Origin of the sequence: Variovorax sp. LjRoot175 (assembly GCF_964253805.1) — a bacterium.
Taxonomy (GTDB): Bacteria; Pseudomonadota; Gammaproteobacteria; order Burkholderiales; family Burkholderiaceae_C; genus Variovorax.
In genome coordinates, this window is the sequence record NZ_CAXURY020000003.1 from 226,147 (window position 1) to 281,948 (window position 55,802).

At 67.1% G+C, this 55,802-nt stretch carries 52 protein-coding genes, 2 pseudogenes and 2 riboswitches (1 of these 56 running past the window's edge); of the genes and pseudogenes, 33 read left to right on the top strand and 21 right to left on the bottom strand.

Annotation, left to right across the window (positions count from 1 at the left end):
- The 6 genes in view from ACSQ89_RS38880 to ACSQ89_RS38905 are tightly spaced (at most 33 nt apart) and all read right to left on the bottom strand, a layout consistent with a single transcriptional unit that may run on beyond the window.
- On the bottom strand, positions 1 to 641 hold the 5' portion of the coding sequence (locus ACSQ89_RS38880; RefSeq protein WP_436297479.1) for an ABC transporter ATP-binding protein. 88 nt of this gene lie to the left of the window's left edge; the window shows 641 of its 729 coding nt (coding positions 1-641); it begins with the start codon at positions 639 to 641; its stop codon lies beyond the left edge, outside the window.
- Between the two features lie 6 nt (positions 642 to 647).
- Positions 648 to 1,880: an ABC transporter substrate-binding protein gene (locus ACSQ89_RS38885; protein ID WP_436297480.1), complete on the bottom strand. Its 1,233-nt coding sequence runs from the start codon at positions 1,878 to 1,880 to the stop codon at positions 648 to 650.
- 13 nt (positions 1,881 to 1,893) lie between these two features.
- Positions 1,894 to 3,081: an acyl-CoA dehydrogenase family protein gene (locus tag ACSQ89_RS38890; protein ID WP_436297481.1), complete on the bottom strand. Its 1,188-nt coding sequence runs from the start codon at positions 3,079 to 3,081 to the stop codon at positions 1,894 to 1,896.
- On the bottom strand, positions 3,078 to 4,361 hold the full coding sequence (locus ACSQ89_RS38895) for an APC family permease (protein WP_436297482.1): 1,284 nt from the start codon (positions 4,359 to 4,361) through the stop codon (positions 3,078 to 3,080). Before ACSQ89_RS38895 ends, ACSQ89_RS38890 begins: the two co-directional genes overlap by 4 nt.
- Positions 4,362 to 4,371: 10 nt before the next feature.
- Positions 4,372 to 5,064 (bottom strand): class I SAM-dependent methyltransferase, encoded by a 693-nt coding sequence (locus ACSQ89_RS38900; protein WP_436297483.1) that lies wholly within the window; start codon positions 5,062 to 5,064, stop codon positions 4,372 to 4,374.
- 33 nt (positions 5,065 to 5,097) lie between these two features.
- Positions 5,098 to 5,907, bottom strand: a complete 810-nt coding sequence (locus tag ACSQ89_RS38905) for a YqcI/YcgG family protein (RefSeq protein ID WP_436297484.1) — start codon at positions 5,905 to 5,907, stop codon at positions 5,098 to 5,100.
- 262 nt (positions 5,908 to 6,169) lie between these two features.
- Here ACSQ89_RS38905 and ACSQ89_RS38910 point away from each other — a divergent pair.
- The 8 genes and pseudogenes from ACSQ89_RS38910 (at position 6,170) to metC (ending at position 14,093) form a co-directional block, all read left to right on the top strand.
- A pseudogene (locus tag ACSQ89_RS38910) lies at positions 6,170 to 7,163 on the top strand (ornithine cyclodeaminase family protein).
- A 103-nt stretch (positions 7,164 to 7,266) separates the two neighbouring features.
- Positions 7,267 to 8,733 (top strand): rhodanese-like domain-containing protein, encoded by a 1,467-nt coding sequence (locus tag ACSQ89_RS38915; RefSeq protein ID WP_436297485.1) that lies wholly within the window; start codon positions 7,267 to 7,269, stop codon positions 8,731 to 8,733.
- 71 nt (positions 8,734 to 8,804) lie between these two features.
- The gene (locus ACSQ89_RS38920) at positions 8,805 to 9,650 is read left to right on the top strand and encodes a transporter substrate-binding domain-containing protein (RefSeq protein ID WP_436297486.1); all 846 of its coding nucleotides are present in this window, start codon (positions 8,805 to 8,807) and stop codon (positions 9,648 to 9,650) included.
- A 175-nt stretch (positions 9,651 to 9,825) separates the two neighbouring features.
- The gene (locus ACSQ89_RS38925; RefSeq protein WP_436291190.1) at positions 9,826 to 10,569 is read left to right on the top strand and encodes an amino acid ABC transporter permease; all 744 of its coding nucleotides are present in this window, start codon (positions 9,826 to 9,828) and stop codon (positions 10,567 to 10,569) included.
- Positions 10,559 to 11,380 carry an amino acid ABC transporter permease gene (locus ACSQ89_RS38930; protein WP_436291191.1) on the top strand — a complete coding sequence of 274 codons (822 nt, stop codon included), beginning with the start codon at positions 10,559 to 10,561 and terminating at the stop codon, positions 11,378 to 11,380. Before ACSQ89_RS38925 ends, ACSQ89_RS38930 begins: the two co-directional genes overlap by 11 nt.
- On the top strand, positions 11,367 to 12,239 hold the full coding sequence (locus ACSQ89_RS38935) for an amino acid ABC transporter ATP-binding protein (protein ID WP_436291192.1): 873 nt from the start codon (positions 11,367 to 11,369) through the stop codon (positions 12,237 to 12,239). The genes ACSQ89_RS38930 and ACSQ89_RS38935 overlap by 14 nt, the downstream gene beginning before the upstream one ends.
- 25 nt (positions 12,240 to 12,264) lie before the next feature.
- Positions 12,265 to 12,891: a cysteine dioxygenase gene (locus ACSQ89_RS38940; protein WP_436297487.1), complete on the top strand. Its 627-nt coding sequence runs from the start codon at positions 12,265 to 12,267 to the stop codon at positions 12,889 to 12,891.
- A complete protein-coding gene (metC, locus tag ACSQ89_RS38945; protein WP_436297488.1) occupies positions 12,888 to 14,093 on the top strand; it encodes a cystathionine beta-lyase in 1,206 nt (401 codons plus the stop codon). The genes ACSQ89_RS38940 and metC overlap by 4 nt, the downstream gene beginning before the upstream one ends.
- A gap of 14 nt (positions 14,094 to 14,107) precedes the next feature.
- Here the strand turns inward: metC and ACSQ89_RS38950 are convergent, their stop codons facing one another.
- Positions 14,108 to 15,712, bottom strand: a complete 1,605-nt coding sequence (locus ACSQ89_RS38950; RefSeq protein ID WP_436297489.1) for an ABC transporter substrate-binding protein — start codon at positions 15,710 to 15,712, stop codon at positions 14,108 to 14,110.
- A gap of 47 nt (positions 15,713 to 15,759) precedes the next feature.
- A complete protein-coding gene (locus ACSQ89_RS38955; RefSeq protein WP_436297490.1) occupies positions 15,760 to 17,379 on the bottom strand; it encodes a rhodanese-like domain-containing protein in 1,620 nt (539 codons plus the stop codon).
- Between the two features lie 164 nt (positions 17,380 to 17,543).
- Between ACSQ89_RS38955 and ACSQ89_RS38960 the strand changes: the two genes are divergently transcribed.
- Genes ACSQ89_RS38960 through ACSQ89_RS38980 form a run of 5 tightly spaced genes read left to right on the top strand, consistent with a single transcriptional unit; the run spans position 17,544 to position 21,350 of the window.
- On the top strand, positions 17,544 to 18,542 hold the full coding sequence (locus ACSQ89_RS38960) for a tripartite tricarboxylate transporter substrate binding protein (protein WP_436297491.1): 999 nt from the start codon (positions 17,544 to 17,546) through the stop codon (positions 18,540 to 18,542).
- A gap of 3 nt (positions 18,543 to 18,545) precedes the next feature.
- Positions 18,546 to 18,767: a hypothetical protein gene (locus ACSQ89_RS38965; protein WP_436297492.1), complete on the top strand. Its 222-nt coding sequence runs from the start codon at positions 18,546 to 18,548 to the stop codon at positions 18,765 to 18,767.
- 3 nt (positions 18,768 to 18,770) lie between these two features.
- Positions 18,771 to 19,757: an aliphatic sulfonate ABC transporter substrate-binding protein gene (locus ACSQ89_RS38970; RefSeq protein WP_436297493.1), complete on the top strand. Its 987-nt coding sequence runs from the start codon at positions 18,771 to 18,773 to the stop codon at positions 19,755 to 19,757.
- A 10-nt stretch (positions 19,758 to 19,767) separates the two neighbouring features.
- Positions 19,768 to 20,619: an ABC transporter permease gene (locus tag ACSQ89_RS38975; RefSeq protein ID WP_436297494.1), complete on the top strand. Its 852-nt coding sequence runs from the start codon at positions 19,768 to 19,770 to the stop codon at positions 20,617 to 20,619.
- Complete coding sequence (locus ACSQ89_RS38980; RefSeq protein WP_436297495.1) at positions 20,616 to 21,350, top strand: ABC transporter ATP-binding protein; 735 nt, start codon at positions 20,616 to 20,618, stop codon at positions 21,348 to 21,350. Before ACSQ89_RS38975 ends, ACSQ89_RS38980 begins: the two co-directional genes overlap by 4 nt.
- 34 nt (positions 21,351 to 21,384) lie before the next feature.
- On the opposite strand, the gene ACSQ89_RS38985 is transcribed toward ACSQ89_RS38980, so the two are convergent.
- The 3 genes from ACSQ89_RS38985 to ACSQ89_RS38995 are packed head-to-tail and all read right to left on the bottom strand — an operon-like array spanning position 21,385 to position 24,881.
- On the bottom strand, positions 21,385 to 22,710 hold the full coding sequence (locus tag ACSQ89_RS38985; RefSeq protein WP_436297496.1) for an MFS transporter: 1,326 nt from the start codon (positions 22,708 to 22,710) through the stop codon (positions 21,385 to 21,387).
- A 23-nt stretch (positions 22,711 to 22,733) separates the two neighbouring features.
- Positions 22,734 to 23,933 carry a YeeE/YedE family protein gene (locus tag ACSQ89_RS38990; protein ID WP_436297497.1) on the bottom strand — a complete coding sequence of 400 codons (1,200 nt, stop codon included), beginning with the start codon at positions 23,931 to 23,933 and terminating at the stop codon, positions 22,734 to 22,736.
- Positions 23,934 to 24,881 (bottom strand): sulfurtransferase, encoded by a 948-nt coding sequence (locus ACSQ89_RS38995; protein ID WP_436297498.1) that lies wholly within the window; start codon positions 24,879 to 24,881, stop codon positions 23,934 to 23,936.
- Positions 24,882 to 25,025: 144 nt separating this feature from the next.
- On the opposite strand from ACSQ89_RS38995, the gene ACSQ89_RS39000 reads away from it, so the two are divergent.
- The gene (locus tag ACSQ89_RS39000; RefSeq protein ID WP_436297499.1) at positions 25,026 to 25,376 is read left to right on the top strand and encodes a cytochrome P450; all 351 of its coding nucleotides are present in this window, start codon (positions 25,026 to 25,028) and stop codon (positions 25,374 to 25,376) included.
- Between the two features lie 502 nt (positions 25,377 to 25,878).
- On the opposite strand, the gene ACSQ89_RS39005 is transcribed toward ACSQ89_RS39000, so the two are convergent.
- From ACSQ89_RS39005 to ACSQ89_RS39015, 3 genes are all read right to left on the bottom strand, one after another.
- A complete protein-coding gene (locus tag ACSQ89_RS39005; protein WP_436297500.1) occupies positions 25,879 to 26,622 on the bottom strand; it encodes an EAL domain-containing protein in 744 nt (247 codons plus the stop codon).
- Positions 26,619 to 29,396 (bottom strand): PAS domain-containing protein, encoded by a 2,778-nt coding sequence (locus ACSQ89_RS39010; protein ID WP_436297501.1) that lies wholly within the window; start codon positions 29,394 to 29,396, stop codon positions 26,619 to 26,621. Before ACSQ89_RS39010 ends, ACSQ89_RS39005 begins: the two co-directional genes overlap by 4 nt.
- A 381-nt stretch (positions 29,397 to 29,777) precedes the next feature.
- Positions 29,778 to 30,299: a hypothetical protein gene (locus ACSQ89_RS39015; protein ID WP_436297502.1), complete on the bottom strand. Its 522-nt coding sequence runs from the start codon at positions 30,297 to 30,299 to the stop codon at positions 29,778 to 29,780.
- 478 nt (positions 30,300 to 30,777) lie between these two features.
- On the opposite strand from ACSQ89_RS39015, the gene ACSQ89_RS39020 reads away from it, so the two are divergent.
- Complete coding sequence (locus ACSQ89_RS39020; protein ID WP_436297503.1) at positions 30,778 to 31,281, top strand: hypothetical protein; 504 nt, start codon at positions 30,778 to 30,780, stop codon at positions 31,279 to 31,281.
- 552 nt (positions 31,282 to 31,833) lie between these two features.
- On the opposite strand, the gene ACSQ89_RS39025 is transcribed toward ACSQ89_RS39020, so the two are convergent.
- Together ACSQ89_RS39025 and ACSQ89_RS39030 are read right to left on the bottom strand one after the other, a co-directional pair.
- The gene (locus ACSQ89_RS39025; protein WP_436297504.1) at positions 31,834 to 33,159 is read right to left on the bottom strand and encodes a D-amino acid dehydrogenase; all 1,326 of its coding nucleotides are present in this window, start codon (positions 33,157 to 33,159) and stop codon (positions 31,834 to 31,836) included.
- An 86-nt stretch (positions 33,160 to 33,245) separates the two neighbouring features.
- Positions 33,246 to 33,351: riboswitch (glycine riboswitch) on the bottom strand.
- 12 nt (positions 33,352 to 33,363) lie between these two features.
- Positions 33,364 to 33,456, bottom strand: a riboswitch (glycine riboswitch).
- 264 nt (positions 33,457 to 33,720) lie between these two features.
- Positions 33,721 to 33,918: pseudogene (locus ACSQ89_RS39030) on the bottom strand (8-amino-7-oxononanoate synthase); the annotation flags it as partial.
- Between the two features lie 264 nt (positions 33,919 to 34,182).
- Here ACSQ89_RS39030 and ACSQ89_RS39035 point away from each other — a divergent pair.
- Positions 34,183 to 34,755, top strand: a complete 573-nt coding sequence (locus ACSQ89_RS39035; protein ID WP_436297505.1) for a hypothetical protein — start codon at positions 34,183 to 34,185, stop codon at positions 34,753 to 34,755.
- 111 nt (positions 34,756 to 34,866) lie between these two features.
- Here ACSQ89_RS39035 and ACSQ89_RS39040 read toward each other — a convergent pair whose 3' ends face one another.
- The gene (locus tag ACSQ89_RS39040; RefSeq protein WP_436297506.1) at positions 34,867 to 35,082 is read right to left on the bottom strand and encodes a hypothetical protein; all 216 of its coding nucleotides are present in this window, start codon (positions 35,080 to 35,082) and stop codon (positions 34,867 to 34,869) included.
- Positions 35,083 to 35,614: 532 nt separating this feature from the next.
- On the opposite strand from ACSQ89_RS39040, the gene ACSQ89_RS39045 reads away from it, so the two are divergent.
- The 3 genes from ACSQ89_RS39045 (at position 35,615) to ACSQ89_RS39055 (ending at position 38,717) form a co-directional block, all read left to right on the top strand.
- Complete coding sequence (locus tag ACSQ89_RS39045) at positions 35,615 to 36,511, top strand: tyrosine-type recombinase/integrase (RefSeq protein WP_436297507.1); 897 nt, start codon at positions 35,615 to 35,617, stop codon at positions 36,509 to 36,511.
- Between the two features lie 66 nt (positions 36,512 to 36,577).
- Positions 36,578 to 37,813 (top strand): IS4 family transposase, encoded by a 1,236-nt coding sequence (locus tag ACSQ89_RS39050; protein WP_436296017.1) that lies wholly within the window; start codon positions 36,578 to 36,580, stop codon positions 37,811 to 37,813.
- Between the two features lie 370 nt (positions 37,814 to 38,183).
- Complete coding sequence (locus tag ACSQ89_RS39055; protein WP_436291246.1) at positions 38,184 to 38,717, top strand: H-NS family nucleoid-associated regulatory protein; 534 nt, start codon at positions 38,184 to 38,186, stop codon at positions 38,715 to 38,717.
- 318 nt (positions 38,718 to 39,035) lie between these two features.
- Here ACSQ89_RS39055 and ACSQ89_RS39060 read toward each other — a convergent pair whose 3' ends face one another.
- Genes ACSQ89_RS39060 through ACSQ89_RS39075 form a run of 4 tightly spaced genes read right to left on the bottom strand, consistent with a single transcriptional unit; the run spans position 39,036 to position 41,356 of the window.
- Complete coding sequence (locus tag ACSQ89_RS39060; protein WP_436291247.1) at positions 39,036 to 39,329, bottom strand: hypothetical protein; 294 nt, start codon at positions 39,327 to 39,329, stop codon at positions 39,036 to 39,038.
- Positions 39,313 to 39,660 (bottom strand): hypothetical protein, encoded by a 348-nt coding sequence (locus ACSQ89_RS39065; protein ID WP_436291248.1) that lies wholly within the window; start codon positions 39,658 to 39,660, stop codon positions 39,313 to 39,315. The genes ACSQ89_RS39060 and ACSQ89_RS39065 overlap by 17 nt, the downstream gene beginning before the upstream one ends.
- Complete coding sequence (locus ACSQ89_RS39070; protein WP_436297508.1) at positions 39,657 to 40,550, bottom strand: ParB/RepB/Spo0J family partition protein; 894 nt, start codon at positions 40,548 to 40,550, stop codon at positions 39,657 to 39,659. The genes ACSQ89_RS39065 and ACSQ89_RS39070 overlap by 4 nt, the downstream gene beginning before the upstream one ends.
- A gap of 11 nt (positions 40,551 to 40,561) precedes the next feature.
- Complete coding sequence (locus ACSQ89_RS39075; RefSeq protein WP_436297509.1) at positions 40,562 to 41,356, bottom strand: ParA family protein; 795 nt, start codon at positions 41,354 to 41,356, stop codon at positions 40,562 to 40,564.
- A gap of 338 nt (positions 41,357 to 41,694) precedes the next feature.
- Here ACSQ89_RS39075 and ACSQ89_RS39080 point away from each other — a divergent pair, with 338 nt between their 5' ends.
- From ACSQ89_RS39080 to ACSQ89_RS39145, 14 genes are all read left to right on the top strand, one after another.
- Complete coding sequence (locus ACSQ89_RS39080) at positions 41,695 to 42,228, top strand: hypothetical protein (RefSeq protein ID WP_436297510.1); 534 nt, start codon at positions 41,695 to 41,697, stop codon at positions 42,226 to 42,228.
- A 71-nt stretch (positions 42,229 to 42,299) separates the two neighbouring features.
- Entirely contained in the window at positions 42,300 to 42,602 is a 303-nt protein-coding gene (locus ACSQ89_RS39085; protein ID WP_436297857.1) for a hypothetical protein, read from the top strand.
- A gap of 53 nt (positions 42,603 to 42,655) precedes the next feature.
- Positions 42,656 to 42,919: a TrbC/VirB2 family protein gene (locus ACSQ89_RS39090; RefSeq protein WP_436291557.1), complete on the top strand. Its 264-nt coding sequence runs from the start codon at positions 42,656 to 42,658 to the stop codon at positions 42,917 to 42,919.
- A gap of 12 nt (positions 42,920 to 42,931) precedes the next feature.
- Complete coding sequence (locus ACSQ89_RS39095) at positions 42,932 to 43,300, top strand: type IV secretion system protein VirB3 (RefSeq protein WP_436297511.1); 369 nt, start codon at positions 42,932 to 42,934, stop codon at positions 43,298 to 43,300.
- A 14-nt stretch (positions 43,301 to 43,314) separates the two neighbouring features.
- Entirely contained in the window at positions 43,315 to 45,822 is a 2,508-nt protein-coding gene (locus tag ACSQ89_RS39100) for a VirB4 family type IV secretion/conjugal transfer ATPase (RefSeq protein WP_436297512.1), read from the top strand.
- On the top strand, positions 45,815 to 46,549 hold the full coding sequence (locus ACSQ89_RS39105) for a type IV secretion system protein (protein WP_436297513.1): 735 nt from the start codon (positions 45,815 to 45,817) through the stop codon (positions 46,547 to 46,549). The genes ACSQ89_RS39100 and ACSQ89_RS39105 overlap by 8 nt, the downstream gene beginning before the upstream one ends.
- 248 nt (positions 46,550 to 46,797) lie before the next feature.
- On the top strand, positions 46,798 to 47,847 hold the full coding sequence (locus tag ACSQ89_RS39110; RefSeq protein ID WP_436297514.1) for a type IV secretion system protein: 1,050 nt from the start codon (positions 46,798 to 46,800) through the stop codon (positions 47,845 to 47,847).
- 154 nt (positions 47,848 to 48,001) lie between these two features.
- Positions 48,002 to 48,724, top strand: coding sequence for a virB8 family protein (locus ACSQ89_RS39115; RefSeq protein WP_436297515.1), 723 nt, complete (start codon positions 48,002 to 48,004; stop codon positions 48,722 to 48,724).
- A complete protein-coding gene (virB9, locus tag ACSQ89_RS39120; protein ID WP_436297516.1) occupies positions 48,721 to 49,563 on the top strand; it encodes a P-type conjugative transfer protein VirB9 in 843 nt (280 codons plus the stop codon). Before ACSQ89_RS39115 ends, virB9 begins: the two co-directional genes overlap by 4 nt.
- On the top strand, positions 49,560 to 50,900 hold the full coding sequence (gene virB10, locus ACSQ89_RS39125; protein WP_436297517.1) for a type IV secretion system protein VirB10: 1,341 nt from the start codon (positions 49,560 to 49,562) through the stop codon (positions 50,898 to 50,900). Before virB9 ends, virB10 begins: the two co-directional genes overlap by 4 nt.
- Positions 50,869 to 52,026 (top strand): P-type DNA transfer ATPase VirB11, encoded by a 1,158-nt coding sequence (virB11, locus tag ACSQ89_RS39130; RefSeq protein ID WP_436297518.1) that lies wholly within the window; start codon positions 50,869 to 50,871, stop codon positions 52,024 to 52,026. Before virB10 ends, virB11 begins: the two co-directional genes overlap by 32 nt.
- Positions 52,019 to 53,953 carry a type IV secretory system conjugative DNA transfer family protein gene (locus ACSQ89_RS39135; RefSeq protein WP_436297519.1) on the top strand — a complete coding sequence of 645 codons (1,935 nt, stop codon included), beginning with the start codon at positions 52,019 to 52,021 and terminating at the stop codon, positions 53,951 to 53,953. The genes virB11 and ACSQ89_RS39135 overlap by 8 nt, the downstream gene beginning before the upstream one ends.
- Positions 53,954 to 54,020: 67 nt before the next feature.
- The gene (locus ACSQ89_RS39140) at positions 54,021 to 55,226 is read left to right on the top strand and encodes an LPD7 domain-containing protein (RefSeq protein WP_436297520.1); all 1,206 of its coding nucleotides are present in this window, start codon (positions 54,021 to 54,023) and stop codon (positions 55,224 to 55,226) included.
- Positions 55,213 to 55,800: a phospholipase D family protein gene (locus tag ACSQ89_RS39145; protein ID WP_436297521.1), complete on the top strand. Its 588-nt coding sequence runs from the start codon at positions 55,213 to 55,215 to the stop codon at positions 55,798 to 55,800. The genes ACSQ89_RS39140 and ACSQ89_RS39145 overlap by 14 nt, the downstream gene beginning before the upstream one ends.
- Positions 55,801 to 55,802 lie beyond the last annotated feature (2 nt).

Below are 55,802 nucleotides of genomic sequence, written 5' to 3' on the forward strand. Positions count from 1 at the left end.
CCGGCGAGGAAGCTCACGCGCTGCGCGAGCCGGCCTACGAATTCCAGGTTGTGGTCGATCATGAGCACGGTCAGGCCATCGCGGTTCAACCCGCGCACCAGCGCCTCGAGCGCGGGCAGGCTGGGCTGGTCGATGCCGCCGCTGAGCTCGTCGATCAGCAGCAGCGAGGGCGCCGTCGCCAGCGCACGCGCCAGCTCCAGGCGCTTGCGCTGGCCGGTGCTCAGGGTGCCGGCCGGCGCCTCGCGCTTGGCGGCCAGGCCGACGGCATCGATCACGCCCTGCACCTCCTCGCGCACGCGGCGCATCGAGGAAAAGCGCGCCAGGGCGCCGCACATCACGTTCTGCTCCACCGTCAGCCGCGCGAAGGGCTGGGTGATCTGGAAGGTGCGCGCGATGCCGGCGCGGCAGCGCCAGTCGGGGCGCAGCGCGGTGACGTCCTTGTCGGCGAAGCGGATGCTTCCCGCCGTCGGCCGCAACGCGCCCGCGATCAGGTTGAACAGCGTGGTCTTGCCGGCGCCGTTGGGCCCCAGCAGCGCGTGGATCTCGCCGCGGCGCAGCGTGATATCGACGCCGTCCACCGCGGTCAGGCCATCGAAGCGCATCGTGAGCCCGTGCGTGCGCAGCAGCGCCTCCTGCGCCATCGCCCTTCAGTCCTGGCGCCGGAACGCGACGCTGCCCGGCACCTCGGGCGGCCAGATGGCGCGGATCACGCCGTCCTGGACCTGGGCCGCCGGCAGCGTCAGGTAGCCCGCGCCCACCTTCGGCGAATGGCTCTTCGGATCGAAGACCCAGTGGCCGACGGCGCATTGGTAGTCGGTGGCGAGGAAGGCCTTGTTCAGGGCCTCCGGCGCCACGTCCTGCGCCCGGTGGATGGCGTCGAACAGCACCTCCGCCGCGCAGGCGCCGAAGGCATGGTCCATGGAGACAGTGGTGCCGACATAGGCGCCGATCTTCTCGGCGAAGGCCTTGTGGGCCGCGTTGTACTTCGGATCGAACAGGAAGGGGATCAGGACAAGGCCCTCGGCGTTCTTGCCGGCGCCCTTGGTGAACTCGGCCAGCGTCGGGTAGTAGGTCGCGATGTGCACGGCGCGGATGTCCTGCTCGCGGATCTGCTTGACCAGCGCGATGCCCGAGTTGGCCGAGGTGAAGATCGAGTACAGCAGGTCCGGCGCCTGTGCGCGCAGCTTGGAGATCTGCGGATAGAAGTCGGTGTGCGCCAGCGGCACGGTCTCGGTGGCCAGCACGGTCCAGCCGTCCTGCTTCAGGTAGCGGGTGGCGTACTCGACATTGGCGCGTGCGAAGTCGCTGTCCTCGATCACGAAGGCGACTGTCTTGTTCCTCGGCACCAGCTTCTTCTGCTGCACCAGCAGGCGCACGGTCTCCTTCAGCGTGTACGACGACGCGTCGCTGTTGAAGTCGTGCTTCCAGAAGTTGCGGTACTTCTGCGGGTCCCGCTCGATGCGCTCGGCGATCTCGATCGCCACCGGCTGGCCACTCATGAACACCTTGTTGTGAGCCGGCGCGAGTTCCATGATCGCCAGCGCCACCGAGCTGTGCAGCATCTCGGCCAGCAGCACGTCGACGTTGTCGCGGGTCAGCAGCTTCTGCGCGGCGCTCAAGCCCACGTCGGGGCGCGACTGGCTGTCCTCGAACAGCAGCTCGATCGGCACGCGCCGGCCCTTGAAGGCGACCCCGCCTGCATCGTTGACCTGCTTCGCGGTGAACTCGAAGGCCCGCTTCATCGCGATGCCGCTGGTGGCCGCGGGGCCGGTGAAGGGGCCGATCACGCCGACGCGCACCTTGTCGGTCGCTTGCGCGCCGGCCGGGAGGGCCAGGCACAGGGCGAGCGCGCCCGGCCAGAACTTGCTCAGGATGCTCATGCTCTTTCTTTCCTCACAACAATGGATTGGCGGCGTCCTGTCCCAGCAGCACGCGCCCGTACAGCGATCCCGCGACATCGAAGTTGAAGGCGATGTGCGACTGGATCGCGTGTGCATCGCGAAAGGCGCGCTGCATGGGGTTGTCCAGCAGGATGGCGCTGGCACCGGCGGCGGCGAACAGGCTGCTCGCCGCCTCGGTGCACAGCGCCACGGCGTAGGCGCCGTCGCGCCGGTAGCGCGCCTTGGCCGGCATCTGCGGCGGCACCCCGCGGGCGGCATCGCGCATCGCTTCCTCGCACACGGCGCGCATGGTCCGGCCGGCGGCGTCGATCTGGGCCGAGGCGCGCGCGATCGCGATATGGCTGCTCTGCAGCTCGGCCAGCCTGACGCCGCCATAGCGGCCGACGCGGCGCGCAGTGACCGCCACATGCTCGTCCAGCAGTCCTTCTGCATTGCCCAGCGCGACGCCCGACAGCGTGAAGGGGAACAGGGCGAACACTGGAATGCGGTAGAGCGGCGACGGGTTGGCCTCGTGGCCCGGTGTCGGCCCGCCTGCGATGTCGCGCACCGACAGGCTCAGCGCCTCGGGCACGAACACTTCTTCGCAGAGCACGTCGGCGCTGCCCGTGCCCGCCAGGCCCGCGGCCTGCCAGGTGTCGATGACGCGATAGGCCCGCGCGGGCAGCAGCAGCAGGCGGTGGTCGGGTTCGGCCCCCTCCTCGCCCGGCACGACGGCGGCGACCATGCACCAGTCGGCGAGTGTGACGCCGCTGGCGAAAGGCCATCGGCCGTCGACCAGGTACCCGCCCCGCACGGCGCGCGCACGGCCGGCGGAGAAGATGATGGAGGCCGCCACCAGCGCGTCCGGCGACGCGCCCCACACCGCGTCCTGCGCCGCCTTCGGGAACATCGCCAGCATCCAGTGCCGGCAGGCCAGGTTGGCCACCACCCAGGCGGTCGAGGCGCAGCCGCGCGCCAGCTCGGCCGACACCTCGATCAGCGCGCTGAAGTCCAGCTCCGCGCCGCCCACGCGTGCCGGCTGCAGGATGCGGAACAGCCCCGCCTCATGCAAGGCGGCCAAGGTTCGTCCGGGCAGGCTGCGCTCGCGCTCGGCATCGCGCGCCACGGCCTTCAGCGCGCCGGCCAGCTCGCGCGCCCGACCGGTGGCCTCGAGGTAGGCGCGATTGCCGGCCGTGCTCACGAAGCCGCCCGCTCCGGCGCGGCGGCGCGGTGCGCGAGCCTGTGCTTCAGGTAACCGATGGCGCCGATCAGCACCGGCACCGCCAGCCAGGCGCCGAAGCCCGACAACAGGAAGACGCAGGATGCAGCCGAGGCCGCGGCGATCACGCGCCCCGAGGCGCTCTTGTCGACCGCCACGAAGGTGGCGATGGCACCGGCGTACAGGAGGATGAAGTTCTGGTTGGCCACCGTGAGCGCCGTCACCAGCGGCAGCGCCTCGAAGGCGATGGCCGCGGCCAGCGCGGCATAGAGCACGAACAGCAGCAGCAGGCTGGCCACCGGTATGCCGCGGCGGTCGAGCCGGCCCAGGAAGGCCGGCAGGTCGCCGTTGCGGCCGGCGGCGAAGTACAGGCGGCTCGCGGCAAACACCCATGCGTTGACGTTGGCGACCACCACCACGGCGATCAGCGCAACGATCACCGGCCGCAGCGGCTGACCATCGACCAGGCGCAGCAGCCCGGTGACCCCGCCGATGGCCTTGCCCGACAGCGCGGCGCCCGTGCTCACCAGTGCCAGTGCGGCATACAGCACACCCACGACGACGAAGCCGAGCAGGAAAACGCGCGAGACGAAGCCGGGCTGGTCCTGGTATTCCTCGCTGCCGAAGCTCAGGTTCTCCCACCCGAGGAAGGCCCAGAACAGGAGCGCCGACGCGGACCACAGGCCCGTCAGCGGGATCGGCACGGCCCCCTGGGCGACTTCGGCCACTGCGGCGGCGCCGCGTGCGACCGACGGCAGGTTGAGCGCGACGAAGGCGAGGATCAGCAACACGAGCGCCAGCACGGCCACCGTGTTGACCACGCGCGAGGGCTTGGCGCCGGCGATGTTGACCAGCGTCGAGATGCCGAGCAGGCCCAGCACGATGGGCAGCACCGTCCAGGCCGGCAGGTGGAAGATCTCCTGCAGGTAGGCGGCTCCCATCGTCGTGCCGGCAGGGATGCACAGCGCGAAGGTCGCGGCGATCAGCAGGCTGGCGGCCGAACCGAAGGCCGGGCCGAAGGCCAGCGCGGCGTAGCGGGCCAGGCCGCCGGCGTCCTGCACGAGGCGGGTGAGCCGCATGAAGATCAGCATCAGCGGCACGGACAGCAGCAGCGTCAGCGCCCAGCCGGTCAGCGCGGTGTAGGCGCCGGCCTGGCCGATGGCCAGGCCGGGCAGGCCCAGCAGGCCCGAGCCGATGATGGTCGAAACCGCCAGGCCGACGCCGTGCGGAAGCGTGACGTTCTTCTGCAGTCGTTCGGTCATGTCGCCTCCTTCATGCGGGCTCGGCCCTCCAGCCCACGACTTCGAGGTAGCGGTCGTCCAGTTCGCGCACCTGGAGCCCGTGCAGCCCGGCCTGATCGAGCTGTTGCACGACTTCGTCGACGCGGTAGGCGCTCAGCAGCGACGAACGGTAGTGCTCCTGCACGACCTCGGATTCGCGCCCCACGTGCAGGCTGGTGAGCCGGTCGGCCTCGGCGTCGGACGGCGGCCGTCGCAGGTCGCGCACGTGCACGAAGCCGCCCGGCTTGCCGATGCGCTCGACCTCGCGCCAGAAACGCAGCGGGTCTTCCAGGTGATGCAGCACGCTGTTGGAGATCACGGCGTCGAAGTATTGCGACGGCAGGCCCGTGCGCTTGGTGTCCGCGATCACCCAGTTGATCGGCCGCGCGCTCGCCGGCAGGCGCGCTGTGGCGCCTTCCACCGCGATGGCCAGCATGCCGGGCGAAAAATCGACGCCCCACAGGTCCCAGTCGACCTTGCCGCGGAAGCGGATGACAACGTCGCCGGGTCCCGTGCCCAGGTCGACCAGCGAGATCTCCTTGCCGCGGCCGATCGCCGTGACGATCTCGTCGACGAAGGCTTCGTGCGGCACCGAGTAGTCGGCGCGCGCATAGTGGGCTTCCTCCTCTTCCGTCATCTTTTCGGGTTCGGCCACGCGCGGCAGGTAGGTGAAGGCAGTCGTCATCGTGCAGTTCTCCAGGTGGTGTGAACGAGGGCTTCAGCGGGCGAAGCGATAGCGAAATGCCGGAAGGGCCGCCGGCTCGTTGGCGGCGCGCTTCTTCCAGAAGTGCAAGGGACACTTGCGCGGCGGCGTGACGTTGTCGTCGGGCAGCATGTACTGCGGCCATTCGAGGCCGCCGCTGAGGTAGTGGTCCAGCCGCGGCGAGCGCGAGATCCGGTCGTAGAGGTCGACGTTGCTGCGGATCTGCTGCCGGATCGCGTGGCCCTTGCTGTGGTTGCCGGCCACGGCATCGAAGCGCTCGCGCGGGTTGATCACCAGCACCAGGGTGTCGCACAGGTTGCGGCTCCTGCGCTGCACATGCGCCGGGTGGCTGACGTTGATGAAGATCTGGACCTCCCTGAAGCACATCGACCAGTAGGGGCTCGCGGGGTCGGTGTGCGTGTGCTCGGGCCATGGCAGCGGATCGTTGTCGATCAGGTGCTGCAGGGCCGCGTCGAACAGGCGTCGGTAGTCGTCTTCGCCGCGCAGCCCATTGGCCTTCTCGAACACCGCCAGCAAGGGCTCGGACGAGTTCGCGTTGCCGTCCCACGCTTCGCAGTCGTCCAGGTAGTCGCCCAAGTCCCGGCGCAATTCGTCCAGGTCGTGAACGCCCTTTCGGAGCGGCACGAGCGAGAAGCGGATGTTCGTTCGCCTGAATGCGTTCTGGGCGAAGACGCAGGGGAACCCGTCCTTCGTGCCCGCGGGCTGCAAAAAGCGCTGCTGGAGCTGCGCGAAGAGCGGCAGGAACCATGCGTAGGCGCCATCGGCGAATTCATGCGCATCGAGCTTGCGTTGTCGAACCAGCATGCGGTCTCCTGTCATTGCGTTGTTCGATGGCGGCGCCAGCGATGGAAGTCCCACGTTGCAATTCGAGTGCCAGCGCTTCGAGGCTGAAAATGTTCACTTCCCAGCAGAAACACCCCGCTTGGCTGCTGGATTGCGGACAGCCTTCGCAGTGCCGATGTTCGCAAGCCAACACCTTGCGCGCACACGAAGATTTGCGCACTTGCTTATGCGCAATCGGTGCAAGCCGCGAGGCCTTTCGTCTCTAGGATCGCAACCCCATCCGATGAGCCACAGCCACATCACCTACCTGAGCGGCCACGACGTCGAAAGCCTGGCGCTCGACGACGACGAGATCCTCGACGCCGTCGAGATCGGCCTGGCCGCGCAGGGCAGCGGCCACGCCGTGATCGAGCCGCGCGTTCACCTCGTGCCCGAACCCTCGGGCAAGGGACACTTCAACATCCTGCGCGGCGTCATTCGCCCGTTCCAGTTGGCGGGCGTCAAGGTGGTGGGCGAGTTCGGCGGCAATTACCGGCATGGCCTGCCCTCGGCCATGGCCCTGCTCAACCTGTTCAGCCCCACGACCGGCCAGCCGCTCGCGGTGCTCAACGCCAGCGCCCTCACCGACATGCGCACCGGCGCCATGTCCGCGCTCGGTGCCCGCCATCTCGCGCGCAAGGGCAGCAAGGTGCTGGGACACATCGGCGCGCGCGGCTCGGCCTATTGGAACGTGCGCCTGCTCGACCATCTGTTCGACTTCGACGAGATCCGCGTGCATTCGCTGCGGCCCGAAAGCCGCGAAGCCTTCGGCGCGCGGCTCGAACGCGAGCTCGGCAAGCCGGTTCGCGTGACCGGCGACTGGGAGGCCTGCGTGCGCGGCGCCGACATCGTGGTCGAAGCTTCGCGCCTACCGCGGCCCGAGCCGCTGCTCAGGACGGCATGGATACGGCCCGGCGCGCTGGTCGTGCCCTACGGCACCATGAGCGCGGTCGAACTCTCGTTGACCGAGATCATGGGTGGTCGACGACTGGGGACAATGCCGAAAGGGCCTGCCCTTCGGCGCACTGCGCGCGCACGTGGACAGCGAGCGGCTGCACGAGGGCAACCTGCATGCCGAGCTCGGACAGATCGTTGCGGGCCTGAAGCCCGGCCGCGAGCGCGACGACGAAACCATCCTGTTCTGGCACCGCGGCCTGTCGCTGAGCGACATCGCGCTCGGCCATGCGCTGCTGGGAAAGGCGCATGCCACGGGCGTCGGTCAGGCACTGCGCTTCTGAACGCTGGGCGCGCGGAAGCTTATGCACAAAGCTTCGTAGCCCGTGCCGCGCGAGCTGGTTAAGGTGGCGCGCTTGTGCCTCTCACTCGACCCCGCTCGCTCTCATGTCCATCGCCACCGCAAATTCCGCGCCGCACGCCGATGCAAAGGCCGCCATCCGGGCGCATCCAGTCCCGACCGTCGACGCCGCCACCCTGCAGCAGTGGCTGCACGACGGCGGCGAGATCGCGCTGCTCGATGTGCGCGAGCATGGGCAGTATGGCGAAGGTCATCCCTTCTTCGCGGTCCATCTGCCCTACAGCCGCCTCGAGCCTGAGGTCGCGCGCCTGGTGCCGCGCCGGGCCACGCGCACGGTGTTGCTGGACGACGGCGCCTCGGGCGTGGCTGCGCGCGCGGCCGCGCGGCTGGCGGCCCTCGGCTACGACAAGGTATGGTTGCTCGCCGGCGGCGCCCCCGCCTGGGCACGCGCCGGGCACACGCTCTTCCAGGGCGTGAACCTGCCTTCGAAGACCTTCGGCGAGCGGGTCGAGCACGCCTTCGACGTTCCGCACATCGGTGCGCAGGCGCTGGCCGCGCGGCTGCAGTCGGGCGAGCCGCTCGTGCTGCTCGACGGCCGCACGCTGGAAGAGCACCGCAGGATGACCATCCCCGGCGCGCTACCCGTGCCCAACGGCGAGCTGGCGCTGCGCTGGCGAACGCTGGTGCCCGATGACCAGACGCCCATCGTCGTGCACTGTGCGGGGGTGCCGTTGCTCGATGCTGCCGCCGCGCAGGCCTGGCTCGACGACGACGCACGCACCACCTTCGTCTTCGACGTGCGCACCGCCGACGAATTCGCCGCGGGCAGCGTGCCGGGCGCGCGGCACGCGCCAGGCGGGCAGCTGCTGCAGGCCGTCGATCTGCAGATCGGCGTGCGCGGCAGCCGCGTGCTGCTGCTGGACGACGAGGGCATCCGCGCGCCGGTGGTGGCGCTCTGGCTGCGCCGCCTGGGCCTGGACGCGGCGCTGGTGCAGGGCGGCATCGCCGCCGCGCTGCGCATCCCGTCTTCGCCTCGCCTGCCGCTGCCGCTGGCAGTGCCGGAGCAGATTCCCGAAGCCCTGGCGGCGCTGCGCGGGGACGGCAACCTGCCGCCGGTGGTATTCGACCTGCGGCCTTCGATGGCATACCGACAGCGCCATGCACGCGGCGCGGCCTGGTCGATCCGCCCGCGCCTGGTGGCCGATGTGCAGGCCGCGACACGCGGCGACCGGCAGCGCCCCGTGCTGCTGCTGGCGGCCGAGGAGATCGTGGCGCGGCTGGCAGCGCAGGACCTGCGCGAGGCCGGCTGGCACCACCTGAGCTGGGCCCCGGCCCTTGCGGCCAAGGCCGCCGGCTGGCCGCAGGACGCGAGCTCTGACTCGCCCGCCGATGCCGACGCCATCGACTACCTGTTCTTCGTGCACGACCGGCACGAGGGCAACCTCGATGCCGCACGCCGCTACCTCGCCTGGGAAACCGGGCTGATCGCGCAATGCGCGCCGGAAGATCTCGCCGCCTTCCGCCTGCCCGAGGCAACGCATATCGATATCTGAAAGCCTTCCTTGCGACGGTGTCCGCAGGCCCGCAAGATGCCCGCTTGCCTTTGCTTTGCCGTCACGATTCCATGCACCCAGCCTTCCGCCTCGCTCCTTCCCACCGTATCGCCGCCCTGCTCGGCGCCGTGCTCTGCCTCGCCGCCGGTCTGGCCCATGCCGACGCGACGCTGGACAGGATACGACAGCGCGGCAAGGTGGTGATCGGCGTCGCCATCAGCGGCGGCCCCTTCGGCGCCATCGACCCGGCCACGCAGCAGCTCGTCGGCTGGAACCCCGAGCTCGCCCGCGACCTGGCCAAGCGCCTCGGTGCGGAGGCCGAGCTGGTCCAGGTGAACCCCTCCAACCGCGTGCAGTTCCTGCAGTCCGGCAAGGTCGACCTGCTGATCGCCTCGATGGAATACAACGCCGACCGCGGCGAGATCCTGGGCCATGCGCCCACACCCTTCTACCGCGTCGGCGGCACAGCCGCAGTCCTCAAGACCAGCGGCATCACCAAGTGGGAAGACCTGCGCGGCAAGACCGTTTGCGCCTCGCAGGGCAGCAGCTACGTGAAGCCGCTGCAGGAGCAGTACGGGGCCGAGGTGCGCGGCTTCAAGACCTCGGCCGAATCGCTGCTGGCACTGCGCGGCGGCAACTGCGTGGCCGCGGTGCACGACGCGATCCTGATCCAGCCGCTCCTGCGCGGCAATCCGGAATGGGCCGGGTACGCGGCGCCGATCCGCGACGAGATCCTGCCCGCGCCCTCGGTGGTGTGGGCCCGCAAGGGCGAGGCCGACACCCTCGCCGCGGTCGACAAGGCGGTGCAGCAATGGCATCGCAGCGGCTGGCTGATCGAGACCGAGAAGCGCCTGGGCATCGTGCCGCCGCAGCCGCTGCTGCCGGAGTTGCAGGCCAAGCTCAAGGCAGCGCCCTGAGCCCGCTCGACGACCTGCCTGCGCTTTTCCTTGATCCACCTGGAGCCGCGATCCGGCGGCCCCTGAATGCCTTCGCCATGAAACTCCGCTCGCTCGCACTGACGCTGTCGGCCCTCGTCATGCGCCCCGCCGATCGCGGCAGCGCCGACGCTGCGATCGAACTGGAGACCTCGGGATGAGCGACGCGCTGTGGGCCCAGGCGGTCGCGGCGCTCAAGCCGCTGGGCCTCAACTACGCCTTCGTGCTCAACTCGGTCGAGCGCGGCGCCTTCCTGCGCGGCCTGGGCGTGACGCTGCAGCTGTGCCTGCTGACCATCCCCTGCAGCCTTGCCGCCGGCGTGGCGATCGCCGCCGCGCTGACCTCCGGGCGCGCCTGGCTGGTGCAGCCCGCGCGCGCCTTCATCGAAGTCACGCGCAACACGCCGACCCTGGTGCAGCTCTACTGTGCCTTCCTGGTGCTCAACATGCTCATCACCCAGCAGTTGCAGACGCACGGCGGCAACCCGCTCACGCCCTTCGTCTGGGTGGTGGTAGTGGTGTCGCTGCACAAGGGCGTGTTCCATGCCGAGGCGCTGCGCGCGGGCATCGAGGCGGTGCCACGCGTTACGCTCGAGGCGGCCCGCTCGCTCGGCTTCTCGCAGCGCCAGCTGCTATGGCGCGTGGAGCTGCCGCTGGCACTGCGCTTCGCGCTGCCCTCGCTGGTCAACAACCTGGTCGACCTCGTGAAGATGACGGCCGTGGCCTCGGCTATCGCGGTAGGTGACGTGACCTACGAATCCATCATGATCTGGACACAGCGCGACAACGTGCTGGAATTGCTGCTCCTGATCCTGTTGTACTTCGGCCTTCTGACCTGGCTCGTGAGCCTGGCCGGCCGCTGGCTCGAAGAACGCCTGAGGATGCCCGGCTATGGCCAGTGAACTCGCCCTCGCGCATGGCGCGCCGCAGGCCGCTCCCGCCGGTCCGTGGGCCAGCGCCTGGCGCAACCCCTGGTTCGTCGGCGTCGGCACCGCGCTGATCGTGCTCGCCTTCTGGGGCGCCACGGGCAGCACGCCCACGGCTTTCGTGCACCTGTGGAGATGGCTGCCGGCGCTCCTGCGCGGCTTGCTGGCCAACATCGAGATCAGCGTGCTCGCCATGGCGCTGGGCACGCTGGCCGGGCTGGTGGTGGGGGCGCTGTCGCTTTCGCCCTTGCGCGCCTTGCGCGTCGCGACGCGCTGGTACGTGCAGGTATTCCGCAACGCGCCGGTGCTGGTGCTGATCTACTTCACGACCTACGTGTTCCCCTTCGAGCTGCGCCTCGTGTCGTGGACCGTCCCGTTCCCGGACTGGCTCAAGGTGGTGCTGGGCCTGGCGCTGCCGGCCAGCGCCAACGTGGCCGAGATCTTCCGCGGCGCGATCCAGTCGATCCCCAGCGCGCAGTGGGAGGCGGCGCAATCGCTCGCCTTCCGGCGGCGCGAAATCTTTCGCCTCATCGTGCTGCCGCAGTGCGTGCGCCGCATGCTGCCGCCGTGGATGAACCTGTATGCCAGCATCACCATGAGCACGGCACTGGCCTCGCTGGTCGGCGTGCACGACGTGGTCGACACGGCGCAGATCGCGAGCAACACGGTGGCGCGCACCGACTTCACCATCCTCGTCTACTTCACACTGCTGGGCCTGTTCTTCGCCTACTGCTACCCGATTGCACGCGCCACGCGCGCGCTGGAGCGCCGCCATGACCGCCACTGATGTCTTTCTTTCCCCCCCCACCGCCGCTGCGCGCGAAGCACCGCTGGTCGCGCTGCGCGACGTGCACCTGGCCTTCGGCGCCACCGCAGTGCTGCGCGGCATCGATCTCGAGGTGCGGCGCGGCCAGGCGGTGTCGATTGTCGGCCCCTCGGGCTCGGGCAAGTCCACCATCCTGCGCTGCATCACCGGCCTGCTGCGCCCGCAGCGCGGCGAGATCCGCGTGGGCGACACCGCCGTGGAGAGCTTGCGCACCGAGGCCGAGCTGATCGCGCTGCGCAAGCGCGTGGGCTTCGTGTTCCAGCAGTACAACCTGTTCCCGCACCTGACGGTGCTGCAGAACCTGGTGATCGCGCCGACGCGCGTGGCCGGCCGCGAGCGCGCCACGGCCGAACGCGAAGCGCGCGAGCTGCTGGACAAGGTGCGCCTCTCGCACAAGGAGGCGGCCTATCCGGGCGAGCTTTCGGGCGGCCAGCAGCAGCGCGTGGCCATTGCGCGCGCGCTGGCGATGCGGCCCGAGCTGATGCTGTTCGACGAGGTGACCTCCGCACTCGACCCCGAAACCGTGGGCGAGGTGCTGACCGTGATCCGCGACCTGGTGCAGGACGGCCTGACCTGCGTGCTGGTCACGCATGAGATGCGCTTTGCCGAGGAGATCAGCGACGAGGTGTACTTCACCGAGGCGGGCGTGATCGTCGAGCACGGCTCGGCCGCGCGCATCTTCAACGACCCGGCCAGCGAGCGCACCCGCGCCTTCCTGCACCGCGCGCTCGGCGAAGGCGCTCGCGCCCGCCCCGCGCCTCTGCCGCCCGCTCCCGCGTTCGTGCCACTGCCCTTCGAGCGGCTGCGTTTCGCGCTCTGAACCCACCCCACCCTGGAGAACATCGATGACGACTGACAACACCTCTATCGCCGCACAACGCCGCGCCGCCATCGCCGAGGCGCTGGACGAGATCAGGCGCATTGCCGCCGGCAACGCACCGGACCGCGCGACGCTGGCCGTGATCACCGCGCGCCTCGAACAACTGGCGACGCAGACCGCGCTCTTCACGCGCGCTGACTTTCCGCCGCCCGCCGAATCGGCGGGCGTGGGTGCGTCCACGCGCTATCGCCTCAACTTCGAAGACGGCGACGACGGCATCGCGCTCTACCTGAATTCCATCAATCCCGGCAAGACCACGATCCCGCACAACCACACGACCTGGGCCGTCATCGTGGCGATCGAGGGCCAGGAGGAAAACCGCATCTACCGCCGCACCGACGACGGCAGCGATCCGGCCGTGGCGCAGCTCGCACTGGTGCGCGAGCTCACCGTGCAGCCCGGCACGTCGGTCGCCTTCCTGCCCGACGACATCCACAGCATCCACGTGGTGGGCAACCAACCCACGCTGCATTTCCATCTCTACGGCCAGCCGCTGGAGACGCTCTCGGGCCGCATCGGCGTGAACCTGGAGACCGGCGCGGTGGTTAACTACAACGCCACGCAGTTCACGCCCAGCGAGGTGGCCGCTTGAGCAAAGAGGGCGTCGCGGCGAGCGCCGACACGCTTTTCTGCGCGAGCACCCGGCTGCTGCATGCCGGCGTGCCCGCGCTGCGCGACGGCACCGGCCCGGTCAACGTGCCGGTGGTACGGACCAGCACCGTACGCTTCGAGGACACCCTCACCCATGCCGACTACCATCGTCGCCGCGCCGCCGGCGAACGCGTCGCCGCCTACGGGCGCCACGGCCTGGACACGCACCGCGCGCTGGAGGATGCCATCACTACCCTGGAGCTCGGCCACCGGGCCTTCCTCGCGCCTTCGGGGCTCTCGGCCATCTCGCTGGTGTTCCTGGCGCTGCTGTCGCCCGGTGACCATGCGCTGGTGGCCGACAGCGTCTATGCGCCCGTGCGCCGGGTGGACAGCACCCTGCTGCAGCGCCTGGGCATCACGCTTGAGTATTTTTCGCCCACGCACGACGACCTGGCCGCGAAGATCCGCCCCACCACGCGGCTCGTGTACCTCGAATCGCCGAGTTCGCTGCTCTATGAGGTGCTCGACCTGCCCCGCCTCGCCGCCATCGCCCGCGACTGCGGCGTCATGGTCGCCACCGACAACACCTGGAGCGGCGGCTGGTTCCACCAGCCGCTGGCGCTGGGCGCCAACATCTCGATCCAGGCCGCGACCAAGTACATCGCCGGCCACTCCGACCTGATGCAGGGCATCGTGGTGGTGGACAGCCCGGCGCTCGCCACGAAGATCGCCACCGCGCACGAGGCGCTGGGCCTGGGCATTGGCGCCGACGACGCCTACCTGTCGCTGCGCGGCCTGCGCACGCTGCCCGTGCGCCTGGCCCAGCACCAGCGCCATGCCACTGAAGTGGCGCAGTATCTCCAGCGCCATCCGCGGGTGACGCGCGTGTTCTACCCGGCATTGCCCGAGGATCCGGGCCATGCGCTGTGGAAGCGCGACTTCAGCGGCGCGAGCGGGCTGGTGTCCTTCGAGTTCCGCGATGCCGATGCCGCGGCGGCGAATGCCTTCGTCGATGCGCTGCAGCTGTTCGGCATCGGCGCGTCGTGGGGCGGCTACGAAAGCCTTGCGCTGGTCGCCGCGCCAGAGCGCCTGCGCGAGCACAGCCGTTGGACCAGCACCCGGCCGGTGGTGCGGCTGCACGTCGGGCTGGAGGATCCGCAGGACCTCATTGCGGACCTGGCACGGGCGTTTGCGGCCCGGTAGGTCGCCGACCGGACTCAGCGCGCCGCCGCGGGGTCGCCCACCTTCACGTTCTTGAAGAGGATCGCGTCCTCGGGGCTGACCGGAATGTCGAGCTTGCGCTGCATCGCGTAGTCGAGCACCTGGTGGTGCAGCGCGATGTAGAAGCCTTCCTGCTGTACCGTCTGCCAGATCGCGTGGATGGTCGCGTCGCGCTTGGCCGGATCGCGCTCAACGGCGAGCGAGGCGATCTTCGCATCGATGTCGGGGTTGCTGTAGCCGATGGCATTGGCGGAGCCGCGTCCATCCCTGCCGCGGGTGTGCACCAGGTAGTCGAAGACGTAGGCCGAGTCGAAGGTCGGCGCGGCCCAGCCGTAGAGATAGAAGTCGGTGTCGGCCTGGTTGATGGCGGTCGCATGCTGCGCGATCGGCCGCGCGGCGACCGAGACCCTGACGCCGATGCGCGCCAGGAAGCCGGCGACCGCGGTGCAGATCGTTTCGTCGTTGACATAGCGATTGTTCGGGCAGTGCAGCGTGATGCCGAAACCGCCCGGGTACCCCGCCTCGGCCAGCAACTGTCTTGCACGCGCGGCATCGGGCTTGGGCCAGGTGTCGAAGGCCTTCTCGTAGCCGTGCACGAATTGCGGCGTGATGATGCCGGCCGGCACCGAGAGCCCGCGCATCACCGCGGTCCTGAGGGTGTCGCGGTCGATCGCCAGGCGGAAGGCCTCGCGCACGCGCGCGTCGGCCAGCGGGTTGCGGCCCTTCACGTCCGAATACTTCAGCTCGCCGGCGCCGACGTTCAGGCCCAGGTAGATGGTGCGGTTTTCCAGGCCCTCCGTGACGCGCAGCCGCGTATCGGCCTTGAGGCGCGCGACGTCCTGCGCCGGCACGTCCTGCACGAAGTCCACCTCGCCCGACAGCAGAGCGGCCACGCGCGTTGCCGCCGTCTTGATCGGCTGGAACACGATCTGCGTCACCTCCAGCGGGAATTGGCCCTTGCCCCAGTAACCGGGAAACTGCCTGAAAACGGTGCGCGTGTCCTGCTCGCGCGACACCAACTGGTAGGCACCGGTGCCGTTCTCGTTGCGGGTGGCGAAGTTCTCGTCCTTGCCCGAAACGTCCTGCGGCTGCTCGGCCTGGTGGGCCCTCGACCATGCCGCGTTGACGATGAAAAGATTGGTCAGCGTGTGCGGCAGGACCAGGTTGGGGCCGGAGGTCTTCAGCTGCACCGTCAGCGCATCTACCTTGCGCACCTCGACCACCGGCGCAAGCAGCGTTTTCCAGGCCGAGGTGGGCGCCTTGGCACGCTGGATCGAGAAGACCACGTCGTCGGCGCCGAAGGGGGCGCCGTCATGGAACCTGACGCCGGGGCGCAGCTTGAATTCCCAGACCGTGGGGTCGCGCGTGACCTGCCATGAGGTCGCCAGCGCCGGCTGGAGCTTGCCGTCGGCGGTGCGCAGCACCAGCGGCTCGTAGACCTGGTGCAGGAAGGTGACGTTGGTGTTGAGGTTGACCGCGTGCGGGTCGAGCGTGGCCGGATCGGAGGAGCGGGCCCAGCGCACGGTCTCGGCATGAAGCGCCGCCGACGGCAGGAGGACGGACGCCAGCACGACGCTGGTCAGGAGCTTGCAGAGTTTCACGAAGATGAAGAGCAGGAAGGTTGGGAAGCCACGGCCAGTGCATGTTTTCAGGCGGCCGGTATGAGCCTGATGCCGACCTCGCCTTCGCGTTCCAGTTGCGCCACCAGGCCGAGTTCCCAGGCCAGGTAGGCGCGGAAGCCCGCATCGCGCGCGGCGTGGTCCGCATGCGCATAGGGGCTGTACCAATGGTCGTCGTCACCGGTGAGCACGCCCTCGGCGCCGCTGGCCGTGGGCAGTCCCGCGGCGGCCCAGGCTCCGGTGCCGCCTGCGATGGCGCGCACGTCGCGGTGTGTGCGCGCGGCCAGTTCGGCCGCGACGATGCGGGCCAGCACGCCGTCGGGCGAGACCAGCAGCACCGTCTGCGTGGGCGGCAGCTCGGCGGTGAAGGACTGCAGGCGATCGGGCACGGCAAAACGCGCGCCGGCCACGTGGCGCCGTTCATAGGCCGCGCGCCGATCGACGTCGAAGGCGACCGCCCGGCCCGCATTGAGCAAGGCATCAGCTTGCAGCGGCGACACCAGGGGCGCGGCCGGTCGCGACGGCAGCACGCGCACCGGCTCCGCGCCGGTGACACGCGGGGCGAGCGCAGGCGGCGCGTGGACGAACACCTCGTGGCCGCCCAGCTGCGCGAGCCAGGCCGCGGTGGTGAGGGCGCGCACGCCGTCCCAGTCGGCCAGCACGATGCGCGAACGGCGCGTGGCCACGTATTCGTCGGTGGCCTGCACGAGCTGGCCACCGGGGACCCAGCGCCAGCCTTCGAGATGGCCGGCCACATATTCCTGCTCGGTGCGAACGTCAAAGCGGTAGAGCGAGCGCTCGCCGGCTTCGGCCTCGAAGCGCGCCAGCTCGTCTGCATCGATGCGGCGCACGCCGGCACGCCGCGCCACGACCTCGGCCCGATCGCGCGCGGCGGCAAGCGCGGCCGGTCCGGGCTCGGGCAGCGCGGCATTGCGGCCGTGCGCCAGCGCACGGCCCGCCAGCAGCCAGGCCATGGTGCCGTCCTTCAGCGAGACCACGCGGTTCGGAATTCCCGCGTCGATGAGCGTCTGCGCGCCGACGATGCTGCGTGTGCGCCCCGCGCAGTTGACCACCACCAGGGTCTCAGGGTCCGGCGCGATTTCCTGGATGCGGTAGACCAGCTCGGCGCCGGGCAGGCTGTGCGCGAAAGGCAGGCTGAACTGCGCGAACTCCTCGGGCGTGCGGCTGTCCACCACGACCAGCTTGTCGCCGCGCGCGACGCGCTCTTGCAACTCGTCCGCATCGATCCAGGGCGTGTGCTTGCGGTGCTCGATGATCTCGCCGAAGGCCTTGCTCGGCACGTTGGTGCCGCTGAAGATCTCGAAACCCTCGGCGGCCCAGGCATCCGTGCCACCAGCCAGCACCGACACCTGGTTCCAGCCCAGGCGCGCGAGCTTGGCGGCAGCCTGGTGGGCCAGCGTCTCGTCGGCATCCACCAGCACGATGCGCGTGCCGCGGCGCGGCACCAGCCGGTCGATCAGCAGTTCGAGGCGCCACAGCGGCGCTGATGCGGCGAAGAGGATGTGGCGGTGCGTGTAGACGCCGGTCTCGCGCACGTCGAGGACGGCGATCTCCTCGCCGTCGGCCAACGCGGCCTTCAGTCCATGGGACGTGATGAACGGGTGGGCGGCGCGGGCGGTCGAAGTCATCGTGAGTGCGTGGGGATTCGGAATGTGTGGAGGCTGGCGACCCTACGCCGCGCGAGTGCGCGCACCAACGAAGCAAATCGACTATCCATATCCGCGGAAATTCGTTCGCGCCCGCGCTTCTGCTGCCTAGAGTCGGCCGCATCCTTGCTGACTCCACGAACCCCATGACGAGCACACGCTCCCTTCTTCGCGCGCTGGCTGCGGCAGCCGCTCTGGCGCTGGTCGCACTGCACGCGCCCACGAGCTTCGGCGCTCCCGACGCGGGCAGCTTCCCGAGCAAGCCCGTGCGCATCGTCGTCCCGGTGGCGCCCGGCGGCAGTGCCGACAAGCTCACGCGCACGCTCGCCGACCGGCTCGCCGCGCTATGGGGCCAGTCGGTGGTGGTCGAGAACGTGACCGGCGCCAGCGGCACCATCGGAGCGGCCAAGGTGGCGAAAGCGGCGCCCGACGGCTACACCCTGCTGCAGCAGGGCGAAGGCCTGACGCTCAACGCCATCCTCTACCGCGAGCTGCCCTACGACGCGCAGAAGGCCTTCACGCCCATCATCAAGGCGGTGGTGAATCCGCAGATCCTCGTGGTGAACCCGGGCACCGGACTCAAGACCTTCGCCGACTACCTGGCGCGCGCCAAGACCCAGCCGGAAAGCATCAGCCTCGGCCTGCCCGGCAACGGCGGCATCGCCCATGTGGCGCACGAGATCATCACGCAGGAAACCGGCGCGAAGGTGAATTACATCCCCTATCCCGGCGGCGGACCGGCCACCGTGGACGTGCTGGCCGGCCACACGAACGCGACGCTGATCACGCTGGCGGCGGTGACCGAATACGTGCGCGCCGGCCGCCTGCACGCGCTGGCCGTCACCACGCCCTACCGTTCCCCCGCGCTGCCCGACGTGCCCACCATGGCCGAAGCCGGCCTGCCCGGTTTCTCGGTGGAAAGCTGGCAGGGCTACTTCGCGCCGGCCGGCACCCCGCCTGCGGTGGTGGAGAAGATCAACCGGGACATCCGGACCGTGCTCCAGTCGGCCGAGGTGCGTACGAAGCTCGAAGATCTCGGCTTCAAGATCGCGGGCGGCACGCCGGCTGAACTGGCAGCCAGCCTGCAGACCGAGCGTCCCAAATACGCACAGGCCATCAGGACGGCCGGCATCGCGCTGCGCTGAGGAATGACGCTCTCCCCGCCCCCGCTTCACGCCAGGCCGGTCGACCCCCACCGCTTCGCGCGCGAAACGCTGCGCCTACCCGGCCCCGCACCTGACAACTGGGTGCCCGGTCGGCCCGGCGTCGAACACAACGTCGCCATCATCGGCGGCGGGCAGAACGGAAGCGCCTTCGCCTTCGCACTGCAGCGCGTGGGCAACACCGCGACAACCCTCGAAGAAAGCTGAATCATGAAACGTCGATCGATCCTCCAAGGCGCGGCGGCCGGCGCCGCCGGCCTCGCGCTGCCCGCCATGGTGCGAGCCGCCGATGGTCCCAGGGAAATCCGGCTCGACCACGCCTACTACTCGCCGTCGAGCCTGGTGCTGCGGCGCTTCGGCTGGCTCGAGCAGGCGTTCAAGCAGGACGGCATCGGCGTCAAGTGGGTGCTGAGCGCCGGCAGCAACCGCGCCCTCGAATATCTCAACGGCAACAGCATCGACATCGGCTCGAGCGCCGGGCTCGCCGCGCTGCTGGCCAAGGCCAACGGCAACCCGATCCGGGCGCCCTACATCTTCTCGCGCCCCGAATGGACCGCGCTGGTCGTGCGGCGCGATTCGCCGATCCGCTCGCTCGCCGACCTCAAGGGCAAGAAGGTCGCCGCGACGAAGGGCACCGATCCATATCTCTTCCTGCTGCGCGCACTGCAGACCGTCAAGCTCAAGCGCAGCGACATTGAACACGTCGCGCTGCAGCATGCCGACGGCCGAACGGCGCTCGAGCAAGGCCGCGTCGATGCGTGGGCAGGGCTGGATCCGCTGATGGCGGCCAGCGAGCTCGATGCCGGTTCGCGGCTGATCTACCGCAACGTGGCCTTCAACACCTATGGCTTCCTCAATGTGCGGGAGGAATTCCTCGCCCGGCATCCGGCCGAGGTGAAGCGCGTGATCGCTGCCTACGAGCGCGCACGCCGCTGGATCCTGGCCAACACCACCGAGGCGGCGAAGATCCTGGCCGAGGAGGCCAAGGTCAGCCTGGAGGTCGCGCTGCTGCAGCTCAAGCTGCGCACCGACTTCAGCAATCCCCAACCCTCCAGCGAGCACGTGAAGGCGCTGCAGGCGGCCGCTCCTATCCTGCTGGAAGAGCAACTCGTCAAGCCCGGCACCGACCTCAACAGGGCGATCGCGGATCTTGTCGATACCCAGTTCGCCCGCGGGCTGGCGGGCAGCGCCGCTTGAAGGCTAGCGGATGAGCGCGCACTACCCTCCCGGGCTGGTGCCGGCAGTGCCGACCGCGCCCGTCGCGGAGGCGTCGGAGCCGCCTGCACCTGCGGCGCCGCGTCGCCCTTCGCGCTGGTGGGGCGCCCTGCTGCCGGCAGCATCGCTGCTGCTGCTCGAACTGGCCGTCCGCCTCGGAGCAGTGCCGGCACACCTGCTGCCGCCGCCGAGCGAGATCGCTCGCACGCTGGTCGAGCTGTCCGCCAACGGCCTGGGCGCGCACGTGCTCGCCAGCACGGTCCGCGTCTTCGCCGGCTTCGCGACCGGCGCGCTGCTGGCCATCGGCCTGGGTGTGCTGGTAGGGCTCGATCGGCGCGCCGAAGCCTTGCTCGACCCGAGCTTCCAGGCGCTGCGCGCGATTCCTTCGCTCGCCTGGGTCCCGCTGCTGCTGCTGTGGCTCGGCATCGACGAAGGCTCCAAGATCGTGCTGATCGCGATCGGCGCCTTCTTCCCGGTCTACATGGGGGTCGCTTCGGGGTTTCGCGATGTCGACCGCAAGCTGGTGGAGGTGGCCGAGATGGCGGGCCTGTCGCCGCTCGCGATGGCGCGGCGCGTGCTGCTGCCGGCCGCGCTGCCCGCGCTGCTGACCGGCCTGCGCAACGGGCTGTCGCTGGCGTGGATGTTCATGGTGGCAGCCGAGCTGATCGCCGCGACGCGAGGGCTGGGCTACCTGCTGACCGATGGCCGCGAGACCGGCCGCGCCGACATCGTGCTTGCCGCGATCGTGCTGCTGGCCGTGATGGGCAAGCTCACCGACACCGGCATGCAGCGCCTGGAAGCGCGATGGCTGTCCTGGCGAGACACGCTGGACACGCGTGCATGAGCGCGCTGCTCGACGTCCGGATCGTCCGCAAACGCTTCGGCGCGCGCGAGGTGCTGCGCGACGTCCATCTGCGGCTGCGCCCCGGCGAAGTGGTGTCGCTGGTCGGCGCCAGCGGCTGCGGCAAGAGCACACTGCTGCGCCTCGTCGCGGGCCTGGACCGCGACCACGAAGGCGAGGTCCGCCTCGATGGCCGCGCCGTGACCGGGCCGACGCGCGACATCCGTTTCGTGTTCCAGGAGCCGCGCCTGTTCCCCTGGCTGAGCGTGGCGCGCAATGTGGCTTTCGACCTCGGCGGGCACGCCATCGACTCGGCCAGGGTCGATGCGCTGCTGCAGGAGGTCGGGCTCGCCGGACTCGGCACGCGGCTGCCCAAGCAGTTGTCGGGCGGGCAGGCGCAGCGCGTCGCGATCGCGCGCGGCCTGTTCGTGCAGCCGCGGCTGCTGCTGCTCGACGAGCCGTTCTCGGCGGTCGACGCCTTCACGCGTCTGAAGCTGCAGGACCTGCTGCTGAACGTCGCACGGGCGCACCACATCACGGTCCTGCTGGTCACGCACGACATCGACGAAGCGGTGTACCTGAGCGACCGTGTGATCGTGCTCGAGGCCGAGCCGGGTCGCACGGCGGCGCAGGTTCCGATCGAACTGCCGCGCGCACGCAGCCGCGATGACCCTCGGGTGGCGGCGGCGATCGCCGAGGTTCGTCACGCGCTGCAGGCGGCGCATGCGATCTGACGCTGCGGCGCGAGAGACGCGCAAGCGCCCCAGCTCACAGGCACAGCACGGCGAGCAACACACCCGCGAGCCTGAGAAACGCCGACAGGTCGAACGAAAACCCCGCACCCGCAGCGACCTGTGCCGGCAGGCCCACCACAAGCGCGCCGAACAGGGCAACGCCGATGGCACTGCCGACCTGGCGGGCCGCGCTGAAGATCGCCGATGCCGTGGCCGAGCGCGACGGCTCCACGCTGCCGAGGATCGATGACGTCAAGGCCGGCGTGCCGATGCCAGCGCCGATGGCCAGCAGAAGCAGGCTCGGCAGGATGCGCAGATAGGGCGTGGTGTCGTCGATGCCGTGCAGCAGCGCGAAACCAAGGGCCGAGAGCAGGAAGCCCGCGATCACCGGCGTCCGAGGGGAGTAGCGCTTTGCCAGGCGCGCACTCGCAAGGTTGGCAATCATGATCACGGTGAAGGGCAGCAAAGCGAAACCTGTCTCGGTCGGCGTATAGCCTTTCGCATGCTGGAAATACAGACTCAGCACGAAGATCGATCCATAGAAGGTGATGTTCATGATCACCCCCAGGACGATCGATGCGGAGAAGGCCTTGCTTCGAAACAGCCCGAGCGGGATCATCGGCGCGGGCACGCGCGATTCATTGCGCACGAATGCCGCGATGGCCCCCATGGTCAAGGCAAGACCCGCCAGCACCGTCCAGTGGGTCCAGCCACGCGCGCCGGCTTCGATGACCGAATGCGTGAAGACGAAGAGTGCCAACATGGCCAGAAGTTGCCCGCCGATGTCCAGCCGCCCGGTGACCACACGCACGGTTTCGCCAACGTAGCGGCGCGCGGCCCACAGGCCCAACGCGCAGATCGGCAGGTTCACGAAGAAGATCGAGCGCCAGCCAAGGCTGCTCGTCAATGCGCCCCCGACTACAGGGCCTGCAGCGCTCACGACGCCGCCGATGGCGCTCCACCAGCCGATGGCGTGCGCCCTCGCCACCGAATCGCCAGCACTGGAATGTGACAGCAGCGACAGCGAGGTAGGAAGGATCAATGCGGCGCCAATGCCCTGCGCACCGCGTGCCGCGATCAGAATCTCGATGGACGGCGCGACCGCGCAGGCCAGGGATGCCAGCCCGAACAACACGATCCCGACGATGAAGACGCGCCGGCTCCCGAAACGGTCACCGAAGGAGCCCCCCATCATCAGCAGTGCCGCGAATGCCAGCGTGTAGGCATTCACGATCCACTGCAGGCCCGTCACGCCGGCACCGAGGCTCGCACCGATCTGCGGCATCGCCACATTCACGATGGTCACATCGAGCTGCACCACGACGAAGCCGAAACTCGTCGCGGCCAGAGTCCAGCCCATGCCGCTTCGTCGCACCGGCGTCCTCAGCCACCCCAGCGCAGTCGCAGGCCCGCCCACACCGCGAAGAGCACGCTGGCCCCGAACACCCAGCCCGAAAGTGCACCAGCCATCGTTCCCGAGAGCAGATTCCCGACAGTGCAACCTAGCGCCGTCATCGCGCCCCATCCCAGCAAGAGGCCGCCGCCCAGGCCGCGAACCACCTCGCGCCCGCGCGGCCAGCGCGGCGCGAACTGGCCGCTCGCGAGCGCAGCTGCGAAGGCGCCCGCCACCAGGCCGGCAATCAGAAGCGCGTTGGGCGTGCGCCAGAGGCTTTGGACCAAGGCAGTGACACAGCCGCCGAAACCGTCGAGCCCCTCGAGACGATCGGGCACCCAGCCGCGCGCGCTGCCGAACTCGCGCGCCGCGCTGCCGAGCGCCGCCGTGACGCCGAGCGGCCGCAGGCGCAGCACCACCATGGTGGCGATGACGCCGACGGCGAGCCCGCCGAGCCAGTAGTCCCACCGACCCCGAACGAGCCGCTGCAATGCGGCCCCGAAGCTCGAAGGCCGTTCGGCGGCCGGGGACGCCGCAGGCAAGCGGCGCCACAGCAACGCGGCGACAACGGCCAGCAGCAGGAGCTGAAGCAGCGCCGACCCGGCATAACCCAGGTAGTGCGGGAGCCAGACGACGGGCGCGGTGGCGATGGTCGTCGTGTACAGCCAGTTCCAGCTGTTGAAGCCCAGCACGAAGCCCATCGCGCTGCCGGCAAGCGCGAACGGCGCCGTGGGCGAGCCCTCGCCGAGCCGATACCAGTGCGCGCTGATGCACGAGCCGGAGACCACCATCCCGATGCCGAAGGCGAAGCCGGCCAGCACCAGCGCCCAACTCACCGGACCGATGTGCGCATCGGGCGGCAAGCGCCCCGGCTGCGGTATCGGGAGCCAGGAGCCCATCACGATGTGCATGCCCACGGTTCCCACGGCCAGCGCGACGACGATCGCGAGCAGGCCGCGCGCATCCCGGTGCTCGAAGTAGTCTCGCGCGTGGCAATAGAAGCAGAAGCGTGATCGCTGCAGCACGACGCCCAGCACGGCACCGAGTCCCAGCGCGAAGGCCAATGCACGGCCACCCGGCAGCGCACCGACGGCTGCGATGGCACACAGAACTGCCGCACCGGCGAGCACGGCAAAAAAAGCGGGCCACGAAGGCCCGCAAAACGTCGCTTCGATTCGACGCGGAGACACTTACTTCGAAGCCCAGATCGTCCCGGCCGGGTTGTTGACCGGCACGCCCACCGCGTTGCCATACTCGGTCCACGAACCGTCGTAGTTGCGCACGTTGTAGCCCAGCAGCTTGGTGAGCGCGAACCAGGTGTGGCTCGACCGCTCGCCGATGCGGCAGTAGGTAATGACCGGCCGCGTGCCGTCGATGCCGGCGCTCGCGTAGAGCGCCTTCAGCTCGGCCGCGGACTTGAACGTTCCGTCCTCGTTGACCGCGCGTACCCAGGGCACGTTCGCCGCGCCCGGGATGTGACCGGCGCGCACGGCGAGCTCGGCCGCGCCGGGCGGCGCGAAGATCTTGCCGGTGTATTCGTCCGCCGAGCGGATGTCGACCAGCTTCGCATCCGACTTGCCCTCGGCCACCGCGAGCACATCCGAGAGGCGCGCGCGCAGTTGCGGATTGGGCTTCGCCACCTTGAAGTTGGTCGCGACGTGCTCGGGCGCGCGCGCCTCGAGCGTGCGGTTCTCGGCCTCCCACTTCTTGCGCCCGCCGTCGAGCAGCTTCACGTTCTGCACGCCGTACTGGTCGAACACCCAGGCGCCCCAGGCGGCGAACCAGTTGTTGTTGTCGCCGTAGAGCACCACCGTGCTGTCGCTCGCGACGCCCGCGCTCGACAGCAGCTTCTCGAAACTGGCTTGGCCGACGATGTCACGCCTGACGCGATCGTTCAGGTCGTTGTGCCAGGAGAAGTTGACGGCGCCGGGAATGTGGCCCTTCTCGTAGAGACCCGGATTCACGCTGACCTCGATCACGCGCAGCTTGGCGTTACGCAGGTTCTTCTCCAGCCACTCGGTCGAGACCAGCGCGCCGCTGCCGTCGGCGGACGCCTGCGCGAATGCGGCGGGTGCGAGCGCGGCGAACGCGAGCGTGGCGATGGCGCCGCGGCGCCACCAGTTCTTCAGGACATGCATGAACCCTCCGGTCGTGGATGAAGACGAGATCGAGCCGGCACTCTAAGAGAGTCAACCGCGCGCGACAACGAACCAATCGCCATATCCGAATGAGCAACTGATCTAACCGGCCGAGCGACGAAGAGCGCATATCGACATGCGCAATTGGTCGTTCATGCACCGCGCGATGCGGGCTATGGTCGTCTGGTCGTTGCGCTCATCGCCTCTGCCAACCGGGATCCGGCGCGCCACGCGGAACCCGATCGCCTGGACGTCGCGCGCCGCGGGAGCGGCCTGCTGTCCTTCGGCGCCGGCGCGCATGTGTGCATCGGTGCGAGCCTGACACTGATGGAGGCCGAGATCGTCTTCGGCCGCCTGCTGCGCCGATGGCCCGGGCTGCGACTGGGCGATGCGCAGCCGCGCTGGAGCGGCAATGCGGTATACCGCGGCCTGGTCGCGCTGCCGTTACGCTCGGCGCCGGCCGCGAATGGCTCCATCAGCATGCCGCGGCAGTAGGCTCCGGCGATATTGGGGTGGGCTTCGCGCTGATGGCGAGTCGTTTCCTGATGACATCGAACCTTCCCGCCCGCTGCTGATGACTTTCACGCGAGAACAGGCCATCGCACGCACGCCACTCACCGGTCGCCGCGACAGACGTGTGCCGCATCTGCGCGTATTCGCCTTCGCCCAAGAGGCCCGATCTTCGTTGCCGTCGATGCCTCTTGGGGTTTGCCGCGCATTTCGCAATTGCCATTGCTGGGGTGCGATTCTGTTCCCATACGCCTCGGGAGGAAAGTACCCCGCACCCGCATCCCGCCCTTCTCGCTGACCCAATATCGGTGCGGATCGCATCATCGCCTTGCATGAGGCTCGCACATGGGTCGCCAGAAACGCTCGCCGCAGCTGCGGAGACATTCGGATGGAACGGCCATGAATCGCATTCGCGCGCAAGCACGGCGCTCCAGGTGCAGTCGCGACATGTCGCCATTGGAGGTGCGAACGAACGACCACGTGCTAATCAGGCCGCATTCCACGCAACGGCCGGCAGCACGGCGATGGCGGGGCGCGCGAACAGGAAGCCCTGGAACAGCCTCACGCCAAGCCGGCGCAGCACGTCGACCTCCTCCGGGATCTCCACGCCTTCCGCGATCACCTGGATCCCAAGCTCGTCGCAGATCGCGACGAACCCCTTCACGATCGTGAAGCGCACGGCGCTGAGGTGGATGTCCCGAATGAAGCTCATGTCAATCTTGACGATATCCGGTTGAAAAGCGGCCAGCCGTTCGAAGCCTGCATAGGCCGCACCGAAGTCGTCGATGGCAGAGGTGAATCCGAAGCGTTCGAAAGCGCGAGAGGTCGCGGCCAGCGCGGGCAGGTCGGCGACAGGTTCGCCTTCGGTGAGTTCGAACATCAGGCGATCGACGGGAAAGCGGACCCGCTCGGCCGTGCGAATGGCGGTATGAAAGCATTCCGCCGGCCCTGCAACGTCGTTGGGGGCGACGTTGAGGCTGAGCCTGGATTGCATGCCGAGCATCGATGCCATTTCGATCGACTTCACTCGGCATGCCTGGTGGAAGGCAAAGCGATGGCGCGCTTGCACTTTGCCGAGCACCTCGAGCGCCCCTTCCCCATGAACGCCGCGAACGAGCGCCTCATGTGCAAACACTTCCCTCAGCTCGAGATCCACGAACGGCTGGAACGCGATCGTGAACTCCGGGCCGACGACGGGGATGGCGGCGTCGATGATGCTTTCGGATTTCACCGGGCCATGGATTCTTGACGCTGCCACGAAGAGCCGCGCTGGGTTTCGGATCTCGAAGCAGCCATCATGAATCGATTCCTTCCCTCTTTCTTGGCCGCGTACAGCGCCGAGTCGGCGCATGCCAGCAGCGCGGGAAAGTCCTCATCCCCTTCCGAGATCGCGACGCCGATGCTCGTCGTCACCTGCAAGGTGCGGCTTGGAAGGTGGAATACCGGCTGCATCGCACTGATCACCTTGCCGGCGACCAACCGCGCTTCGTCGGCATCGGTGACACCTTCGAGCAGGACCACGAACTCGTCGCCGGCGTAGCGCGCCGCCATGTCCGTCTCACGCACGCTCTCCTTGAGCCGACGGCCGAACTCCTTGAGCACCGCGTCACCCGCCGCATGGCCCAGCGAATCGTTGATTGACTTGAAGTAGTCGATGTCCAGGAACATGAGACAGACCGGAAGGTGGGACCGCCGGGATCTGGCGAATGCCTCGCGCACGTGCTCTTCGAAGGACCGGCGGTTCGGCAGGCCCGTGAGCGCGTCTTCACGCGCGAGGGTGTCCAGCTGCATCTGCTTTTGCTTCAGGTCGCTCACATCGTTCGCCAGGATGTACAACCCGACGACCTCGCCTTCTTCATTCTTCTGAGGCAGGTAAATGGTCTGCAAGGTTCGCTCGCCGATCAGCAGCTTGGCCGTCTGTTCGAAGGCGACCTCCTCCCCGGCAAAGGCCCGTGCCAGCAGCGGCTTGCGCATTTCGTAGTGCGCGTCGCCAACGGCCTCCCGAATGGGCCGGTTCATCATCGAAGCCGGCGGAATGCCGAGCCAGGTCTGGTAACGGCCGTTGCAGAAGACCACCCGCTCGTCGAGGTCCAACTCGGTCAGAAGCGCCGGCACGTTGTCGGTCAGGCCGCGCAAGCGTTTCTCGCTCTCCGCGCTGCGGATCTCGGCGCGCTTGCGCTCGGTGACGTCGAAGGTCATCGCATAGAAGCCCCGCACGACGCCTTCCGAATCGCGATCCGGGATGTAGTGGGTCTGGTACCAGTTCTGGCTCGTCCCGCGCGTGCTATAGCCGGTTTTCTCAAAGCTCACTGTTTGCCCGGCGAGCGCACGGCGGACATGGGGCTCGACCATCCGGAAGTCCTCGATGCCGCGCACATCGGCCATGAGCCGGCCCACCAGTTCGGCGTTGTCGTGCAGCGCTCGCACGTGCGCGTTGACGAAGGTGTAGCGCAAGGATGCGTCCACGTGCGACACCAGGGCCGGAAGATTGTCCGTGATGGCGCGAATACGCGCCTCGCCCGCGGCCCGCTCGCGCTCGGCCACCTTCTGGCGCGTGATGTCGAAGGTCATCACGTAGTAGCCGACCGTCTGGCCGCCATCGCGGATGTCGGGCACCAGATGGCACTCGAAGAAACCCTCCTTGCCATTGCGATCGTAGGTGCCTTCGCAGCGCGTCGCCGCGCCCGCCAGTACCTTGGCAACCTGCGGGACGAGTTGCTCGTAGACCGCCTCCGGCAGCGACTCCTTCATCGTCATGGTGCCGATGTCGGCCTTCGTCCTGCCGCGCATGCTGAGTCCCGCCTTGTTGCCGAAAAGGCAGCGCTGATCGCGATCGAAGTAGGCGACGACGGCGGGCAGGTTGTCGGTCACATCGCGCAAAAACCGTTCGCTCGACCGCAGCCGCTCGTGAGCGACCTGGCGCTCCAGCATGAGCGAATCGAAGGTGCGCGAAAGATCGCCGATCTCGTCCTTGGGGACGACCTGCTCCAAGGGAGCGTAGTTCGAGACGGCGCGCGAAACCTGCATGTGTTCATGCAGCTGTAACAAGGGCATGAGCTGGGAGCGCATGACCACGAAGGCGATGCCTCCCACCAGCACGGTCAGGAGCAGGGCGCCGGCCCATGTGTAGCGCTCGATTTCCTCGACCTGGGCAAAGGCTTCGTCTCGCGGGTAGATGCAGCCGAGCACCCAGTTGGTCTGGCTGATGCGCTTGAAAGCGTAGAGCCCCTGCATGCCGGTGCGATCCTTGGCTTCGATCGCACCCTCGAATCCGGCCATGGCGAGCTCCGTCGGGGGATTGCGCGCTCCCTCGGCGTTCGCACGCCGGAGAATCCGGGACTTGTCCGGATGATCGATGACGATGCCATCCGTGTTCGTGATGAACATGTAGCCGCTCTGGCCGAACTTGACGTTGGCAAGTTCGCCAAGAAAGTTGTGCTCGCTGAGGTTGATGGCTCCGGAGATGACGTAGACCACTTCACCACGCTTGTCGAGCACCGGCTCGGTCATGGCGACCTGCGCCATGCCGTTGAGGCGATTGCGGTAGGGCTGAGAAATGACGCCCGCCTTGGTGGCGACCGTCTGCAGGAAGTACTCTCGGTCCTTGATATTGATCCTGCCGTTCCGCAGTGGGCCATTGAGGCCGGCCACCAGATCGCCGTTCACGTCGACGAAGGCGACGTTGGCAAATGCATCCTTCAGGGATTTGTGCTGCGTGATGAAGTCTTGCAGCAGCGCGGTGTTCGCAAGGTGATGCGCCTCCACGCTGTCGCCGAGGGTCTTGAGCAAGGTGCGCCGACTCAGGAACTTTTGATCCACAGCCTCGGCGATGGAGGAGATTCGTTCGAACTCTTCGTTTGCGATGGCCGTCTGCATGTTGCGCTTCACGAAGTAGAGCGCGGCGGTGGTGACGCCCAGCGTGGTCAGCAGAACAATCGCGACCATGCCCACGGACAGGCGGGCCCGCAGGCCGAGGCGAGGGAATTGAAGAGATGGAATGCGCATCGCAGGGGGGCCCGGATCGGAGCAACTTCAGCTGCACCTATAGCCCGTGAACAATGAAGGCGTCCTTGGAGGAAGGTACGAACAGGGTCGTCTCGCCGACGCGGGCGAATCGATATTCCTTGCCGTTGATCGCGATGGCCTTCATTTCACCCACACCCGGTATTCGTGGCCACCGGCGAGGTGCGTTGTCTGCAGGACCTTGAAAACCGGGGGCACGTGCACCGTGAAGCCGATGTGAGCTGTTGCACTCGTCGTCCCCGCACCTGACTCTGCCGCGCAGGGCAAGGCCAAGGACAGCAGGAACATGGTGGCAACGAGCCACCTCATGTCTGCACCAATACTGGAACTCATTGGAAACTGGGTCCGCTCGGATTCGAACGTCTACTTCAGTTCGTTCAGCTCCATGAAGTTGCTCTCGATCCAGACCCGACCCTCCTCGTTCAGCGCGAAGGTCAGTGCCTTCTCCTTGGACAGCTTCTTCTCCTGAATCGCCCGGGAAAGCGGATTCACGCTCCCGAACTCACCGCGCCTGTGGTTGTAGACGTGCTCCGTGCCGTCTTCATCGCTGTAGGTGTAGGAGACCGTGATGCCATCCAGGTCGGCGAGAGGCTGCAAGAACGCGATGAACTGCGATGCCGTGATGCCTTCTGTCCTGATGGCATCCCAGTGCCTGAAGAGACTCGGCTGCGCGCCCGTCGGCTCACGCCGGTCGACCTCCGGCGTCTGCCCGAATGGCCGAACCTTGGTGGCCATCGACTCTGAATCAGGCGCGGTGCCATTCCTGCGAAAGAAGCTGGCCACGGTGCGTGAAAACATCGTGCCATCCGATGCGGACTTGGGCCCTGCTGGCAAGTCATCCAAGCAATGGGGCACGGTCTCCATTTCCTCGCTGCGCATTCTCATGGTTCAAGTCCTTCTCTTCTTATTCATTGGCGACATCGTACGGTGGCGAGCGTCGGGGAGGCCGTATTCTTGGGCACCGTCCTACAAGACAAGCGTGCATTTTTCGCGAAGCGACTTCGTTAGTTGGCGTGCATTTAATAGACTCTTGCCGTAATGGAGTCCAAAGTTTTCATGTCGCACGGGAGCTGCTCGTGCGTGCTCAGACGTCGGTCGACATATCCGTTGCCATAGCACGCAACTCGCGCCGGTCAGACCGCGAAGCCTGCAGTTGAAATTGATTGAAGCACTCGACGATTTCGGACTGCAGCCGGACATCGGCAAGACCGGAGTGAGTGGCGACTAATTCAAGCGTGAACGCAGGACTAATGGTACGTCGCGGAACTTATGAATGAATCATTGCGTCCTTTTAAGAGAATCACACAACAAGTGGCCATCGTCCGACCCGCGACGATGTCTCGTTGGGTATGCTCTCTGAAGCATGGATGACATATTCAACAAGTGGACAGCCTTGTCGGACGAGTATCAGAAGCAGTTTGCGTTGCTGCAGACGGGTGACAAATCGGCCTGTAAGGAGGCGCGCAGGCTGGCAAAGGAACTTGACCTTCTCACTCGGGAGATGCGCGCAGCTGAGAGCCGAAACGGCGATCGAATGAAGGCGGGGATCTACCAGATTCAGTTCACCATGGACACTCGATCGCTCGGCAGTGGCGCGGTCGTCGTCAAAGGGCGAAGTTTCGTCGGTGCCGATGGGATTCATTTCTACCGAGGCGACATTCGTCGAGAAGGAACCGAGGTGGCCGTGTTGATGGAGGTCACCCGCCATAACTTTGCGGTCGGCTCGCCCTTCGGGAACGAGGCACTTTTCACCTTGAGATGGCGTGGCGCCATAGCAGCGGACTTCAGCTTTCAACTTGAGCATCAGCTTGCGAACTCGAGATCTACCGTCCGTGTTTCCGGCAGGATCGTGGACGCCGCAGACTGACGCGTCGCGGCCCGAAGTCGAACAGCTCACAGGGAGCGTCCAATGAACCTCGCGAAACATCTGCAAGCGGCTGGACATTTGCAGCGTGCGAAAAGGAATGTGCTTCAGGTGCAGGGATTCGGGGCCCGGGCGCCCTGCATCGGTAACGTCCGCCTTCGGATGCCGCCGATGCATATGCGTTCGCGACCCAGTGCGCAGGCGGTGGAACGTTCGCGGGTGCTTGAACGCCCCGCCAACGAACGCGTGCCCCTGCAATTGGCCACGACGGTCAATGAGGTGTGGAGCATGGCTACGGGCGTATTAGTTCCTGCCAGAGGTCTTCTTTCGACACGTGCTTCGTTGGGCGGTTCGACAGGGCTTTGAGCACACATCGAGCGGCCGCATCCAAGCGGCTTCTTCCATTGCACCCGAGCGAACGATCAACTGGTGAATAAACGATCCAGCGCGTTGCAGAAATCGACACAGCCGATGCTTCATGCCACCGCCGACCAGGGCGCTCTGCGCCCCCGTTGGTTGTCAGGCAACTGAGCCATGTGCAGCAGGACGGGTGGTTCAGAGAGGCATCCAGGGAGCAGAGGAGCCAGTCTGCCGGGTGCCTTGTGTCCCATGCTCCAGCCCGGTGAACGTGAAATCGACCTCCGGCCTCAGCCCGCTCACGATGCGCGCGATCGATTTGCCCGAGCCGCAGGCGTGGGTCCAGCCCAGCGTGCCGTGGCCGGTGTTGAGGAACAGGTTCGGCAGCTTCGTTTTGCCGATCAGCGGCACGTTGCTGGGCGTCGCCGGCCGCAGGCCGGTCCAGAACTGCGCGCGGCTGGTGTCGCCGGCGCCGGGGAACAGTTCTTCGACGCGCCGCACGATGGCCTCGCAGCGCACGCGGTTCAGGTCGCGGTCGTAGCCGTTGAGTTCGGCCGTGCCGGCGATGCGCAGGCGGTCGCCGCTGTCCGAGGTGTAGCGCGAGAACACCAGCTTGTATTCGTCGTCGGTCAGCGACACCTGGTGCGCCTTCGAAGCGTCCTTCACCGGCAAGGTCACCGAATAGCCCTTGGCCGGGTAGATCGGCAGCCGGATGCCCAGCGGTGCGGCGTAGAACGGGCTCAGCGAGCCCATCGCCAGCACGAAGGCATCGCCGCGGATGCGCTGGAAGCGGCCTTCGTTGTCTGTCGCTTCCACGTGGTCGATGCTGCCGCCTGCTTCGCGCAGCGCGGTCACGGTGTGGCTCATGAGGAAGTTCACGCCGGCCGCAGAGGCCAGTGCGACCAGTTCGCGCGCGAAGCGGTTGGCATCGCCCGATTCGTCTTCGGCCGTGTAGGTGGCGCCGGCCAACTGGGGCCGGATGTGGGCTAGCGCGGGCTCGATCTTCACCGCCTCGTCGGCCGAGATCACCTGGCGCTCGCAGCCCAGTGCGCGCATCTGCTCGGCCGGCTTCAGTGCGCCGTCGAATTCCTTCTGTGTCGTATAGAAGTGCAGGATGCCCTGGGTGCGCTGGTCGTAGCGGAGACCGGTGTCGCGGCGCAGCTGCTGCAGCGTGTCGCGGCTGTAGGTGCCCAGGCGCACGATCTGCTCGATGTTGTGGCGCGTGCGCGCCGGCGTGCATTCGCGCAGGAACTGCAGGCCCCAGAGCCACTGGCGCATGTCGGCGCGGATGCGAAAGAGGAGCGGTGCATCTTCCTTGCCGAGCCATTGCAGCACCTTGAGCGGCGCGCTCGGGTTGGCCCAGGGTTCGGCATGGCTGACCGAGATCTGGCCGCCGTTGGCGAAGCTGGTTTCGGCAGCCGGTGTGGCCTGCCGGTCGATCACGGTCACTTCGTGGCCGAGTTGCTGGAGGTAGTAAGCCGAGGTCACGCCGAGCAGGCCGGCGCCGAGAACGATCACGCGCATTTCGAGAACCCTTGAGGTTGCAGCGCTCGAACGCAAAGGGAACGGAAGCTCGAAAAAAGAAAGCAACCGGACCGTGCGTCCAAGTTGCCGCTCCCCCTGTCCTCGGTACCTGAGAGATTCACCCGCTGCGCCCGCAGCGGGTTTGCTCCTTCGGTGCATCACATGGCGTGATGGCTCTCCAGACGGCTTTAACAGTGAAGCAGTACAGGCTCATCACGTGAGCCGACCTGAGCGTTTATGGGAGTTTGCGCCTTCGGTGGAGCCGCTTCCCGCGGCCCGCTCTCCTGCTGGATCGCAGTCTATGCGGACCATCGCTGGCAGTCAATAGTTCGCCATCGGGCGGGCCCGACCCCGGGGCATGAAGCAGGGGGCGCGGGTTGGTGCTTCTTAGTAGTCAACAATGCGTCAGGCATTGACCAGTCGATCGGCTGGTCAACTTGGTCCAGGCGGAGCGGCGCGAAGGAGACTTGCTCCAGGGCAAGAGCGAGGATCGTCGATCCACGCGCAGTGCCTGGCGCTGCTGGCCTATGCCTCCGACAATGCCGGTGACGAAGCAGCCGTTCATCTCAAACTCCCGGCGGCGCAAGCGAGGCCATCGACCAGCGCCTCCACATCCTGCGGCGTGTGCGCTGCGCTCAGCGTGATGCGCAGGCGCGCGGTGCCCGCAGGCACGGTCGGTGGGCGGATCGCCGGCACCCACAGATCTTGTGCATCGAGCGCCGCGGACAAGGCCAGCGCCGCCGCGTTGTCGCCGACGAGCTCGTATTGGCGTCCATCGACAAGATCAAGCAGATCTACCTGGCATGTGATGGAAGGGACCTGCGACGAAAGACCGCGCGCGCCAAGCTCGGGCGATCTTGGCGCTCCACTGGGTGCTTATGTTTTATAACGTTGCTGAACATATGTGGAGCAAACGTCTCACTATCAATCGCCGAAATACAGCGGGCTGGCGCGAGAAGAACGTGTTCTCCTACTCCTCCTGATATTCGGCCGCTGAACGGCCGGAAACCAACTCTGTTCATCTTGATCTTTGAGAAACTGCACCTTGCGGGCGGGGACTCGCGGGGCTACGAATTGGGCGAGCCCATGCTCGTTCATGATCGGGATCGCTTTCTGGGCTCCCTAGACCCGGTCGAAGTCAGCCCCGACAGGTCGGAAGTTCGCATCGCCCGCTTTCTACCTTCGCCCCGTTTGGGAAGCGAGCGACGCAAGTTCGGTCCGCTCTTGCTGGTGGAGGTCACGATGTTTCTGGCCGAGCACTTCCCGAGCATCCAGAACGTGCACTTCGCGTTGACAAGGGAGATCGAAATGGACGGAGACGGCATGATGATCGCCGCCGCTCGAATCGAGCTGCTGAGGAGCATCGGTGCCGCGGAAGCTCATGCTCGGCCGCAGCCAGATTCGGGCAGGCCCGGCAATTTTGTTGTCGAAGGCGTTTGGTCGTACACAGCGCACAACCTGGGTGCTCTCCGGTCTGCCCTGTCAATCCAGCGCGAGCTCTATGGCAACCATCTGGCTTGCATTCCGAAAGCAGAGCGTCCGGTTCCGCTGCTGCGCCGTTTGAAGCAGTGGTGGGTGCGCGGTCGTGGCATGTGAGGTCGGTCGCTTTGCCGGAGAGCGGCGATCGAATGCCCCCTGTGCAGCGGCTGTAGGACGGCCTAAGCGCTCTGGGACATTGGACGACCAACGCGACAAGCGGGGCTTTATTCAACAGATGAATCGCCACCAGGACTTGCGGCGCGTTCCGTTTGTCTTGGCGTCGACTGCGGCAAGCGTGTTTTCGGGCACGCCCGCGCGGCGCTGCAGCTCTCTTTCGAAATGCAGGGCCACCGAACTCGCGTGCTTCTCACCATGAAATGCTTTTCGGCGCCAGACGTGCGCTGAGGCCGCCAGTTGTTCGTCTGTCAGGTCTTCCGTTTCCATCGGCCAATCATGCCGAGAACCAAGCGTCTTCGCTTCCGCCATTTGGTGGAGCCGCACACCCCGGCTGCCGCCGCGCTGAGTTCATGGGATAACGCTGTGGATAGGCCTTGGATAACAGTGCAGTGAACGGGCGATATCGTCTTGCAAGCCGCATGGTTGAGCCGTCGACCTGGAAACAGGTCATCTGGGGCACAGACCGGTGCGCATCGAGCCCGGCGGGCTCGCTCTCCTGTCGCGACATCTGCAGCTGATGCCCATGGAGGGACCGACTCCGGGTCGGTCCTCTAAATACACTAACGGCATCACCTTCACACCACCCCAGCCACACCCACTCTCCCTCACTGATAACACCAACCCCAAATAGCTTGGCATAATCCAACGGTTCGCCGTTAGCGTATTTTCTATGCCGTCTCTTCCCCTCTTCGAAGAACCACCAGCCGCCGTTCATCGCCTCGCATTCGAGCGTTGGCTGCAGCAGCAGAGCGCAGTTGGATCCCTGCGCCAGCCCTCCTCCATCGAGGTCTACCGCGACATGTGGGGCAGCTTCACGGCCTGGTGCCTCGGGCAATCCCCGGCCGTGTCGCTGGCATCTCTCGATGTCCGCGATCTGCAGGCTTTCCAGGCGGCGCGCTTTGGCATGAAAAGCGCTGACCTGTCGCTCACGCCGCGACACGCGCTTCGCCTGCTGCGCCTGATTGACCGGGTGCTGCGTCACCATGCCGCCGAGACCGGCGAGCCCGTGAACACGGCGGCAAGCGACTGGATCGATGCTCACCCGGAGATCCGGTACGCCGAAGCCGCGCAGGCCGATCCCTTGCCTGAGTTTTTGTCGGTGGCCGAGGCGCGGCACCTGATCACGTTCTTGTCGGATGCGCGACCTCGCCCGGGTCTGTCGGGCTCACGCCGCGACAGTCATCTGGCTTTCACCTGGCAGCAGCTGCGCAATCGGGTGGCCGTTGCGTTGCAGTTGGGCGGGGGCCTGGCACCAGGCGATGTTCGCGCGCTGACCCTCGATGCGCCGACATCGCGCGGCGGCCGCGTGCGCGAGCGGCCATGGAAAGTCGCGGTGCCGGGCAACGGCAATTCGCCTGCACGCGAAACGCCGATCGCCCCCTGGGCGGGCGAGTTGCTGCAGCACTGGCTCCAAGTCCGCACGGAAGCTCGCATTCTGGGCAATTTCCTTTTTCCGTCGACCCGCAGCGGCAAGCCCTGGAGCAAGGACGCGCAGTACAAGGCCGCCAGGCAGGTCTTGGAGGAAGCAGGTCTGGATGCCAGCGATGGCGGCTCGTTCCGGTTGCGGCATACCTTTGCATTGCGGCAGCTGCGCCGCGGGACAGATTCCGATCAGGTCGCACGGTGGCTTGGGGTCGAGCCAGAGGCCATGGGCAAATACCGCAGAGTCGTGAGCAGTCCCGAAGATGTGGTCTAGCAACAATACTGTTCGGATTGTGGAATATGATGCAGAATGACTGCCGTCGCAACGACGGAGTCGAGCATGGCGCGAACCAAGGCGGTCCTGGGCAGCGGAGCAAGGCTGGCTGACTTTCTGAGCGCCAGCCTGCTGGCGCGTGTGGTGCCGGCCGAGCTGGTCAATTCTGTGCTGGACGCCCACGGCTGCAACTCGCAGCGCGTGCGCAGCTTTCCGGCCGTCGCAGGGGCGTACTACTGCATGGCGCTGAGCCTCTACCCCGAGGCCGCCTACGAGGAAGTGTTCGCCGCCGTGTCGCAGGGCCTGGCGTGGGCCGCCGGCGCCGCCGAGCCGCCTCGGGTGACCAAGTCCTCGATCAGCGGCCTGCGCAGCAAGATCGGCGCTGCGCCGATGCGTGACCTGGTCGAGCGCTGCTGTGTGCCCATGGCCGACGCCCGGGCGCACCACCACGCGTTCTATGCCGGCCTGAGGCTGGTCGCCATTGACGGCAGCACCTTCGAGCTGCCTGACGAGGCGGAGAACGCGGCGCATTTCGGCTACCCGGGCAGCCGGATCGGCCGCGCAGGCTACCCGCAGGCACGATGCATGGTCTTGGTGGAGTGCGCCACGCACGCGATCCTGGGCGCCAACCTGGGGCCCTACCGCAGCGGCGAGTGGGAGCTGTTCCAACCGCTCTTGCCCCGGCTGGAGCCGGGCATGCTGTGCATAGCGGACCGGGGGTTCAATGGCTTCGAGCACTGGCAGCAGGCACAAGCCACCGGGGCGCAGTTGCTCTGGCGCTGCATGCGCAGCCGACAGTTGCCGGTGCATCGCATGCTCGACGATGGTTCGTACCTCAGCGCCATCTACCCCACCGGTGTGAGCCGCAGCGAGGCGATGAGCCAAGCCATCGTGGTGCGTGTCATCGAATACGCCTTGCCGGGACTGGCCGATGCACAACCGCGCTACCGTCTGTTGACCACGTTGCTGGACCCGCAAGTCGCCCCGGCGCTGGAACTGGCAGCGATGTACCACCAGCGCTGGGAAATCGAGGGCGTGTTCGACGAGCTCAAGACGCACCTGCGGCAGAGCCGGCGCGTGCTGCGCAGCAAAACTGCGGAGCTCGTGCGCCAGGAGTTCTACGGCTGGGTGCTGGCGCATTACTCGGTGCGCTGGCTGCTGCATCAGGGCGCCACGCGGCACCGAATACCGCACGCCGAGCTGTCCTTCACAGGGCACGTACAGCTGCTTCGCCGCGCACAGCCCCGCTCCGGGGCATTTCCCCCCAGCGCGCCCGAGGCGTCGACGACGATGGTTCAATGAACTGCTCGAAGCCTGCGCCCGGATCCGCGCCACGCGCACGCTGAACAAGCGCTCGCCGCGGATGGTCAAGCGGCGCCACTCGCCTTACGCATCATTCGACCACCGCGCACCGACGCGCGTGTCCACGGATTGCACTCCCAAGATCATCGACCCGCCTGGACCTCGACCCAAGCCAGCCGATGCCCACATACCGCGTCGATTTAGGAGCTTCATGCCATAAACGAACAGTATTGGGTCTAGCAACTGATTCCCGCTTTAGAAACAAGCACCAACCCGTCAGTCGCATTGGAGGTCTGGCGAATGGAGTTAATTCGCTGCCAATTGCTGACCGAGTAAAGTCGGGCCCTCTATTCATTCAATGGAAGTATCCATGGCGCAAACGTACAAGCAGATCCAGAAGCAGATCGAACAGCTTCAACGACAGGCAGAAGCTCTGCGCAGCAATGAGGTCAAAGGCGTTGTCGACCGCATCAAGGTGGCGATTGCGCATTACGGTCTCACTGCCGAACAACTGGGACTTGGCACGAACAAGACAGTTGCTCAGCCGAAGAAGACCTTGAACGCTTCGGGCAAGTCTGGTGCGAAGTTCAGCGATGGCAATGGCAACGTCTGGTCCGGTCGCGGACCGCGTCCTCTCTGGCTGCGTGACGCTCTGACGGCTGGACGCTCGATCGACGAATTCCGAGTGGGATCGGGCAAGAAGTCGAAGCCTGACTCCGTGGAGACCGTGTCCGGCGAGACTGTTGCGCCGACTTCCCTCCCCGCCCGCAAGAAAGCGAAGCGCGCCGCGAAGGTCCGCTACAAGGATGACGCCGGCAATTCCTGGAGTGGGTTCGGCCCCAAGCCCAAATGGCTGAAGGCGGCACTGGACGCCGGGAAGTCATTGGAAGACTTGGCCAGATAGAAGCGGCGCCGAGCCCGCGGCACAAGGGCGCGATAGGACTGGGTACTAGCGGGAACAGCGTCGATGGACAGGTTCGATCAAAGGTACCGCCCAGCCGTGCCCGTTTTCGTCAATCCCATGCTTATCGCGTTCGTGCGCGCGTCGTCGAAGTCTCTCACACGGACTGAGGCAGTTACTGTCTTGCGCTGCTTTGCGGTTGAGACAATCGGCCGGCATTGTTGGTCAAGACGCTAGCCTTGCCGAGCGCGTAGGCGAACCAGGTGCGCGGCCGCGCCAAACCCTCTACTCCAGAGTCGTTTGAGGAATCCCTGCTCTCGGTCATCCCCTGCGCGTCTGCCTCGCCAGTTTGGCCATCTGCTTCTCGTAGGCGAGCCGTGCCGCCTCCAGGGCCTCGGCGGGACCACGCAGCGTCAGTTCGTCATGGCCAGCCGAATCCAGCACGGCCTTGCGGATCGCATAGATGCGCTGCAGGATCACGCCGTACTCGGCCGACAGCAGCTTGGGCTTCTCGTGGTGGATGAAGAGGCGCCGCGCGATCTCCAGCGTGCGGGGATCGAACTTGCGCTGCCTGGCGATGCGCTCCAGCTGCTTTTCGTCAACGCTCGTGGTCATGCGATGGCAGCGTCATGAACAGGCTCATCAGCCCGAGGTAGAGCCAGTAGAGCATCAATGCGCCTACGGAAAACGCCAGCATGCCCCAGCGCGGGAAGCGCACGTCGCCGATCAGGAAGCCGAAGATCAAGGTCACCAGGAAGCTCAGGAAGGCGACCGGCACGAGCACCGCACGCACGATGGGTTCGCCCAAAACCAGCAATGCGCAGATGGCCCATCGCACGAGCTGCAAGCCCGCGCAAAGGCACCACCACGCCGCCACCAGCATCCAATGAAGCGCCGTCGCACCGCGCTGATGCCGGAGATCCGTTCCAACTCGCAGGTGATTCATGACTGTTCCTCCGTGGCCCAGCAGACGGGTCGCAGGTCCGCGAGCGGGAGCAGACTCCGCGTGCCATCGCCAAACCTCACCTCTCCGACGTCGCTGTCCTGTGCCTTGAGCCGCAGGGATCCGCGCCGGCCGCCGTGCTCGATCACCAGCACGGTCCGGCCGCCACTGACCACTCTTGGCGACTGGACAACGCCGGGTACCGGCGACGCGACAGCAGTTGGCGTCCGGGCCATCTCGCCGACCAGTGCATCGATGCTGGCCCGGTTGATCGGCGTGTCCCCCGCCAGGAGTTCCTCGACCCTCTCCGGAAAGCCGCGTGCCGCAGCGACGAGGCGGTTGAGGGTTCGCACATCGGAGCCGAGGCGACCCGATTCGACTGCATTCCGGATCATCTCGGGCGCGTCGATGAGCGCCGCCGCCTCGCTGATGTAGCTACGCGGCTTGGCCAGGCGCCTGGCAATCTCGGACTTCGAAAGCCCTTCCTTCTCCCGCGCGCACACGAAGGCGGCCAGGTCGAAGGGCGACATGTCCTCCCGATGCAGGTTCTCCGCGGCCTGCGCGAAGGGATCGACGCGCTCGTCGATGAAAGCCGGGACCTTGAGCAGGCCCGCCTTGCGCGCCGCGCGCACGCGCCGCTCTCCCCGGTTCACCATGTACCGCCCTTGCAGCTGCGGGTGCGTGCGCAACGACACCGGCTCCAGGACACCGTGCGTACGGATCGACACGCCCAACTCCTCGATGCTGTCTTCCTTGAAGGTGCGGCGGGGTTGCGAAGGGTCGTAATCGATGAGTTCCACAGCGATCGCGGTGGGGGCGCCGCGGTCGGGACGATCGTCTGCAGCCGCCAGCAGGTCGGAGGCGCGAAACTGCGAAAGACCGCTGAGGTCCAACTCAGGCGCTCTCATGCCGTGACTCCCATTGCCGAGGCGCCAACGCCAGCCGAATCCATGCGCTGCTGGAGGAGACCGAACAAGGTCTTGAGCTCGGCGCTCGCCTCGCGCGCCGAGCTCTTGGGCAGATCCCACACGGGAACACCGCTGGCCAGCGCCTCCGGGATGGCCGAACGCGTCGAGATCCGCGCCGGGATCACGAACTCCCGATAGCTGTCAACCAACTGCTGCATCGCGGCCTTCTGACGCACCGAATGCGGATTGAAGCGATTGAGCACGATGCCCGCCAGCTGCAACCGGGGGTTGTAGCGCTGACGAACCCCGAAGATCGTCTTGAGCATGTCCGTCACGCCGTCGATGCTGTACTCCTCCAGTTCGATCGGGCAGACCACCGCCGTGGCGGCGATCAGTGCAGCACTCATCCGCAGTCCGAGCGCCGGCGGCGTGTCGATCACGACCGTGTCGAAGCGCCGCGCCACCGACGCCACGTTCTTGCGAAACGCCGGGATCACGGCCTCCGGACGCGCCAGCTCGATGTCCGCCAGCCTCTTGCCGCCTGCCATAAGTGCAATGCCCCGTTCCGACCCGCCTGGAATCCCAAGGCTTGGCTCTTCTCCAAAGAGTTCGACCGCGTTGGCGCCGGAATCGAATCGCCGCAGCGTCTTCGAGGTGTTGGCCTGCGTGTCCAGGTCGATCACGCACACGGACCGGCGATGCACATCGGCCAGCCAGTGGGCGTAGAGCACCGACAGCGTCGACTTGCCGACGCCACCCTTCTGATTGCCGAACACCACCACGTTGCTCATGAGACACCTCGCGGATCAGTAACCCGACCACACCCCGTCGCTCCAAGAGCCGAAGCGGCGAGTACTCGCTACAACACGTAAAGCTTTTCTCCAGATGCATTCGACTGGACTTTGGTTTTCAGCAAGCTGCCGGCGCCGCATTGGACGACGACTGTCCAGCGAAATCGCGCACTTAGCGTAGTCTCTGATTTTCGCTTTGTCTAGATTTCTATAGCTCTACTATAGAAACTAAGAAAAAGGTGCTTCATTGACAGGCGCCGCCTCGCTGCCGGACATTGCGCCCCATGCGAGCAAGGGGCCGTAATCACTGCAGGGTTGTCGAGGCGGCATGGCGAACCATGTCGCTCAGCCTCATGGCGGTCCTGGGCTGCTTGACCTGTGGCGCTCTGGCCCAGACGCCGGCAGCACCTCAGTACGTCATCCCCTCAGCGGAGCAGGCAGCGCGCGACAGCGATCGCGTGAAGATCCTCCGGCAGGAGCTGAAGAAATCCGAAGCGCTGCTGGAAACGCTTGCGCGCCGCAAGACCGAACGACTGGCCGCCGCCGATGTGGAAGCCGCCGATGAGGCCGAAGAGCAGCGCGGGCGCACGCTCAGCGACATCGCAGGCCTCAAGCGTGAACTGGCCGCGGCCACACGCTCCGCCGCGTCTCCGTTTAGCACCACCGTCGCTGCGGTTACGCCGAAGGCCACTGCCGCCTCTCCTCCATCCCGGCCCGCGAAGTCACTGCCTCCAGCGCCCTGGTGGGACGTCTACAGCAAGGCCCGGCGCACCGAGGTGCCCCCGCCCGTTTCTTCGCCCATCTCTACGCCTGTCTTCATCGCCCCCGCCGTGGCGGGTCCGCGCACTGTTTCCGCCCGTCGACCGGAGTAGAGCCATGACCGCGAGCACTTTCGTTCACAATCCCGGGCCCATCCCTTGTTTCACGGAATTCACGCACCCCCATGGCCCCTACGGCTCGGCGCAAGTCCCAGACCGCACAGAACCAAGAGCCGCCCGCCAACCCGGTCACGCAGCTCGAGCTGGTCGAGTTGCTGCACAAGCGGGCGGTGAACGAACTGGTGATTGTGGAGGTCGAGCCGGGCCGATACCAGGTGCATCCCATCGTCGCCTGGCGCATTGGGCGCAGCGTGTTGCTGGGCTCGGCCGGCCAGCCGCGCACCTTTCGCAGCCTGGACACCCTGGCCACGCACCTGAAGACGCTCGGGACCGGACACACGGTGCTGCGGATGGAACTGCTCGGCTAGCCGAACCCCCGGTCTCGGGGACTGCACATGGCGCCTGGGCCCCCCGGCTGTGGCTGGCCCTTCTCGCCGGGCTGTGCGTCCTGCTGCCAGAGCTGGCCCTGGCCGGCAGCCCGTTCGCCACGGGCGCCAACGCCACCCAGCAGCAGCTCGTGGCCATCCTGACGCCGCTGGCGGCAGTCGCCGTCATGGTCTCCGGCGCGATGGCCTGGTTCGGGCGCTTGAGTTGGTGGTGGATGGTGGCCGTCGTGATCGGGACCGTGCTGGTCTTCGGCGGCCCGCAGATCGTGTCCTGGATCCGGGGACTCTTCGGGGTCTGAAGGGCACGGAAAATGAGCCGCAACCAGGGCATCGTCGCCGACCCGCTCTTCGTCGGGATGACCCGGCCGTCCATGGTCTGGGGCGTCACCTACTCCGCCATGATGTTCAACATCATCGTCACGACCGAGTCGTTCATCGTGACGAAGAACCTCGCGTGGCTGCTGGCCTTCGTGCCGGTCCACGGGGTGCTCTACCTGGTGTGCTTGTACGAGCCGCGGTTCTTTGACCTGCTGCAGCAGTGGGGCCGCACGCGGCTGCCGGCCATGCTCGGCGGCAACCTGCGGTACTGGCGCGCCAACTCCTACAGTCCGCTGGCGCTGGACATGCCTGATGTCCGGGGACGCCGCCGCATGCGGACGGCGCCGGCGGCGGTGAGCTGACGCGGGATGGCGCCATGCAACTGCTCTCCCGCTCCGAGAAGACGCTGCGCCGCGAGGTCGGCGCCGCGGCCATGATCCCGCTCGCGGCGCATGTGGACGAACATGTGGCCCGCACGCGCGCGGGCGACTACGTCCAGACCCTGCGTCTGGCCGGCGCGAGCTTCGAAAGCGCGGACGACGAGGACATCAACAGCTGGCACGAGCGCCTCAATGTCCTGCTGCGCAACATCGCCTCGCCCAACCTGGCCCTGTGGACCCATGTGATCCGGCGTCGGGAAACCGGCTACCCGGTCGGGCGGACGATCCCTGGGTTCGCCCATGAAGTCGAGCAGCGCTACCGCCGCAAGGTGGCCGGCGAGCGGCTGATGGTCAATGAGCTGTACCTGTCGGTCGTCTTTCGGCCGCAACCCACCCGGATCGGAAACGCCGCACTGCGTCTGCTCAAGCGCACGAATCCGGAGGGCGCGCAGACGGAACTGCGCGATTCCCTGGACGCCTGCACCAAGCTGCGCCAGGAGTTGCTCGCGGCCCTGGAGCGCTACGACCCCGAGGCGCTGGGCGTCTATCGGCTGGATGGGAAGGACGTGCTCTTCTCCTCCCTCGTGGAGTTCCACGGCCTGCTCGTCAATGGGGAGTGGCAGCGCATGCCCCTGCCCCGCTCGCCCCTGAACGAGGTCCTGGCCACCACCCGGCCCTTCTTCGGCAACGAGGCCATGGAGTACCGCACCGGCACGCAGACCCGGATCGGGGCCTTCCTCGGGATCAAGGAATATCCGACCCCCACGGCGCCGGGCATGTTCGGCGCCCTGCTGACGGCGCCCTTCCCTTTCGTGCTGACCCAGAGCTTCACCTTCCTGGCCAAGGGCACCGCCACCGACATGATGAGCCGCCAGCATCACCGGATGGCGGCCGCTGGCGACCTGGCGGTCTCCCAGGCCGAGGAGCTCAAGGACGCGCTGGACGACCTGATGAGCAACCGCTTCGTCGTGGGCGACCATCACTTCAGTCTGCACGTGCTGGCCGACACCTACGACGGCGTCAGCGAGGCCGAGGGCCGGCCTCGCCTCAAGCAGCTCAACGACCACGTGGCGCGCGCCCGCTACCTGCTGGGCGACACCGGGATGGTGGTGGCCCGCGAGGACCTTGCGCTGGAGGCGGCCTTCTGGGCCCAGCTGCCGGGGAACTTCGCGTATCGAAGCCGCAAGGCACCCATCACCAGCCGCAACTTCGCGGCCATGTCGCCCTTCCACAATTTCCCCACCGGCCGGGCGACGGGCAACTACTGGGGCGATGCGCTGACCATGTTCATGACGCGCGCCGGCTCGCCCTATTACTTCTCGCTGCATGCGAGCGACCCGCGCAGCCCGGACGGCGGCAGCCGGCGGGACGTGGGACACATCACGGGCGTGGGGCCGGTCGGTACCGGCAAGACCACCCTGCTGGGCTTTTGCATGGTGGCGATCTGCAACCGGCTGGACGCGACCCAGGTCATCTTCGACAAGGACGAAGGCCTGCACATCCTGGTGCGAGTGCTGGGCGGCCAGTACCTCCCCCTCAAGAACGGGGCCCCCACCGGCTGCAATCCCCTGCAGCTCGACGACTCGATCGTCGACAACGTCGAATTCATGCGCCACTGGTTGAGGCGCCTCGTCATGCGCACGCCGGACGACACCCTGACCGTCCGCCAGGAAGACGACCTCGACCAGGCGCTGCGCGGCACCCTGAAGCTCGATCCGCCCTTCAGGCGCCTGTCCCGGCTCGTCGCCTTCCTCGACATCACGGACCCGGAAGGGATGCACGCGCGCCTTCGGAAGTGGTGCGCCTCCGAGCACGGCGACTACGCCTGGGTCTTCGACAACGACCATGACGAAGTGACGCCCCTGCTGGCCCACCATTCCCTGGTTGGCTTCGATGTGACCGACTTCCTGGACAACGAGGTGGTCCGGGCGCCGCTGACCATGTACCTCTTTCACCTGGTCAACCGGATGGTGGACGGCCGGCCCCTGGTGTGCTGGATGGACGAGTTCGCCAAGCTCCTGAGCGATCCGGCCTTCGCGAAGTTCGCCAAGAACGGGCTGGAGACTTGGCGGAAGAAGAACGCCAACATCGCCACCTTCACCCAGAGCACCAGCCATGTGCTCGATTCCAGCATCGCCCGCGCCATCGTCGAGCAGACGCCGACGAAGATCCTGTTTCCCAACCCGGAGGCGGACTACGACGAGTACACCCAGGGCTTCAACCTGACGGACCGGGAGTTCGCGCTCATCAAGCAGGAACTCGAGCCCGGCTCGCGTCAGTTCCTGATCAAGCAGAACCATGTGAGCGTGGTCGCTCAGCTCGATCTCCACGGCTTCGATGACGCCCTGCACGTCATCTCGGGGCGCACCAGCAACGTCCGCCTCATGCGCGAGCTCATCGAAACGCATGGGCCGCATCCCGAGCAATGGCTGGCCCCTTTCCGAGCGGCCCTGACCGATCGCCCTCCCCGTTCAACCTCGACCCAGGAGATCTCCCATGCGTAGGCACCTTCTCGCCTTCTTCCTCGCCGCGGCGGCCTGCCTGGCGCCGCTGCATGCGAAGGCCGGCATCCCGGTGATCGACGTCACGGCCGTCGCCAACCTGATGCAGCAGGTCATGTACTGGCAACAGCAGATCTCCGCAATGCAGAAGCAGTACGACCAGCTCAGGCAGTCGAAGGACCAACTGGCCCTGACCTACGGCGCCATGACGGGAACCCGAGGCATGGAGCAGCTACTCCCGACCTCGGAGCTGGGGCGCAACTACCTGCCTCCCAGTTATGGCGAGTTGATGAACACGCTCAACGGCTCATCGGCCAGCTATGCCGGACTGGCCAGCCACGTGCAATCGATCATGAAGGCCAACAGCGTCCTGTCAGGCGGCCAGATGGATGCCCTGAGTCCGGAGATGCGTCAGATCGTCGAGCAAGGCCGGCAATCGGCGGCCATGCTCAACGGCATGACCCAGAGCGCATACCAGAACACCAGTCAGCGCTTCTCGGCGCTGCAGCAGCTGATCAACCGCATCGCCACCGCCCAGGACCCCAAGGCCATCCAGGACCTGCAGGCAAGGATCCAGGCCGAGCAGAACATGCTCACCAATGAGCAAACGAAGCTGCAGAGTCTCTATCAGATGGCGAAAGCTGAGGAAGCTGCTCAGCAGCAGCGCACTCGGGAGCAAGTTATCTCCGGTCACGGCGGGTTCAGCACCAGGTTCCTTCCCAGCCCCTGAATCGCCATGTCCAAATCAACCATCATCATCGTCATCGCTGTGATCGCTGTAGTTGCCGCGGGAGGCGCATACCATTTCCTCCGACAGGATCCGACTCCAGCTGCTTCCCCCGAGATCGAGCGCGCCGAAACGTCGGCGCCGGCTCCGACGACACCAAGGCCCGATCATGGGAATTTCCAGAAGCGCTTCCAACCGACGATGCCGCCTACTGGTGGCTCCGGGAAGTGAACGACCCAACGAGGTAAGCGATGTTCTTCCAGCAATTCTGGACGTGGCTGACCTTCCAACTGACGGACTACATCGCGGCAAAGACTGCCGCCGTGGCCGGCGCCATCGAACCTGCCGTAGTAACGCTCGCGACCATCTACGTAATGATGTGGGGATTTCTCAGCCTCACAGGGAGAATCCAGGAGCCGATCTGGGAAGGCGTCAAGCGCATCCTCTTCATCGCGATCATCCTCGGCGTTGGTCTGAGACTGTGGCTTTTCAACGGAGTCATCGTTGATACCTTCTTCAATGCTCCGAGCCAGCTTGCAGCCACGATCACCGGTTCCGCCAACCCGGTATCGGTGATTGACACCATCTGGGACAAAGGCGGGACCGTTGCGTCGAACCTTTGGAACAAGGGCGGCGTGCTGAACGGCGACTTTGGGTTCTATCTGGCCGGCGCAGTCGTCTACTTCATCATGGGTGGCGTAGCCGTCTACGCGCTCTTCTTGCTTGTGCTATCCAAGCTCGCACTGGCGCTGATCCTCGCCTTGGGGCCAGTTTTCATTTGCCTGCTCTTCTTCGAGGCCACCCGAAGATTCTTCGAGGCGTGGATTGCCCAGTTGGCCAACTATGCACTGGTCGCCGTCTTGAGCACGCTAGTGGCAAGCCTGATGCTCCAGGTGGTTTCTTCCTATGCCACCCAGACGGCTGCCCGCGGTGCAGCCATCGTGACCGTAGACGCATTGAACATGGTTCTCTGCGCCTCGCTGGTGCTTCTGATCATGCGCCAGGTCATGCCCATTGCTGCCGGGCTCGCGAGCGGGATCGCGCTCAGTTCGTTCGGCTTCGTCAGCGGCTTGGCGCGGTGGGCAATGGGCGGTGCCAAACGCACCAGCTACGAATTCAGCCGCGGCGTCCTCGACGGCCTGCGGCGAGAGCCGGGCAGTCGCTGGGATTCGTTCCGCCGCCTGGCGGGCAATCGCGTCGGCGCAGGCGTGGCCTCCATCGGCCAAATCGGAACTTCGCGCCGCGGCGGCACCGTGCTTCCAAGAGAGCAAGTCATGCCGAACCACTCGCGCAATCGCTAGCGGCGGAGCGTCCGAATGAAGCCATCGACCGCGCTCTCCCTGCTGGCGTTGCTCCTCGCGGCCTGCGGCACTCGCCCGCCCATGCCGCCGGAGTGCGAAGGCCCCCTCACACCGATCAACGCCTCGGCGGGTGCTTCCAACTCAGGAGCGGTCCATGCACCGGGACGCCGCTCTTGAAAACTACCTGCTCGAGGCCCGGAGCTGGGAGCTCGACCGCGCGCGTCGGGCGGAGCGCTCAGCCAGGCTCGCCTGGATCGTCGCCGCAGTGGCGGCTGTCGTCGCGGTGCTCGCAGTCGCTGCCGTCAGCGGCCTCACGCCGCTGAAGCAGCCCGTTCCCGTTCTCATCCGCGTCGACAGCAGCAGCGGGATCGTCGACATCGTTCCCACTTACGAAGGCACGACCGACATCGAGCAGGTGGTGACGCGCAACCTGCTGCAGAACTACGTGATCGCTCGCGAGCGCTACTTCTACGGCACCGCCGAAGCCGACTACGAATTGATCGCTTCGCAGAATTCGCCGCGCCTCAACCAGGAGTGGGCGGCCCTGTGGGCCGCCAACAACCCGGCCTCGCCGCTGAACGTCTACAAGGACGGCACGACCATCCGCACGCAGGTGCGCTCGGTCAGCTTCCTCAAGCTGGAAAGCGGCAAGGACAAGCTGGCCCAGGTCCGCTTCACCCGCGCCATGCGCGCGGGCGGCACCGGGGAGGAGCAGGCGAGCCACTGGGTCTCCACGATCGAGTTCGCTTATGTCCAGCCGTCGAAGGACGACAAGATGCGCTCGCTCAACCCGCTGGGCTTTCGCGTCGTGGAGTACCGCCGTGAGCCCGAGGTCGCCGCCGCGGGCGTTGCGCCAAGCAGGCAGGATGCGCGATGAGGCCCCAAGGCGCCCACCGCACGTTTCCGTTCGCCATCGGATTGGCGGCGAGTCTGGCGCTCACTGCGTCCTTCGCCCATGCTGCGACCGTGCCCCCGGCCGGCAAGGTCGACGCGCGGGTGCGGGTGGTCGCCTACAACCCTGACGACGTCATCATGTTGCAGGGCTACGTCGGCTACCAGATCCATCTGCAGTTCGCCGAAGGCGAGGAGTTCGTGAACCTGGGTTCCGGCGACAACGGCGCCTTCGATGTCGGCGCCGAGCGCAACCACTTCTTCATCAAGCCCAGGGAGGCGCGCGCCTCGACCAACCTCACCGTCCTCACCAACCGGCGGGCCTACCACTTCGACTATGTCGTCTCCGCCACCGCCCCCACGGGCGCGGCCGCCAGGCGCATGGTGTATTCGGTGCGCTTCAGCTACCCGGCGGACGAGGCCCGCGCCGCGGCAGCGGATCGGGAGCGCCGCCGAACCGAAGCGCGCATGAGCCGGGGGACGGCCGAGCGGCCGCGCAACACCGACTACTGGTTCTGCGGCAGCGAGTCGCTCAAGCCCATGAGCGCGTATGACGACGGGGTCCACACCCGGCTGCGTTTCCAGGCGCGCTCCGAGTTCCCGGCCATGTTCGTCCAGAACGATGACGGGTCCGAGTCGCTCTTGAACTTCAACGTCGATGACGACGAGGTCGTCATCCACCGCGTGGCGCGCCGCTTCGTGCTGCGCCGGGGCAAGCTGGTCGGCTGCGTCGTCAACCAGTCCTTCGCCGGCGGCGGCGCGCGCACCCCGGCCCACACCAACGCGCCAGGCGTGCAGCGCATCACCTCGGGAGACGGGCCATGACCTGGCTGGATCGGACTCGCCGCGGCTCCCAGGCGAATCGGACGGAGGATGACGACACACCCGACATCGATCCGGACACCGGAGAGGTCCTGTCCGCGCGCCGAGCCGCAGACTCCGGAAATGAGGCATCCCGAGCGGCGGCCGAGAGCACCACGATCCAGGGCGAGCGCGCCATCCCATCGGTCAATCGCGAGCGCTCCATCCAGTCACGCATCAGCGGCGCCCTGGCGCTGGCCACGATCGTCTTGTTGGGCGCCGGCTTCCTGTTCTGGTACTACAACACGCAGTACACCAAGACCCGCGAGGCCGAGGAGGCCGCGAGAAAGGCGGCTGCGGCACGCGCCGGCGGCGAGATGAAAGTGCCACCGCTCGGACGGATCGAGCCGCCGAGGGCGCCGCTGGACCCGACACCGGTCTCCACCAACCCGGCCCCGCCGCCGCCTCCTGGGACGGCGAACACCGCCAACGCGGGCCCGCCGCAGAAGACGCCCGAGCAGTTGGCGCTGGAACGACAACTGGGCATCCCTGTGCTTCGACGTGCGCAAACGGCACAACCGGCAGGCGCGTCAACACCCTACATGTCTGCGGAAGCCGCAACGCTGCCTGGCGCCGTCCCAGGCATGGCGCAGCTGCTCGGCGCGCTGCAGGTGCCCAGTGCGACCACGGCGGCCTCTACCGGCAGCAGCCTCGCCACCAGCCTCCGGCCAACACCCACCCCGGCGGTCGCCGCCCAGACCCTGCCCACACGCCGCATGCTGCTGCCCAAGGGCGCCTTCATCGACTGCACCCTGGAAACCGCGATCGATTCCACCTACGAGGGCATGACCACCTGCATCGGCGCCAGCGACATCTATGGCGCCGACGGCAAGGTCGTCCTGCTGGAGCGTGGCACCAAGTACGTCGGCGAGCAGCGCGGAACGCCGCGCCAGGGGCAGGGACGGGTCTTCGTCGTGTGGAACGAGGCCCGCACGCCCACCGGGGTCGTGGTCCAGCTGGCCTCCCCCGGCACCGACGAGCTGGGGCGCAACGGCCTGCCGGGCTTCGTCGACACCCACTTCTGGGACCGCTTCGGTGCCGCGATCCTGATCTCGGTGATCGACGGCACGATGCAGGCCATCGCCGCCCACCAGCAAAGCGGCACCAACGTCGGCAGCGGCGGCGGCGTGGTGCTCGGCCCCCAGGGCAGCCGCGACGTCATCACGGAGGTGCTGCGCAGCACCGTCTCGATCCCACCCACCGTCATCAAGAACCAGGGCGAGCGCATCCAGATCCTGGTGGCACGCGACGTGGACTTCAGGAGCGTCTATGCGCTTCGAACCGACCCAGCCACCCCTTGAGCGCGAGCCCGGCACCGCAACCGGCAGTGGGCTGCCGGCGAGTCGGCCCGCGCCCGATGCTGCGTCTGCAGAGCCGCCCTCGTCCCCCTCGTCCCTTGCGCTTTTTCTGGGTCCGCTCAGTCGGCTGCTGGACGATCCCGAGGTCACTGAGATCTGCATCAACGAGCCGGGCGTGGCCTTCGTGGAGCGGCAGTCCGGTTGGGTGCGCCAGGAACTGCCCTTCGCCAGCTTCGACTGGTGCCTGTCCATCGCCAAGCTCGTGGCCAACTTCACGCGCCAGCGCATCTCGGCCAACGAGCCCCTCTTGTCCGCCACCCTGCCCGGCGGCGAGCGGATCCAGATCGTGCTGCCACCCGCCACCCTGGACCGGACCGTCTCGATCACGATCCGGCGTCCATCCCACGCCCTCTGGACCCTCGAGGATCTGGAGAACCTGCGCATCTTCGAGCCGACGCGCAGCGTGCCCGCCACCCCGACGCGACAACCCGACCTGGAGCACCTGTCGCCGGAAGACCGGGAGCTGACGGGGCTGCTCGCGCGCAGGCAGTTCGTGTCCTTCCTGCGCCGCGCCGTCCGGCTGCGCAAGAACATCCTTCTGTCCGGCGCCACCGGCTCCGGCAAGACCACCGTCAGCAAGGCGCTGATCCTCGAGGTGCCTTGCGAGGACCGTCTCATCACCATTGAGGACGTGAAGGAGCTGTCGCTGCGCAACCAGCCCAACCACGTGCGGCTCTTCTACTCGCAAGGCGCCCAGGGGCAGGCCGAGGTCACGCCCGGCCAGCTGCTGGCCAGTGCCAAGCGGCAGCGCCCCGACCGGGTGTTCGTGTCCGAGCTGCGCACCGGCGAAGAGGTCTACGACTACCTGGTGTCCGTGAACACGGGCCATCCGGGCTCGATCACCAGCGTGCACGCGGACAGCGCGGAGATGGCCTTCGTGGCGCTGGCGCAGCTGATGAAGCGCAGCCAGGCCGGCCAGGGCATGAGCACGCGCGAAGGCGTGGAACTGGCCCAGCTGAGCGTGGACATCGTCGTGCAGTGCGCGAGAGATCGGCACGATGGCCGGCAGCGACGCATCGTGCGGGAGATCTGGTATGACCCGGGCACCAAGCTCCGAGGGCTTGCCTAGCCCCTTTAAGATCGCGGTCGCGCTGCTGGTGGCGGCGGTGGTCGGCCTGTACGTCGCCGGCTATGCCTTCCTGATGGCCATGAAGCTGCCGCCGCAGCATGCAACGCTGTTGACCATCCATCAGTACTGGGAAGCCTACGGCGACCGGCCCGACGTTCGTCGCACTCTCATTGCGACGCTGGTCGGCTCCCAGGGGATGATGGTGGGGCTGGTGGGCTTCGCAATGCTGCCCCGGCGTCGACCCCTGCATGGCGATGCCCGCTTCGCCAGCCGGCGCGAGATCGAGAAAGCGGGCCTGCTCAACGAGAACGGCATCATCCTCGGACGTCTGGGTCGCCGCTATCTGGTCCTGCCCGGCCAGCAGGGCGTCGAGCTCGAAGCGCCGCCTCGCAGCGGCAAAGGCGTCGGCGTCGTCATCCCCAATCTGCTGAACTGGCCCGGCTCCGCCATCGTCAGCGACATCAAGGGAGAAAACTTCCTGCGCACGGCGGGCTTCCGCCACACCCATGGGCAGGAGGTTCACCTGTTCGATCCTCTCTCCGAGCGCGAGTGCTCGGCGCGCTGGAATCCGCTGGGCTACGTGTCCGAGCTGCCCTACCGCTGCATCGACGACCTGCAGCGCATCGGCACCATGCTGTTTCCCGACCCGCAGGCCGGTGACCCCTTCTGGAGCTCCTCGGCTCGGTCTCTGTTCCTGGGCATCGCGCTCTATCTCTTCGAGACCGAGGGCGCCACGCGCACCCTGGGCGAGGTGCTGCGCCAGGGCATGGCCAGCGACGCCGAGGGCTTCCAGAAGCACTGGAAGCGCGTGATCGACGCCTGCGAGCGCGCCGGCTATCCCTTGTCGCAGGAGGCGGTGCAGAGCCTTTACGACGTGATCGACCTGGCGCCGACCACGGCCTCGAGCATCCGCAAGACCTTCACCAGCCGGCTGGACCTGTGGCTCAACCCGATGATCGACGCGGCCACGTCGGCCAACGACTTCGACCTGCGCGAACTGCGCAAGCGCCCGATCTCCATCTACGTCCAGATCAACCCGGACAACATCGCCCGGCTGCAGCCGCTGCTGAACCTGTTCTTCCAGCAGGCGATCGGCCTGCAGACGCGCGAGCTGCCGGAGAACAACCCGCAACTGCGCCACCAGGTGCTGCTGATGCTCGACGAGTTCCCGGCGCTCGGGCGCATCCCCGTCATCGCCGAATCCACGGCCTTCCTGCCCGGCTACAACGTGCGCACCGTCGTCATCGTGCAGTCCAACTCGCAGCTGATCGAGAAGTACGGCGTCGAGGGCGCCAAGTCGATCCGCAAGATGCTGGCCGCTCGCATCGTCTTCCCGCCGAAGGAGTACGAGGACGCGGAGGCGATCTCGCGCGAGCTGGGGACCTACACCGTGCAGCAGAAGAACGTGAGCCGCCCGATGTGGGGTGGCATGGGCGGTGGGGGCAAGGCGCCGACGGTGAGCATCAGCGAACAGCCGCGCCGCCTGCTGCTGCCGCAGGAGGTGAAGGAATTGGGTGCGAATCGGATGATCCTGTTCTACGAGGGCCTGCGCCCCGTGCTGGCGCACCGCGTCTGCTACTTCAGCGACAGGTTCTTCGCCAAGCGTGAGCTGCCCCCACCCTCAGTTCCGAAGCTGGACGTGGACAGGTCCAGTCGCGTCATCGCGACGGCTCGGGCAGCGACGCCCGGTGACGAAGACGACGCCGCAGGCACGAATCCCGGATCCATTACCAACGCCACGCCACCAGGCGGTGGCTCCGCACTGACGAGAGAGGGCAGCACCATGGCCAGCGATGTCCTGAACGACGACTTGAAGCTGGACGACTTCTCGTTCGACTTCGACGACGTGGAGATTCCCACCGAGAAGCTCAGCGATGAGGACATGAAGCGCCGGGCCGATGAGTTCATGGCGCGACTCCTGGACTGAAGTCGCATCGATGAGCGCCGATGACCCGAAGCGCCACCCATCACGCACGCACCCGAAAGGAGCCGCGATGTCCACAACCCACCCTCCCGAACACCCTTCGAATGGCACCGCAAGCACCGCCCCTGGGGACTTCGCCGGTTCCGTCCAAGGGGATGCACCTCCCGCGGGCCACGGCCGTCTCCGCGTGCCCGACGCCATCGAGCGCCGCTACCTGCACGTGGATGATCGCTACTTCTTCCCGGACCGCACCCTCGCCTTCATCGACGACGGCGACCGCATCCGCGTGCGAACCGAGAACCGCGAGGTGCTGCACAGCGTCGTCGCGATCGCGGAAGCGCGCGGCTGGCGGGTGATCGAACTCAAGGGCCGCGAGACCTTCCGCCAGGGCATGTGGCGCGAAGCGGCGTTGCGCGGCATCGAGGCCCGAGGCTACGAGCCGACCCCGGCTGAAATCCTCCAGGTGCAGCGCGCGCTGAAGCAGTGGCGGCCATCGCACGAGACGGGACAGGGTCCGAGGGCGCAAGCGGCGTCGCTGGACCGCGAAGCAGCGACCGCGCGCGAAGGCTCCGCGCCCGCCGAGCCCGCCGGCATTGCCGGTGGCCATTCGCCCCAGGCAGTGCAAGACAGTCGATCGCTGCGCGAAGGCCCGAGACCGCCCGTCACCGGCATGCTGGTGGCGGCGGCCGCCGCGCCATACCAGTTCGATCCGGCGCAACGCATGTCCTTCTACGTGACGGTTCGCACCGAAGTCGGCGATCGCACCCTCTGGGGTGCGGACCTCGAGCGTGCGCTTGCCGAGTCGGCCTCGCAGCCGCGCATCGGCGACGCCGTGGTGCTTACGCAGCACGGCACCCGTCCGGTCAACGTCCGCGTGCCCGCCCGCAATGCAGAAGGCGAACTGGTGGGCGAGAAGAAGATCGTCGCGCAGCGCGCCCGGTGGAGCATCGAGACACCGGATCACCTCCGCGCGATGGAACGCCGCGCCACGCTCGTGCGCAGCGGAGAACTCCTGTCCGACACGGCCCTCGGCCAGCACCCGGAGCTGGCCACGGCGGCGGCGGGCCTCAAGCTGGCCGAACAGTACGCCCAGCGCGTCACGACCGACCCAGCCTCCCAGCAGCGCCTGGTGCAGCTGATTCGCGAGCGGATGGCCGATGCGCTGGAGCAGGGCCGCTCGATCCATCTCCCGGATCGCCGCATGCACCCCGCGCCGATGCAGGTGCGCCAGCGCACGGGCCGAGGCCGCGAGGAGCTGAGCCATGAGCGCTTCTAGCCTTCGTTGGGCGCCAGGACTGAAGTTCGCGGCCCTGGCAGCAAGCCTCGCGTTCGCGCTGATGGTGCCTCGCGCCGGTCTTGCACAACTGGCGCCGCCTGCGCCCGCCTCCACACAGGCCGCCTCGTACGCGGCCGCGTTCACGCCCGGACAGGCCCTGCCCCTGGTACTGGACACCATCCGGGGCGCCCGCTCGACGCTGCTGGTCGCGGCCTACTCCTTCACCAGCCGGCCGGTCGCCACTGCTTTGCGAGACGCGCAGCGACGCGGCGTCAAGGTCTTCGTGGTGGTCGATGCCGGCGAAGCGGACAAAGCCTACTCCGCCGCCCGCTTCCTGGCCAACGAACGGGTGCCGGTGCGCACCAACGCCCGCCATGCGCTGCAGCACAACAAGTTCATCGTGGCGGACGGCACGGCCGTGCAGACCGGCAGCTTCAACTACACGTCGTCGGCCGCCGAGCGCAATGCAGAGAACGTGCTGGTCGTGCGCAACGCGCCGGCGCTCGCCGCGCAGTACGGCGCAGAGTGGCGACGGCTGTGGGACGAAGGCACCGAGCTGCCGCCCGCGTATTGATT

Excerpts from the sequence above, each read along its gene's own strand:
- ACSQ89_RS38960 (WP_436297491.1), top strand. The coding sequence starts at position 17,544 with ATGACGAGCACACGCTCCCTTCTTCGCGCGCTGGCTGCGGCAGCCGCT.
- ACSQ89_RS39055 (WP_436291246.1), top strand. The coding sequence starts at position 38,184 with ATGGCGCAAACGTACAAGCAGATCCAGAAGCAGATCGAACAGCTTCAA.
- ACSQ89_RS39015 (WP_436297502.1), bottom strand. The coding sequence starts at position 30,299 with ATGAGAATGCGCAGCGAGGAAATGGAGACCGTGCCCCATTGCTTGGAT.
- ACSQ89_RS38985 (WP_436297496.1), bottom strand. The coding sequence starts at position 22,710 with ATGGGCTGGACTCTGGCCGCGACGAGTTTCGGCTTCGTCGTGGTGCAG.
- ACSQ89_RS38970 (WP_436297493.1), top strand. The coding sequence starts at position 18,771 with ATGAAACGTCGATCGATCCTCCAAGGCGCGGCGGCCGGCGCCGCCGGC.
- ACSQ89_RS39080 (WP_436297510.1), top strand. The coding sequence starts at position 41,695 with ATGTCGCTCAGCCTCATGGCGGTCCTGGGCTGCTTGACCTGTGGCGCT.
- ACSQ89_RS39140 (WP_436297520.1), top strand. The coding sequence starts at position 54,021 with ATGTCCACAACCCACCCTCCCGAACACCCTTCGAATGGCACCGCAAGC.
- virB10 (WP_436297517.1), top strand. The coding sequence starts at position 49,560 with ATGACCTGGCTGGATCGGACTCGCCGCGGCTCCCAGGCGAATCGGACG.
- ACSQ89_RS38930 (WP_436291191.1), top strand. The coding sequence starts at position 10,559 with ATGGCCAGTGAACTCGCCCTCGCGCATGGCGCGCCGCAGGCCGCTCCC.
- ACSQ89_RS39040 (WP_436297506.1), bottom strand. The coding sequence starts at position 35,082 with ATGGAAACGGAAGACCTGACAGACGAACAACTGGCGGCCTCAGCGCAC.
- ACSQ89_RS39145 (WP_436297521.1), top strand. The coding sequence starts at position 55,213 with ATGAGCGCTTCTAGCCTTCGTTGGGCGCCAGGACTGAAGTTCGCGGCC.
- ACSQ89_RS39075 (WP_436297509.1), bottom strand. The coding sequence starts at position 41,356 with ATGAGCAACGTGGTGGTGTTCGGCAATCAGAAGGGTGGCGTCGGCAAG.
- ACSQ89_RS38895 (WP_436297482.1), bottom strand. The coding sequence starts at position 4,361 with ATGACCGAACGACTGCAGAAGAACGTCACGCTTCCGCACGGCGTCGGC.
- ACSQ89_RS39065 (WP_436291248.1), bottom strand. The coding sequence starts at position 39,660 with ATGAATCACCTGCGAGTTGGAACGGATCTCCGGCATCAGCGCGGTGCG.
- ACSQ89_RS38920 (WP_436297486.1), top strand. The coding sequence starts at position 8,805 with ATGCACCCAGCCTTCCGCCTCGCTCCTTCCCACCGTATCGCCGCCCTG.
- ACSQ89_RS39095 (WP_436297511.1), top strand. The coding sequence starts at position 42,932 with ATGAGCCGCAACCAGGGCATCGTCGCCGACCCGCTCTTCGTCGGGATG.
- virB9 (WP_436297516.1), top strand. The coding sequence starts at position 48,721 with ATGAGGCCCCAAGGCGCCCACCGCACGTTTCCGTTCGCCATCGGATTG.
- ACSQ89_RS39115 (WP_436297515.1), top strand. The coding sequence starts at position 48,002 with ATGCACCGGGACGCCGCTCTTGAAAACTACCTGCTCGAGGCCCGGAGC.
- ACSQ89_RS38965 (WP_436297492.1), top strand. The coding sequence starts at position 18,546 with ATGACGCTCTCCCCGCCCCCGCTTCACGCCAGGCCGGTCGACCCCCAC.
- ACSQ89_RS39085 (WP_436297857.1), top strand. The coding sequence starts at position 42,300 with ATGGCCCCTACGGCTCGGCGCAAGTCCCAGACCGCACAGAACCAAGAG.
- ACSQ89_RS39105 (WP_436297513.1), top strand. The coding sequence starts at position 45,815 with ATGCGTAGGCACCTTCTCGCCTTCTTCCTCGCCGCGGCGGCCTGCCTG.
- ACSQ89_RS38915 (WP_436297485.1), top strand. The coding sequence starts at position 7,267 with ATGTCCATCGCCACCGCAAATTCCGCGCCGCACGCCGATGCAAAGGCC.
- ACSQ89_RS39060 (WP_436291247.1), bottom strand. The coding sequence starts at position 39,329 with ATGACCACGAGCGTTGACGAAAAGCAGCTGGAGCGCATCGCCAGGCAG.
- ACSQ89_RS39020 (WP_436297503.1), top strand. The coding sequence starts at position 30,778 with ATGGATGACATATTCAACAAGTGGACAGCCTTGTCGGACGAGTATCAG.
- ACSQ89_RS38935 (WP_436291192.1), top strand. The coding sequence starts at position 11,367 with ATGACCGCCACTGATGTCTTTCTTTCCCCCCCCACCGCCGCTGCGCGC.
- ACSQ89_RS38955 (WP_436297490.1), bottom strand. The coding sequence starts at position 17,379 with ATGACTTCGACCGCCCGCGCCGCCCACCCGTTCATCACGTCCCATGGA.
- virB11 (WP_436297518.1), top strand. The coding sequence starts at position 50,869 with ATGCGCTTCGAACCGACCCAGCCACCCCTTGAGCGCGAGCCCGGCACC.
- ACSQ89_RS38995 (WP_436297498.1), bottom strand. The coding sequence starts at position 24,881 with ATGCATGTCCTGAAGAACTGGTGGCGCCGCGGCGCCATCGCCACGCTC.
- ACSQ89_RS38980 (WP_436297495.1), top strand. The coding sequence starts at position 20,616 with ATGAGCGCGCTGCTCGACGTCCGGATCGTCCGCAAACGCTTCGGCGCG.
- ACSQ89_RS39045 (WP_436297507.1), top strand. The coding sequence starts at position 35,615 with ATGTGGGGCAGCTTCACGGCCTGGTGCCTCGGGCAATCCCCGGCCGTG.
- ACSQ89_RS39050 (WP_436296017.1), top strand. The coding sequence starts at position 36,578 with ATGGCGCGAACCAAGGCGGTCCTGGGCAGCGGAGCAAGGCTGGCTGAC.
- ACSQ89_RS39025 (WP_436297504.1), bottom strand. The coding sequence starts at position 33,159 with ATGCGCGTGATCGTTCTCGGCGCCGGCCTGCTCGGCGTGACCTCGGCT.
- ACSQ89_RS38975 (WP_436297494.1), top strand. The coding sequence starts at position 19,768 with ATGAGCGCGCACTACCCTCCCGGGCTGGTGCCGGCAGTGCCGACCGCG.
- ACSQ89_RS38940 (WP_436297487.1), top strand. The coding sequence starts at position 12,265 with ATGACGACTGACAACACCTCTATCGCCGCACAACGCCGCGCCGCCATC.
- ACSQ89_RS39110 (WP_436297514.1), top strand. The coding sequence starts at position 46,798 with ATGTTCTTCCAGCAATTCTGGACGTGGCTGACCTTCCAACTGACGGAC.
- ACSQ89_RS39100 (WP_436297512.1), top strand. The coding sequence starts at position 43,315 with ATGCAACTGCTCTCCCGCTCCGAGAAGACGCTGCGCCGCGAGGTCGGC.
- ACSQ89_RS39010 (WP_436297501.1), bottom strand. The coding sequence starts at position 29,396 with ATGCGCATTCCATCTCTTCAATTCCCTCGCCTCGGCCTGCGGGCCCGC.
- ACSQ89_RS38925 (WP_436291190.1), top strand. The coding sequence starts at position 9,826 with ATGAGCGACGCGCTGTGGGCCCAGGCGGTCGCGGCGCTCAAGCCGCTG.
- ACSQ89_RS38885 (WP_436297480.1), bottom strand. The coding sequence starts at position 1,880 with ATGAGCATCCTGAGCAAGTTCTGGCCGGGCGCGCTCGCCCTGTGCCTG.
- ACSQ89_RS38905 (WP_436297484.1), bottom strand. The coding sequence starts at position 5,907 with ATGCTGGTTCGACAACGCAAGCTCGATGCGCATGAATTCGCCGATGGC.
- ACSQ89_RS38900 (WP_436297483.1), bottom strand. The coding sequence starts at position 5,064 with ATGACGACTGCCTTCACCTACCTGCCGCGCGTGGCCGAACCCGAAAAG.